53 protein-coding genes and 2 pseudogenes (1 of these 55 running past the window's edge) are annotated in these 55,820 nt (G+C 67.4%); 23 read left to right on the forward strand and 32 right to left on the reverse strand.

The genetic code is table 11. The features are described from left to right. From G3N96_RS15460 to G3N96_RS15485, 6 genes are all read left to right on the forward strand, one after another. Window positions 1–566: LysR substrate-binding domain-containing protein (locus G3N96_RS15460; RefSeq protein ID WP_241022655.1), on the forward strand; the 566-nt coding region annotated here is incomplete at its 5' end. 79 nt (window positions 567–645) lie between these two features. Then, window positions 646–1,206: a GNAT family N-acetyltransferase gene (locus G3N96_RS15465; protein ID WP_206137710.1), complete on the forward strand. Its 561-nt coding sequence runs from the start codon at window positions 646–648 to the stop codon at window positions 1,204–1,206. A 9-nt stretch (window positions 1,207–1,215) separates the two neighbouring features. Then, window positions 1,216–2,055, forward strand: a complete 840-nt coding sequence (locus G3N96_RS15470) for a MerR family transcriptional regulator (RefSeq protein WP_089442177.1) — start codon at window positions 1,216–1,218, stop codon at window positions 2,053–2,055. Window positions 2,056–2,178: 123 nt separating this feature from the next. Continuing rightward, on the forward strand, window positions 2,179–3,162 hold the full coding sequence (locus G3N96_RS15475; RefSeq protein WP_206137711.1) for a sulfonate ABC transporter substrate-binding protein: 984 nt from the start codon (window positions 2,179–2,181) through the stop codon (window positions 3,160–3,162). A gap of 389 nt (window positions 3,163–3,551) precedes the next feature. Beyond that, the gene (locus G3N96_RS15480; RefSeq protein ID WP_006485974.1) at window positions 3,552–3,755 is read left to right on the forward strand and encodes a cold-shock protein; all 204 of its coding nucleotides are present in this window, start codon (window positions 3,552–3,554) and stop codon (window positions 3,753–3,755) included. A gap of 276 nt (window positions 3,756–4,031) precedes the next feature. Continuing rightward, window positions 4,032–4,256: a hypothetical protein gene (locus tag G3N96_RS15485; protein ID WP_089475116.1), complete on the forward strand. Its 225-nt coding sequence runs from the start codon at window positions 4,032–4,034 to the stop codon at window positions 4,254–4,256. Between the two features lie 313 nt (window positions 4,257–4,569). Here the strand turns inward: G3N96_RS15485 and G3N96_RS15490 are convergent, their stop codons facing one another. Continuing rightward, window positions 4,570–6,003, reverse strand: a complete 1,434-nt coding sequence (locus G3N96_RS15490; RefSeq protein WP_206137712.1) for a CoA transferase — start codon at window positions 6,001–6,003, stop codon at window positions 4,570–4,572. A gap of 103 nt (window positions 6,004–6,106) precedes the next feature. Between G3N96_RS15490 and G3N96_RS15495 the strand changes: the two genes are divergently transcribed. Next, entirely contained in the window at window positions 6,107–7,402 is a 1,296-nt protein-coding gene (locus G3N96_RS15495) for a citrate synthase family protein (RefSeq protein WP_206137744.1), read from the forward strand. Window positions 7,403–7,627: 225 nt separating this feature from the next. Here G3N96_RS15495 and speB read toward each other — a convergent pair whose 3' ends face one another. Next, window positions 7,628–8,596 carry an agmatinase gene (speB, locus tag G3N96_RS15500; RefSeq protein WP_206137713.1) on the reverse strand — a complete coding sequence of 323 codons (969 nt, stop codon included), beginning with the start codon at window positions 8,594–8,596 and terminating at the stop codon, window positions 7,628–7,630. A 435-nt stretch (window positions 8,597–9,031) separates the two neighbouring features. On the opposite strand from speB, the gene G3N96_RS15505 reads away from it, so the two are divergent. The 5 genes from G3N96_RS15505 to G3N96_RS15525 all read left to right on the forward strand — a co-directional run bounded on the left by G3N96_RS15505 (window position 9,032) and on the right by G3N96_RS15525 (window position 14,323). Further along, window positions 9,032–9,703 carry a lysoplasmalogenase gene (locus G3N96_RS15505; protein WP_206137714.1) on the forward strand — a complete coding sequence of 224 codons (672 nt, stop codon included), beginning with the start codon at window positions 9,032–9,034 and terminating at the stop codon, window positions 9,701–9,703. Between the two features lie 246 nt (window positions 9,704–9,949). Then, window positions 9,950–11,539 carry an NAD(P)/FAD-dependent oxidoreductase gene (locus G3N96_RS15510; protein WP_206137715.1) on the forward strand — a complete coding sequence of 530 codons (1,590 nt, stop codon included), beginning with the start codon at window positions 9,950–9,952 and terminating at the stop codon, window positions 11,537–11,539. A 21-nt stretch (window positions 11,540–11,560) separates the two neighbouring features. Beyond that, window positions 11,561–12,493: an SDR family oxidoreductase gene (locus G3N96_RS15515; protein ID WP_206137716.1), complete on the forward strand. Its 933-nt coding sequence runs from the start codon at window positions 11,561–11,563 to the stop codon at window positions 12,491–12,493. After that, window positions 12,490–13,395 (forward strand): metal-dependent hydrolase, encoded by a 906-nt coding sequence (locus G3N96_RS15520; protein WP_206137717.1) that lies wholly within the window; start codon window positions 12,490–12,492, stop codon window positions 13,393–13,395. Before G3N96_RS15515 ends, G3N96_RS15520 begins: the two co-directional genes overlap by 4 nt. 4 nt (window positions 13,396–13,399) lie before the next feature. Then, entirely contained in the window at window positions 13,400–14,323 is a 924-nt protein-coding gene (locus G3N96_RS15525) for an alpha/beta fold hydrolase (RefSeq protein ID WP_124584040.1), read from the forward strand. Here G3N96_RS15525 and G3N96_RS15530 read toward each other — a convergent pair. Beyond that, complete coding sequence (locus G3N96_RS15530; RefSeq protein ID WP_206137718.1) at window positions 14,272–14,838, reverse strand: putative glycolipid-binding domain-containing protein; 567 nt, start codon at window positions 14,836–14,838, stop codon at window positions 14,272–14,274. The genes G3N96_RS15525 and G3N96_RS15530 overlap by 52 nt on opposite strands. A 256-nt stretch (window positions 14,839–15,094) precedes the next feature. On the opposite strand from G3N96_RS15530, the gene G3N96_RS15535 reads away from it, so the two are divergent. The 4 genes from G3N96_RS15535 to G3N96_RS15550 all read left to right on the forward strand — a co-directional run bounded on the left by G3N96_RS15535 (window position 15,095) and on the right by G3N96_RS15550 (window position 22,004). Beyond that, on the forward strand, window positions 15,095–15,988 hold the full coding sequence (locus G3N96_RS15535; protein ID WP_124584036.1) for an urea transporter: 894 nt from the start codon (window positions 15,095–15,097) through the stop codon (window positions 15,986–15,988). Continuing rightward, the gene (locus G3N96_RS15540; protein ID WP_206137719.1) at window positions 15,963–16,739 is read left to right on the forward strand and encodes a class II aldolase/adducin family protein; all 777 of its coding nucleotides are present in this window, start codon (window positions 15,963–15,965) and stop codon (window positions 16,737–16,739) included. The genes G3N96_RS15535 and G3N96_RS15540 overlap by 26 nt, the downstream gene beginning before the upstream one ends. 51 nt (window positions 16,740–16,790) lie before the next feature. Next, a complete protein-coding gene (locus G3N96_RS15545) occupies window positions 16,791–16,979 on the forward strand; it encodes a 4-oxalocrotonate tautomerase (protein WP_039344138.1) in 189 nt (62 codons plus the stop codon). A gap of 183 nt (window positions 16,980–17,162) precedes the next feature. After that, entirely contained in the window at window positions 17,163–22,004 is a 4,842-nt protein-coding gene (locus tag G3N96_RS15550) for an NAD-glutamate dehydrogenase (protein ID WP_206137720.1), read from the forward strand. 40 nt (window positions 22,005–22,044) lie between these two features. Here the strand turns inward: G3N96_RS15550 and G3N96_RS15555 are convergent, their stop codons facing one another. The 6 genes from G3N96_RS15555 to G3N96_RS15580 all read right to left on the reverse strand — a co-directional run bounded on the left by G3N96_RS15555 (window position 22,045) and on the right by G3N96_RS15580 (window position 26,936). Further along, window positions 22,045–22,905 carry a class I SAM-dependent methyltransferase gene (locus G3N96_RS15555; RefSeq protein ID WP_206137721.1) on the reverse strand — a complete coding sequence of 287 codons (861 nt, stop codon included), beginning with the start codon at window positions 22,903–22,905 and terminating at the stop codon, window positions 22,045–22,047. A 7-nt stretch (window positions 22,906–22,912) separates the two neighbouring features. Further along, entirely contained in the window at window positions 22,913–23,263 is a 351-nt protein-coding gene (locus tag G3N96_RS15560; RefSeq protein ID WP_124584026.1) for a VOC family protein, read from the reverse strand. A gap of 1 nt (window position 23,264) precedes the next feature. Continuing rightward, the gene (locus G3N96_RS15565) at window positions 23,265–23,441 is read right to left on the reverse strand and encodes a ribbon-helix-helix domain-containing protein (RefSeq protein WP_124584024.1); all 177 of its coding nucleotides are present in this window, start codon (window positions 23,439–23,441) and stop codon (window positions 23,265–23,267) included. A 91-nt stretch (window positions 23,442–23,532) separates the two neighbouring features. After that, window positions 23,533–24,363, reverse strand: coding sequence for an arylamine N-acetyltransferase (locus tag G3N96_RS15570; protein ID WP_206137722.1), 831 nt, complete (start codon window positions 24,361–24,363; stop codon window positions 23,533–23,535). A gap of 121 nt (window positions 24,364–24,484) precedes the next feature. Next, window positions 24,485–25,171 carry a hypothetical protein gene (locus G3N96_RS15575; protein ID WP_206137723.1) on the reverse strand — a complete coding sequence of 229 codons (687 nt, stop codon included), beginning with the start codon at window positions 25,169–25,171 and terminating at the stop codon, window positions 24,485–24,487. Window positions 25,172–25,451: 280 nt separating this feature from the next. Then, window positions 25,452–26,936 carry an amidase gene (locus tag G3N96_RS15580; RefSeq protein ID WP_206137724.1) on the reverse strand — a complete coding sequence of 495 codons (1,485 nt, stop codon included), beginning with the start codon at window positions 26,934–26,936 and terminating at the stop codon, window positions 25,452–25,454. A 367-nt stretch (window positions 26,937–27,303) separates the two neighbouring features. Here G3N96_RS15580 and G3N96_RS15585 point away from each other — a divergent pair, with 367 nt between their 5' ends. The 3 genes from G3N96_RS15585 to G3N96_RS15595 all read left to right on the forward strand — a co-directional run bounded on the left by G3N96_RS15585 (window position 27,304) and on the right by G3N96_RS15595 (window position 29,378). Next, window positions 27,304–27,738 (forward strand): universal stress protein, encoded by a 435-nt coding sequence (locus tag G3N96_RS15585; protein ID WP_089442158.1) that lies wholly within the window; start codon window positions 27,304–27,306, stop codon window positions 27,736–27,738. A gap of 628 nt (window positions 27,739–28,366) precedes the next feature. Beyond that, entirely contained in the window at window positions 28,367–28,615 is a 249-nt protein-coding gene (locus G3N96_RS15590; protein WP_021161497.1) for a hypothetical protein, read from the forward strand. 289 nt (window positions 28,616–28,904) lie between these two features. Next, on the forward strand, window positions 28,905–29,378 hold the full coding sequence (locus G3N96_RS15595) for a nuclear transport factor 2 family protein (RefSeq protein ID WP_124584016.1): 474 nt from the start codon (window positions 28,905–28,907) through the stop codon (window positions 29,376–29,378). Window positions 29,379–29,387: 9 nt separating this feature from the next. Here the strand turns inward: G3N96_RS15595 and G3N96_RS15600 are convergent, their stop codons facing one another. After that, window positions 29,388–30,143, reverse strand: a complete 756-nt coding sequence (locus G3N96_RS15600; RefSeq protein WP_206137725.1) for a BPL-N domain-containing protein — start codon at window positions 30,141–30,143, stop codon at window positions 29,388–29,390. A 595-nt stretch (window positions 30,144–30,738) separates the two neighbouring features. Between G3N96_RS15600 and acnB the strand changes: the two genes are divergently transcribed. Next, the gene (acnB, locus tag G3N96_RS15605) at window positions 30,739–33,324 is read left to right on the forward strand and encodes a bifunctional aconitate hydratase 2/2-methylisocitrate dehydratase (protein ID WP_206137726.1); all 2,586 of its coding nucleotides are present in this window, start codon (window positions 30,739–30,741) and stop codon (window positions 33,322–33,324) included. 168 nt (window positions 33,325–33,492) lie between these two features. Here the strand turns inward: acnB and G3N96_RS15610 are convergent, their stop codons facing one another. The 16 genes from G3N96_RS15610 to G3N96_RS15685 all read right to left on the reverse strand — a co-directional run bounded on the left by G3N96_RS15610 (window position 33,493) and on the right by G3N96_RS15685 (window position 48,135). Beyond that, window positions 33,493–33,906, reverse strand: coding sequence for a PPC domain-containing DNA-binding protein (locus tag G3N96_RS15610; protein ID WP_206137727.1), 414 nt, complete (start codon window positions 33,904–33,906; stop codon window positions 33,493–33,495). A 66-nt stretch (window positions 33,907–33,972) separates the two neighbouring features. Then, window positions 33,973–34,524, reverse strand: coding sequence for a GNAT family N-acetyltransferase (locus tag G3N96_RS15615; RefSeq protein WP_206137728.1), 552 nt, complete (start codon window positions 34,522–34,524; stop codon window positions 33,973–33,975). Between the two features lie 179 nt (window positions 34,525–34,703). Further along, window positions 34,704–36,104 carry an MFS transporter gene (locus G3N96_RS15620; RefSeq protein WP_206137729.1) on the reverse strand — a complete coding sequence of 467 codons (1,401 nt, stop codon included), beginning with the start codon at window positions 36,102–36,104 and terminating at the stop codon, window positions 34,704–34,706. A gap of 30 nt (window positions 36,105–36,134) precedes the next feature. Beyond that, window positions 36,135–37,379, reverse strand: a complete 1,245-nt coding sequence (locus G3N96_RS15625) for an FAD-dependent oxidoreductase (protein ID WP_206137730.1) — start codon at window positions 37,377–37,379, stop codon at window positions 36,135–36,137. Further along, window positions 37,376–38,338 carry a VOC family protein gene (locus G3N96_RS15630; protein WP_206137731.1) on the reverse strand — a complete coding sequence of 321 codons (963 nt, stop codon included), beginning with the start codon at window positions 38,336–38,338 and terminating at the stop codon, window positions 37,376–37,378. The genes G3N96_RS15625 and G3N96_RS15630 overlap by 4 nt, the downstream gene beginning before the upstream one ends. 18 nt (window positions 38,339–38,356) lie before the next feature. Then, on the reverse strand, window positions 38,357–39,847 hold the full coding sequence (locus G3N96_RS15635; protein ID WP_206137732.1) for an aldehyde dehydrogenase: 1,491 nt from the start codon (window positions 39,845–39,847) through the stop codon (window positions 38,357–38,359). A 71-nt stretch (window positions 39,848–39,918) separates the two neighbouring features. Then, window positions 39,919–40,746: an aspartate dehydrogenase gene (locus tag G3N96_RS15640; RefSeq protein WP_206137733.1), complete on the reverse strand. Its 828-nt coding sequence runs from the start codon at window positions 40,744–40,746 to the stop codon at window positions 39,919–39,921. Beyond that, window positions 40,739–42,406, reverse strand: a complete 1,668-nt coding sequence (locus G3N96_RS15645; protein ID WP_206137734.1) for a thiamine pyrophosphate-binding protein — start codon at window positions 42,404–42,406, stop codon at window positions 40,739–40,741. The genes G3N96_RS15640 and G3N96_RS15645 overlap by 8 nt, the downstream gene beginning before the upstream one ends. Next, window positions 42,399–43,196: an SDR family oxidoreductase gene (locus G3N96_RS15650; RefSeq protein WP_206137735.1), complete on the reverse strand. Its 798-nt coding sequence runs from the start codon at window positions 43,194–43,196 to the stop codon at window positions 42,399–42,401. The genes G3N96_RS15645 and G3N96_RS15650 overlap by 8 nt, the downstream gene beginning before the upstream one ends. Then, window positions 43,193–44,050: an IclR family transcriptional regulator gene (locus tag G3N96_RS15655; RefSeq protein WP_206137736.1), complete on the reverse strand. Its 858-nt coding sequence runs from the start codon at window positions 44,048–44,050 to the stop codon at window positions 43,193–43,195. The genes G3N96_RS15650 and G3N96_RS15655 overlap by 4 nt, the downstream gene beginning before the upstream one ends. Window positions 44,051–44,132: 82 nt before the next feature. Continuing rightward, on the reverse strand, window positions 44,133–45,029 hold the full coding sequence (locus G3N96_RS15660) for an alpha/beta fold hydrolase (protein WP_206137737.1): 897 nt from the start codon (window positions 45,027–45,029) through the stop codon (window positions 44,133–44,135). An 18-nt stretch (window positions 45,030–45,047) separates the two neighbouring features. Then, on the reverse strand, window positions 45,048–45,575 hold the full coding sequence (locus tag G3N96_RS15665; protein WP_124583994.1) for a cupin domain-containing protein: 528 nt from the start codon (window positions 45,573–45,575) through the stop codon (window positions 45,048–45,050). Between the two features lie 37 nt (window positions 45,576–45,612). After that, on the reverse strand, window positions 45,613–46,383 hold the full coding sequence (locus G3N96_RS15670) for an SDR family oxidoreductase (RefSeq protein WP_206137738.1): 771 nt from the start codon (window positions 46,381–46,383) through the stop codon (window positions 45,613–45,615). Next, window positions 46,376–47,452: an aromatic ring-hydroxylating dioxygenase subunit alpha gene (locus G3N96_RS15675; RefSeq protein WP_124583990.1), complete on the reverse strand. Its 1,077-nt coding sequence runs from the start codon at window positions 47,450–47,452 to the stop codon at window positions 46,376–46,378. Before G3N96_RS15675 ends, G3N96_RS15670 begins: the two co-directional genes overlap by 8 nt. Before the next feature lie 52 nt (window positions 47,453–47,504). Further along, window positions 47,505–47,816, reverse strand: coding sequence for a recombinase-like helix-turn-helix domain-containing protein (locus G3N96_RS15680; RefSeq protein WP_039344088.1), 312 nt, complete (start codon window positions 47,814–47,816; stop codon window positions 47,505–47,507). A gap of 1 nt (window position 47,817) precedes the next feature. Further along, entirely contained in the window at window positions 47,818–48,135 is a 318-nt protein-coding gene (locus G3N96_RS15685; protein WP_206137739.1) for a non-heme iron oxygenase ferredoxin subunit, read from the reverse strand. Window positions 48,136–48,579: 444 nt separating this feature from the next. Here G3N96_RS15685 and G3N96_RS15690 point away from each other — a divergent pair, with 444 nt between their 5' ends. Continuing rightward, window positions 48,580–49,659 carry a porin gene (locus tag G3N96_RS15690; protein WP_206137740.1) on the forward strand — a complete coding sequence of 360 codons (1,080 nt, stop codon included), beginning with the start codon at window positions 48,580–48,582 and terminating at the stop codon, window positions 49,657–49,659. A 105-nt stretch (window positions 49,660–49,764) separates the two neighbouring features. Here the strand turns inward: G3N96_RS15690 and G3N96_RS15695 are convergent, their stop codons facing one another. The 5 genes and pseudogenes from G3N96_RS15695 to G3N96_RS15720 all read right to left on the reverse strand — a co-directional run bounded on the left by G3N96_RS15695 (window position 49,765) and on the right by G3N96_RS15720 (window position 53,248). Continuing rightward, on the reverse strand, window positions 49,765–50,658 hold the full coding sequence (locus G3N96_RS15695; protein ID WP_206137741.1) for an IclR family transcriptional regulator: 894 nt from the start codon (window positions 50,656–50,658) through the stop codon (window positions 49,765–49,767). 277 nt (window positions 50,659–50,935) lie between these two features. Further along, window positions 50,936–51,472 carry a type 6 secretion system effector deamidase TecA gene (gene tecA / locus G3N96_RS15700; protein ID WP_241022656.1) on the reverse strand — a complete coding sequence of 179 codons (537 nt, stop codon included), beginning with the start codon at window positions 51,470–51,472 and terminating at the stop codon, window positions 50,936–50,938. A 176-nt stretch (window positions 51,473–51,648) separates the two neighbouring features. Continuing rightward, window positions 51,649–51,795 (reverse strand): annotated as a pseudogene (locus tag G3N96_RS15710) (type II secretion system protein); the annotation flags it as partial. Window positions 51,796–52,102: 307 nt separating this feature from the next. Next, window positions 52,103–52,309, reverse strand: coding sequence for a hypothetical protein (locus G3N96_RS15715; protein WP_089429068.1), 207 nt, complete (start codon window positions 52,307–52,309; stop codon window positions 52,103–52,105). Between the two features lie 333 nt (window positions 52,310–52,642). Next, on the reverse strand, window positions 52,643–53,248 hold the full coding sequence (locus G3N96_RS15720; RefSeq protein WP_241022657.1) for an alpha-ketoglutarate-dependent dioxygenase AlkB: 606 nt from the start codon (window positions 53,246–53,248) through the stop codon (window positions 52,643–52,645). Between the two features lie 97 nt (window positions 53,249–53,345). Here G3N96_RS15720 and G3N96_RS15725 point away from each other — a divergent pair. Continuing rightward, window positions 53,346–53,525, forward strand: a pseudogene (locus G3N96_RS15725) (nitroreductase family protein); the annotation flags it as partial. Between the two features lie 83 nt (window positions 53,526–53,608). Here G3N96_RS15725 and G3N96_RS15730 read toward each other — a convergent pair. Continuing rightward, window positions 53,609–54,757: a metallophosphoesterase gene (locus G3N96_RS15730; protein ID WP_206137743.1), complete on the reverse strand. Its 1,149-nt coding sequence runs from the start codon at window positions 54,755–54,757 to the stop codon at window positions 53,609–53,611. 840 nt (window positions 54,758–55,597) lie between these two features. Between G3N96_RS15730 and G3N96_RS15735 the strand changes: the two genes are divergently transcribed. Continuing rightward, window positions 55,598–55,820, forward strand: the 5' portion of a protein-coding gene (locus G3N96_RS15735) for a hypothetical protein (RefSeq protein ID WP_011354664.1). The gene runs 71 nt beyond the window's last position; 223 of the gene's 294 nt are visible here — the first part of the coding sequence; the start codon lies at window positions 55,598–55,600; the stop codon falls past the right edge of the window.

A 55,820-nucleotide genomic window follows, 5' to 3' on the forward strand; every position in this document is an offset into this window, starting at 1 on the left:
ACTTCCTCGCGCCGCGGCTCGCCCGCGCTCAGCGCGCATGGCCGGCGCTGCGCATCGACCTGCTGGGCGAGATGCACGCGGCGAACCTGTACGCACGCGAAGCCGATCTCGCGGTGCGGCTGTCGCGGCCGACCGAGCCGGGGCTCGCCGCACGCAGGCTCGGCACGATGCGTTTCGCGCTGTGCGCAGCACCGGAATGGGCAGATGCACCGCCCGACACCTGGCCGTTCGTCGGCTACGACGACGCGCTCGCCCAGACGCCGCAGCATCAGTGGCTCGCCCGCTTCGCGGCCGGTCGCCGTTTCGCGTTCGTCACCAACGACCTGGCCGCGCAGCATCGCGCGTGCGCGGCCGGCGCCGGCGTCGCGCTGCTGCCGCGGTTTCTCGTCGACGATCCGGCCGCGCATGCGGGCGCGCCGCTCGTCGAGCTGACGGCTGCACCGCGCTGCGACATCGAGCGCGAGATCTGGCTCGTGGTCCACCCGGACGTGCGCCGGTCGCCGCGCGTGCAGCGCGTCGCCGACGCAATCGCCGAAGCCGTTCACGCGGCGGACGGACGGCTGTAGGCGGCGGTCGCCGAACAACGCTTTGCGATCCGCTCCAGCGACCGGCATAGTGACGCTTTGAATTCACCGGACCGCCGCCATGCCCACCGCCCCCGCCTGTGTCGTTCGCGACGCAACCGACGCCGACCTCGACGCGATCCGCACGATCTATGCGCACCACGTGCACCGCAGCGTCGCATCGTTCGAGGAAACGCCGCCCGATGTCGCCGAACTGCGCGCGCGCCGCGACGCGGTGCTACGCGACGGGCTGCCGTATCTCGTCGCCGAATGCGACGGCCGCGTGGCCGGCTACGCGTACGCGACGCCGTACCGCACCCGCCGTGCGTACCGCTTCACGATCGAGGACTCGATCTACATCGACGATGCGCAGCGCGGGCGCGGAATCGGCCGCGCCCTGCTCGCCGCGCTGATCGAACGCTGCGAGGCCGGCCCGTGGCGGCAGATGATCGCGGTGATCGCCGACGGCGGTACCGGCGGCTCGACGTCGCTGCATCGCGCGTTCGGCTTCGAGCCGGCCGGCGTGCTGAAGGCGGTCGGTTTCAAGCACGGCCGCTGGATCGATACGGCGCTGCTGCAGCGCCCGCTCGGCGACGGTGCGGACGCGCTCCCCGTCTCGCCTGAGCCTGTCGCGTCGCGCTAGAATGGCCGCATGTCAAAACAGACTCATTCCACACCCGACGAGGCGGCGCCGGACGCCCGCAACGAGTACACGGTCGACGAACTTGCGCGCGTGTCCGACACGACCGTACGCAACGTCCGTGCGTACCAGGATCGCGGTTTGCTCGCGCCGCCGGAAAAGCGCGGCCGCGTCGGCATCTACGACGACACGCACGTCGCGCGGCTGAAGCTGATCAACCACCTGCTCGCGCGCGGCTACACGCTGTCGAACATCCAGGACCTGATCAAGGCGATCGACGAAGGCCACGACCTGCGCTCGATCCTCGGTCTCGAAAACGCGATCGGCGGCCGCTGGTCGCACGAACTGCCGAAGACCTATTCGCTTGCCGCGCTCGCGCAGATGTTCGGCCCGCAGGCCACCACGCAGCTGTCGCGCGTGACCGAACTCGGCCTGCTCGAACGGCGCGGCCTGTCGTTCGTCGCCAAGAGTCCCGCGCTGCTCGAAGCGGCCGCCGCGATGACAAAGGAAGGCATACCGCCGCGCGAGCTGCTCGACGTGATCAGCCTCGCACGGCCGCACTTCGACGCGATCGCGCGGCTGCTCGTCGATCTCGTCGTGAAGCGGCTCGACCGCTACGACGCGGGCACGCTGCCGCCCGCCACCGACGTGCCCGAACTGGTCGACGCGATCTGGCGCCTGCGCCCGCTCGCTGCCGTGTTCGTCGAAGGCGAGACGAACCGCGCACTGGAAACCGCGGCAAGCGCGTATCTCGGCGGCCGCGTCGCGACGATCCTCGACAAGAAGCTCAGCGACGAGGCCGCGCGGCAGTCCGGCACACCTTCACCGGAACACGGCAGCGACGAAGCATAGGCGCGCCGCCGTCATATTGATATCGGCAATGCTTGGTTTGCGGGCGTGATTGCCCATGCGACGATTCTTCCAACCGAGCGGCACCGCCGCTCGCCCGAAGACGTTTTGCATGGAGTCCGTTCGATGATTCGTTTCACCCGCTGGATCGCCCGCACCGCCGCCGTCACCACGCTCATCGCGCTGTCCGCCGCGTCGGCCTTCGCGCAAGGCGGCGCCGACAAGGTCGTGCGCATCGGTTACCAGAAGGCCGGCCTGCTGTCGGTCATCAAGGCGCAAGGTTCGCTCGAAGCGCGGCTCAAGCCGCTCGGCTATGGCGTGCAGTGGTTCGAATTTCCGGCCGGCCCGCAACTGCTCGAAGCGCTGAACGCGAACAGCGTCGACTTCGGCTATACGGGCGCGCCGCCGCCCGTGTTCGCCCAGGCGGCCGGCGTGCACTTCGTCTATGTCGGCGCGGAACCGCCGGCGCCGCACAACGAGGCCGTGATCGTGAAGGCCGATTCGCCGATCGGTTCGGTCGCCGGCCTGCGCGGCAAGAAGATCGCGCTGCAGAAGGGCTCGAGCGCGAACTACCTGCTGCTCGAAGCACTGAAGCAGGCCGGCGTGCGCTACGACGAAATCCGCCCCGTGTATCTTCCGCCAGCCGATGCGCGCGCCGCATTCGAGAGCGGCAACGTCGATGCGTGGGTCGTCTGGGATCCTTACTACGCGGCTGCGCAGAATGCGCTCAAGGTGCGGACGCTGTCCGACTACACGGGCCTCGCGGCGACCAACAACTTCTACGAAGCCACGCGGGACTTCGCGCAGCAGCATCCCGACGTGGTCGGCGCGATCCTGAAGCAGGCGCGCGAGACGGGCCAGTGGGTCAACACGCATCCGGCCGACACGGCGGCGCTGATCGCACCGAAGGTCGGCCTGCCGCAACCGCTCGTCGAGACGTGGCTCAAGCGTGTCCCGTTCGGCGCGGTGCCGCTCGACGAAAAGATCGTCGCGGCCCAGCAAGGCGTCGCCGATGCGTTTTATGCGGCGAAGCTGATTCCGCAGAAGCTGAACGTGGCCGACAACGCATGGGTCGATAAAAGTGCTCCGCGTGCGCTCGCGGCGAAGTAGCGAGAACGTCGCGCGCAATGTGTCAAAACGGCCGCCGGGCACACGACTCGTCGGCCTTTCTTGTTCTTGTCGAATTGTCGGGAAACGCGGGACGCACTGTCGGCGTTCGCGTCTATTGTGGCCGCCCCCGCACGCCCTGCCGCATGGCGCGCTCCGCCAAGCAGGGCCACATCGCTTCACCCGCAAAACGGGTGGCGTGGCGAAACAGTTACAAGTTAATGATTGACGCCAGCGCTGCCCAGCGGATAAAGTCTCGGTCGAAGTTCAAGAAGTCCGATTGCTGTTCATCAATTGATCGCTCCTCAGCGGTATTCGTTGCCCTCTCCCTCCTTGACGCTTCCAGCGCTCTTTTCAGAGCAAATCTTCATATTTTTTCCCAAGGAATCTTCATGGATACCGGTATCGTCAAGTGGTTCAACGACAGCAAAGGCTTTGGCTTCATCACCCCCGACAACGGCGGCGACGACCTCTTCGCTCACTTCTCCGAAATTCGCGCCGACGGCTTCAAGACGCTGGCTGAAAACCAGAAAGTGAGCTTCGAAACGAAGCAAGGCCCGAAGGGTCTGCAAGCGGCCAACATCAAGCCGCTGTAAAGTTTGAAGGACCCGGCGCCCCGTCACGGGCGCCGGGTTGCAGCGACATCCTCGCGGAGCCTGGTCTCCCAAAGTTGGCGCGATTGCTCTTGGCTGCATCGGTTCATTCCGCAGCTCGCCGCGCGCCACACGCCTCGTTGCACTTCATTCCCCCTCTGGCTGCCAAGCCCTTTTTCGCTTTACGACTGCGTCGGATTCAGCTCGCAATGGCTTTGAATCGGCATACCCGTGCACATCCGCACGGCACGCACGCACTCGAACATCATTAAAATTAAAATGCATAACAAACAAATTCATCAATACAACGGCTATGCCGTCCAACCCTCGGCGCATCGTTTGCCCGACGGTAGTTTTTCGTCCAACCTGCTGCTTGAACGCGCCGGTAGCCCACGCACCGAAGGCCGCTACCAGTTCTATTCGCTCGATTACTTCACGAGCGAGGAACAGGCGTTGCAGCATTCGGCCCGCTGGGCACGCAACTGGGTCGACACGCGCGGTTAAACACAACGCCAGGCCCTCGATCCGGCGACGCGCAACGCGCCGGCGGTCTTCGCCGGCCGACTGGTTTCACTAGTCTGCCCCCTCTCCGCCGAACGCGTTCCGTCCGATCAGGCACATCCTGATCGGCGGCCAGGGCGCGGCGGGGGACATCCGGAAACACGCCGCCGATCACGTCGGCCACGTGTTCCAGCCCGTTCGCGCGCCGTCCGATGATGACGACCCGCGCATTGCGCTGAGCAAAATGCATCGCCGTGGCCAGGTCGATTTCCGCCCCGTCGCCACTCACCGACACCAACCGACTCATCGCATCGCGTCACAGATCGTCGTTCGACGACAACCATTCGGGCTCGTACGCACCCAGCGCGCGCGCCGGATAAAACCATCGTAGCGGCGCACCGTCGATCCGCACGGGCGGCAGGAGCCGGGATGCCGGCCCCCACGACGTCGGTTCGACGTGCGCCGCACGATCACGTTGATCGTCGGCAAGCAGTTCGATCACCTCGCTCATCGACTCCGGCCGCAACTGCAACTCAGCCGCCGTCCGCGCCAGCGAAGCGCGCACCTCGGTACCGACGCCCTCTTTCATTCGCGTCGTCAGCCCGCGGATGGCAGCCGTCGCCATCAGGTAGCCCGTCGCATGGTCGATCGCCTGAACGGGCAAGTTCACCGGCTCGTCCCCACCCATCACGCGCATGCCCGCCTCGGCGATTCCCGTGCTCATTTGAATGAGGCTGTCGAAGCCGCGCCGGTAACGCCATTCACCACGCCAGCCATAAGCGTCGAGCGACACGTCGATGAGCGCAGGATTCAGCTCGCGCCGATGCGCAGCATCGAGTCCAAGGCGCGTGAGTGAATCGGCCCGATAACCGTGCACGACGATATCCGCGCTGCCGAGCATCTGCTTGAGCGTATCGAGATCCGCGGCATCCTTCAGGTTCAGCCGCGCGCACCGCTTGCCGAGGACGACTTCGGGCACCGTCCCCGGCTCTTCCCAGCCGTACGGATCGATGCGCAGCACGTCGGCGCCCAGGCCTGCAAGAAACCGTGTCGCGACGGGACCGGCGAGAATGCGCGTCAGGTCGAGCACGCGAATGCCGCGCAACGGCCGGTTTTTCGAAGGCCGCCAGTCGTGCGCGACGGCATCGGTCGCGGCACGGACATGCAGCAACGGCTCGGTTGCGACTGCGTTGCCCTGCGGATGCCCGGCCCACTCCCGCGCCGAGTACATTGCCGCGGCACAACCGCCGCGCTCGACGATCGCCTCTTCGAGCGCGGCGGCATCCCAGCGATTCACCGCTTGCGCGACCGACTGCGCATCGGCGGCGCAGCCGAGCACCGACAACGCGGCCAGCCGATGATGCGGCGCGTTCGTGTGCAACCGGATCCAGCGATCGCGTGCCCGATAGTTGCCGGCCACCGGATCCCATTGCGGCGGCATGGACCAGCCATGCGGACGCAGCGACGTGCCGAACCATAGCGACGCCATGCGACGGTCGACCCGAACCGCCGGCAACGTCCCGGTCGATGCATGCAGCAATTCGGCAACGGACGCCGCTGCCGCGCCGATCGCCGCCGTGGCCAGGTCGGTGACGCGAAATGCCGAAACCAGTTCTCCCGACCCGCTGAAGCGGCACGACTCGAGGAACGCCTGAGACCCACCCGCCGCGCGCCAGAACGCCCGTAGATGACGCGACACCCGCTCGTCATCGGCTGCGGCCCGTTCCCTCGACATTTGATCGACACCCATGTTCGCCTCGCATGAATTCGGTGAGGCAAAGATCGTCTCGCTCGCATTTGCTGTCAACGTTGATTATCCTGATCAATCTGTCGAACGATTCCCCCTGCGCACGATGTCGAACTACCTGAATTCGACCGCAGCCGCGGCAAGGCTCGGTGTCTCGCGGCAAACCCTCTACGCGTACGTCAGCCGCGGCCTGCTTCGCGCGGAACCGGGCAACAGCCACCGTGAAAGCCGCTACCTCGCGGCCGAGGTCGAGCGCCTCGCGGATCAACGCGCACGCGGCCGCAAGCCGAAGGAAGTGGCGAAGGCCGCGCTGAACTGGGGGTCGCCCGTGCTCGAATCGAGCATCACGTTGATCGATGGCGGCCGGCTTTTCTATCGCGGCGTGGATGCACTCGATCTCGCTGCCCGCGCGAGTCTCGAGGAAGTCGCGGCGCTGCTGTGGCGATGCGACGAGCAGACCGCTTTCGGCCGTCACGTCCCCACGACGCCATCAGTACTGCGAACGCTCTTCAGGCACTACGCCGGTCAACGCACCGAGCAAGCACTGCTGCCGCTCTTCACCGTCGCGAGCGAGGACGCGCCCACGGCGACCTGGCATCAGTCGGCCGATCGTCAGGCGCAGGGCTGCGGCGATCTCGTGCGGATTCTGGCGGCATGCCTGCTGCGCACCCGGATCGATACCGCACCCATCCACGCGCAATGCGCGCGGGCATGGGGCGTCGGGCCGGCGGGCGCCGAGCTGATCAGGATGGCGCTCGTGCTGTGCGCGGATCACGAACTGAACGCGTCGAGCTTCACGGGGCGGTGCATCGCGTCGACGAACGCGAGCTTGCGCGCCGTCGTGGTCGGCGGCCTGGCCGGCTTGTCGGGCGAGCGGCACGGCGCCACCACCGCGCGTGGCGAAGCACTGTGGGATGAACTGGGCAATCAGCATGTCGAGCAAAAAATGGCCGCGCGTCTCGCCCGGGGAGACGGCTTGCCGGGCTTCGGACATGCGCTCTACCCCGATGGCGACGTGCGCGCGACGTATCTGTTGTCGCGGATCCTGCCGCGTCATCCGCAGTGGAAAAGGATGATCGATACCGGGAGCGCGCTCGTCGGTCAGAAGCCCTCGCTCGATCTCGCGCTGGTGGCGTTACGCAGACATTTGCGGCTTCCCGTCGGCGCCGCATTCGGCCTGTTCGCGCTCGGCCGCTCGATCGGCTGGGTCGCGCACGGGCTGGAGCAGCGCGAGCAATCCGATCTCATCCGGCCGCGTGCGGTTTATACGGGGGCCTGGCCGGATAGCGCCGGCGCCGGGATGGATCACTCTCGATCTCGCGGACAGTCGGGAAAACAGCAAACAACGCAACCCGCAGCGCCGAAAGACGACATGCTTGCGGCTTTCTTCAGGAGTCGATAGGTTTTGCTGGATGAAGTCGCGGCACGTCATCGGTGACATGCAAGCGCGTCGTTGACGTACGGAAGCGGCCAACCACTGACATTTCGCGGATTTCGCCAACGAGTCGGCAGGGCCCTTCCACGGAAATCCGCGAAGACTTTTCTCCCGATTCACCGGATACGAACAGCACACGGCACCTCGATCCGGCAATGCGCGCACCGCGCCAGCGGCACGCGCATGCCCGGCTTACGTCAGCGATCCCGCCACCTTCTTCTGCCGCCACAGACACAGCAGGTCACACGCGACATGCGCGGCCGCAATCGCCGTGATGTCCGCGTGGTCGTACGCGGGCGCGACCTCAACCACATCCGCACCGATCAGGTTCACCGCGCCGAGCGCACGCACGATCGCGAGCGCCTGCGCCGACGACAGCCCGCCCGCGACCGGCGTGCCGGTGCCGGGCGCGAACGCCGGATCGAGACAATCGATATCGAACGTCAGGTACGCCGGCCGCGCGCCGACGATATCGACGATCCGCTCGACCGCCGCCCGCGCGCCATGGTCATGCACCCATGCCGCATCGAGCCGCTCGATCCCGAGAAAGTCGTCGTTCCACGTGCGAATCCCGACCTGCACCGACGTCGCCGGATCGATCAGCCCTTCCTTCACGGCCTTGTAGAACATCGTCCCGTGATTGAGGCTGTCCGGATCGTCGTCGGCCCACGTATCGCAGTGCGCGTCGAAATGGATCAGCGACAGCGGCTTCCCGTAGCGCTCCGCATGCGCGACCAGCAGCGGATAGGTGATGTAGTGGTCGCCGCCGAGCGTCAGCATCTTCGCGCCGGAACCGAGAATCGTGCGCGCATGCTCGACGATCGCGGGCTTGATCGACAGCGGGTTGTGCGCGTCGAACCAGCAGTCGCCATAGTCGACCGCCGCGAGATCGTCGAACGGGTTGAAACCCCACGGATACGGATGAAGCTCCGCGAGCTGCACGCTCGCCGCGCGGATCGCGGCCGGCCCGAGCCGCGCGCCGGAGCGGTAGGTCGTCGCGAGATCGAGCGGCACGCCGGAGATCGCGACGTCGACGCCGTCGAGTTCGCGCGAATAGTTGCGGCGCATGAACGACAGCACGCCCGCGTAGGTGTTTTCGATCGACGAGCCGTACGGCGTCGTGCGACGGATCGCGCCGTCGCCGTGGAGAAGTTCGGTCATGGTCGGACCTGTTTTCGAGGAGAGGCCTGCCCGCCCCGCTTCGCATCAGCGCTCGGGCCAGGCACGGCCGGGATTCATCGGGCCCACTCCGGCTCGCGCATCCAGTCGCGAGGCCGGGCGGAAACAACGACAACGACAGCAACAACCACATCGACAACGGCAATACCGCGGCGATCATAGCAAGCCGAATTGAAGTCGTTGCCCCGGTTCGACCGGGGCAACGCGCGGAGAAATCCGGCGGCCGCGCCCAGGCATCGGCGCCCGGCATCGCCGGATTGCTGCGCCGGCGGGCAATCCTCGTGCATCGCGATCCCGGTCGTTTCCTAGAAGGATTCGCCGGTTTTGGCACGCCCTTTCTTCCGGATAATGGCCGACAGCCGCGCGCTCGACCGCGCGCCGTCCACCGCAGACGACAACAAACCGGAGACACCCGCCTTGATCGCCACGCTTCCCGCCCCCTACCGCCGGCTCTGGCCGCTCGCCGTCGTCGCCGCGCTGCTATATGGACTGTCGCTCGCCGCGGCGCCCTATCCCGGCCAGGCCATCGCGAAAGCCGCGATGGGCATCCTGCTGCTCGCGGCGGGCAGCACCTGCGCCGCACCGCGCGAACGCGCGTGGCTGTGCGCGGCGCTCGTGACGGCCGTGCTCGGCGACGTGCTGCTCGCGCTGCCCGACTGGCCGCTGTCGTTCGTCCTCGGCCTCGGCGCGTTCCTGCTCACGCACCTGTGCTACTGCGCGATCTTCATGCGCTGGCGCGCGCGGCCGCACGGCTGGCGCATCGTCGCGCTCGTCGGGCTGTGGATCGCCGCGCCCGCGTTCTACGTGGCGTTCTTCCCGCATCTCGGCGAGCTGATGGCGCCGGTCGCCGTCTACATGCTCGTGCTGTGCGCGATGGCGAGCTTCGCGCTCGCCGCCCGTACACGCGGCCCGCTGGTGGCCATCGGCAGCCTGATCTTCGTCGGCTCCGATACGCTGATCGGTGTCGGCCGCTTCCTCGGCGGTTTTCCGGGCATCGATTACCTGATCTGGGGCCTCTATGCGCTCGCGCAGGTCACGATCGTGGCCGGGGTTTTCCATGAGACAGCCAGTCAATCGATCCGTCCCTGACACCGTTTCAAACAGGCCGCCGCGCGCCGGCGGTCTCTCCCGCACCCTCTCACGCCCTGCCGGCGGCCCTTTCCGCGTATCCCGCCATGCGGAAGCCGGCCCGTTCCAAACCCCGCTCAGCCTTTTCCCGCCTGGCTTCCGGCCCTTAGAGCGCCGCTTCTAGCCTCTTGCGGTTTCCGGGCTCACCCACTATCGTTACATCAAACAATGTAACATTCGAAAATGAGCCAAATCGGAGACACCCGGATGAATGCTCGCACGTTGCCTTTCGGTCCGCCCGGCCACGATGGCCTGGACGAAACCATCGACATCGCCATCATCGGCACCGGCTTCGCCGGCCTCGGGATGGCGATCCGCCTGCGTCAAACAGGCGTGACCGACTTCGTCGTCCTCGAGAAGGCCGCGTCGGTCGGCGGCACGTGGCGCGACAATCATTACCCCGGGTGTGCATGCGACGTGCAATCGCACGTCTATTCGTTCTCGTTCGCGCCGAACCCGCGCTGGACGCGCATGTTCGCGCCGCAGCCGGAAATCCGCGCCTATCTGGAAGACTGCGTGCAGCGCTTCGGCGTCGGCCCGCACCTGCGCCTGAACCACGAACTGCAGCGCGCCGAGTACGACGAGGCCGCGCAACGCTGGCGCCTCACGTTCGCGAACGGCAAGCGGCTGTCCGCGCGCGTGCTGGTGTCGGGGATGGGCGGGCTGTCGCGCGCCGCGCTGCCGTCGATTCCCGGCGTCGAGCACTTCAAGGGCCGTGCGTTCCACTCGCAGCAGTGGGATCACGATTACGCGCTCGAAGGCAAGCGCGTCGCGGTGATCGGCACCGGCGCAAGCGCGATCCAGTTCGTGCCGCAGATCGCGCCGCGCGTGAAGGAACTCGCGCTGTTCCAGCGCACGCCGCCGTGGATCATGCCGAAGCCCGACCGCAACCTGACCGGGTTCGAGAAATGGCTGTTCCGCACGCTGCCGTTCACGCAGAAGGCCGTGCGCAGCAGCATCTACTGGATGCTCGAATCGCGCGTGCTCGGCTTCGCGATCCATCCGTCGTTGATGAAGAACGTGCAGAAGCTCGCGCTGCGCCATATCCGCAAGCAGATTCCCGATCCGGAGCTGCGCAAGATCGTCACGCCGAACTACACGCTCGGCTGCAAGCGCGTGCTGATCTCGAACGACTACTACCCGGCGCTGTCGCGCAAGAACGTCGACGTGATCACGACCGGCATCGACCACATCGAAGCCGACGCGGTCGTGACGACCGACGGCCGCCGTCATGAAGTCGACTGCCTGATCTACGGCACCGGCTTCCAGGTGGCCGATCCGTATCCGCGCGGCGCGATCATCGGCCGCGGCGGGCTCGACATCGTCGACGCATGGCGCGACGGCGCGCACGCGTATCTCGGCTCGACGCTGCCCGGCTACCCGAACTTCTTCATGATCGTCGGCCCGAACACGGGCCTCGGCCACAACTCGATGGTGTTCATGATCGAGTCGCAGATCGAGTACATCCTCGGCGCACTGCAGGCGATGCGTCGCGAACGGGCGGACGCGATCGAAGTGCGCCCGCTCGTCGAGGCGCAGTTCAACAGCGACCTGCAAGGCAAGCTCAAGAAGGCGATCTGGTCGACGGGCGGCTGCAAGAGCTGGTACCTCGATCCGCGCACCGGCAAGAACACGACGCTGTGGCCCGGCTTCACGTGGCGCTTCCGCCAGGCGACCGCGCACTTCTCGATCGCCGACTACCACGCGTATCGCGCACCGCAACACGACACGACCGCGCGGCCCGCCGCCGCGCCCGCCGCTTCCGCTTCGACTTCCCCGTCCGCCGAAGCGGCCTGAGCCAGACAAGGAGCCACCGACATGAGAGATTTCGCCAACAAGGTCGCCGCGATCACGGGTGCCGGCTCGGGCATGGGCCGCGCGCTCGCGATCCAGCTCGCGCAGGCCGGCTGCCACGTATCGCTCGCCGACAAGAACGGCGTGGGCCTCGCCGAAACCGAACGGATCGTCCGTGCGATCGCGCCGAACGTGCGCGTGTCGACGCGCGTGCTGGACGTCGGCGACCGCGACGCGATGTTCGCGTGGGCCGACGACACCGCGAAGGAACACGGCAAGGTCAACCTGATCTTCAACAACGCGGGCGTCGCGCTGTCGAGCACGATCGAAGGGATGGAATACAGCGATCTCGAGTGGATCGTGAACATCAACTTCTGGGGCGTCGTGCACGGCACGAAGGCGTTCCTGCCGCACCTGAAAGCGTCGGGCGACGGCCACGTGATCAACACGTCGAGCATCTTCGGGATCTTCGCGCAGCCGGGCATGAGCGGCTACAACGCGACCAAGTTCGCGGTGCGCGGCTTCACCGAATCGCTGCGCCAGGAACTCGACATGATGAAGTGCGGCGTGTCGGCGACCTGCGTGCATCCGGGCGGCATCCGCACGAACATCGCGCAATCGAGCCGTGTCGCGAAGAACATGGTCGGCTTCATCGTCGAGAGCGAACAGCAAGGCAAGGACAGCTTCGAGAAGTTCTTCATCACGACCGCCGACGATGCCGCGCGCACGATCCTCGCCGGCGTGCGCAAGAACAAGCGCCGCGTGCTGATCGGCCGCGACGCGAAGGGCGCGGACTGGATGGCGCGCATCCTGCCCGCCGCGTACCAGGCGCTCGTCGTGCTCGCCACGCGCCGCGAGGCCGCGAAGGCCCGCCGCGCCGCGCGCGGCACGCCGACGGCCGCGCCGCTGCACGCCACCTACAACAATGCAGGCAACCAGGGAGGAGAACAATCATGACGACCCCGAACATGATGCCCGTGCGGCGCGACATCCGTTTCGCGCTGCCCCCCGAGCGCGCGCGCGACTGGCACGTGCAGGGCGTACCGGTCACGCACTTCATGAACGCGCTGTCGCTGCTGTTCCCGGCCGGCGAACGCTTCTTCATGGATTCGGTGCGCAACTATCGCGACCAGATCGAGGATCCGGAACTGAAGAAGCAGGTGCTCGGCTTCATCGGCCAGGAAGCGATGCACACGCGCGAGCACATCGAATACAACGACCTGCTGCAGGCGGCCGGCCTGCCCGCGCACAAGCTCGACAAGCGCCTGTGGACGATCCTCGGCTGGTTCAAGAAAGTGCTGCCGCATTCGATGCAGCTGGCGATCACGATCGCGCTCGAACACTACACGGCGATCCTCGCGAACCAGCTGCTGTCGGGCCACGAGCACCGCATCGACGGCTCGGTCGAAGGCTACCAGCAGATGTGGATGTGGCACGCGATGGAGGAAACCGAGCACAAGGCCGTGTCCTACGACGTGTGGCGCACCGTGACGAAGCCGGGCCTCGGCAGCTACCTGCTGCGCACCGGCACGATGCTGACGACCACCGTGTTCTTCTGGACCATCGTGTTCGACTTCCACGTGCGCCTGATGCGCGCGCACCGTCGCGAGCACGGCAAGTTCGGCGGCATGTGGCGCCTCGTGAAGTACCTGTACGGCCCGAAGCACGGCGTGTTCCCGAGCATCGCGCGCGAATGGCTCGACTACTTCCGTCCGGGCTTCCACCCGTGGGACCACGACAACCACCAGTACCTGCAAGGGCTCGACACGCTGCTCGAGAACATCGACGCGACCAACGCGCGCTACGCCGCGCAAGCCGCCCCGCGCCGCGTGCCGCTGCACCCGGTTCCGCAGGCATGACGCCATGGCGCGCGCCCACGAGATGCTGACCGTCCAGTCCGGCGACGTGAAACTCGCCGTCTACGTAAGCGGGTCGCGTCGCGCCCCGCCGCTGATCCTCGTGCACGGCTACCCCGATTCGGCAGCCGTATGGGCGCCGATCCGGGCGCGGCTCGCGAAGCGCTACCGCGTGATCGCGTACGACGTGCGCGGCGCCGGTGCGTCCGACGCGCCGCGCCGCCGCGCCGACTACACGCTCGAGCGGCTCGCTGCCGACCTGAAGGCGGTGGCCGACGCAACCTGCGGCGGCCGGCCGTTCCATCTCGTCGGCCACGACTGGGGGTCGATCCAGTGCTGGGAGGCTGTGACCGACCCCGCGTTCCGCGGCCGGATCGCGTCGTACACGTCGATCTCGGGCCCGTGCCTCGATCACGTGTTCCGCGCGAAGATGCGGCTCAAGCAAAGCCTGAAGTCGTGGTACATCGCGTTCTTCCACCTGCCGCTCGTGCCGTCGCTGGTGTGGCGGCTCGGCGGCGCGGCACTGTGGCCGCGCTGGCTGCAGCTCACCGAGCGCGTGCGTGCGGAGCGCGATCCCGTGCAACTGAAGAACGCGCTGAACGGGCTGCAGCTGTACCGCGCGAACTTCATCGCACGGGCACGCAAGCCGCGCGAGCGGTACGCGCAGGCGCCCGTGCAGATCCTGGTGCCGGTGCGCGACCGCTACGTGACGCCCGAAATGTCGGTCGACCTCGACCGCTGGCTCGGCGACCACGTGCGCGAGGAAATCGACGGCACGCACTGGATCGTGCTGCGCCACCCCGACATGATCGCGTCGCGGATCGACCGCTTCGCGTCCGCGCAGGAGCGGCCGGCACTCACCCCGGTCGCGGCCCGGGTTCAGCGCACCGCGGGCATCGGCGCCGGCAGACGTCTGAACAGCGTCTCGTAATCGACGACGAGCCCGTCGTCGTCGATCTCCATCTCGGCCGTGAAGTCGCGGAAGATTCCTTCGTAGCGATAGCGCCGGCCCGGCTCGAGGCACGCATAGGCCTGCTTGACCGGCGTGACCTTCAGGTCCGGCGTCGAGATGTACGCGACGTCGATCGGCCGCCGCTCGCCGCGCGCGAGCCCGAGGCGGCCGATCGGCAGCGAATTCGTGAACGGCGTCGCCGCGATGTCGATGTCGATGCAACCGTCGAGCTCCGGCAGTGCGCGGCCCGAGCCGTCGCGCCAGTGGCCCGCGCCGTCGCCGCGCAATTCGAGCGTGCCGCCGCCCATCACCTTGAGCACCGCATGGGTCACGCGCCAGTGCGCATCGCACTCGACGCGATACGCGAGCCCGTACGCACGGCCGTACCGCTGGCCGACCACCGCGCTTTCGACGACGATCCCGCCGCCGCTCCGGTCGAACGTCAGATGTTCGACCCCGTCGCCTTCGAGCGACGCCCAACGCACTTCGCGCATCTTTCCGCCCCCCGGTATTCCCGATGCGAGGCATCGTCGCACGAATCGCCCGGCGAAAGTACCGGCCACTGCCAGGAATCGAGTCCCGAACGGGACAGCCCGCCGAAAGCGCCAACGGCGCGGCGTTCGGGCACGAATCGACGTCCGGATTCACCGTTTCGGGGCATCAACCACAAATCCTGACTATCCAGAATTCCCTATTCCGGTGCATGGAATTGTGTCCTATGCTCGCGGCTCGCCCTGTTCCGCCGCCATCATGCCTACCGCCCGCCCCGTCCCGCCGTCGATCGACCTGCGTATCTTGCTGCGCGGTATCGGGCAGATCGTGCTGCAGGCGAATGCGCTCACCGGCGCGCTGCTGCTCGCCGCGCTGGCGCTGACCGACCTGCGGCTCGCGAGCGCTGCGCTGGTCGGCTCGGCCGCCGCCAGCATGACGGCGGTGCTGACGGGCGCCGAGCGCCGCGACATCGAACAGGGGCTGCACGGCTTCAACGGTGCGCTCGCCGCGCTGATCGCCGTGCTGTTCGCGCCCCATCAACTTGCCGCCATCGTGCTGGTGCCGCTGGCCTCGATCGGCGCGGCGCTCGTGCAGCGCGCGATGCGCGTGCCGCTCGCACGCTGGCGCCAGTGCCCGTATTCGAGCCCGTGCCTCGCCGTCACCGCGCTGTGGTTTCCGTTTGTCGCATTGCAGCAGGCAGGCGGCGCGACGGTCGGCCCGGTGCTGACGTTTTCATCCGCGGCCGACGCGCTGCTCTCGGGCATCGCGCAGACCACGTTCGCGCAAGGCGCATGGGCCGGTCTGCTGATCGTCGCCGGCCTTGCCGTCGCGTCCCGCCGCGCGGCCGCATTCGCGCTCGGCGGCGCGCTGGTATCGTCCGTGTTGCTGGTCGGGTTCGGCGCGAGCGGCGCATCGTTCGCCGACGGCCTGCTCGGCTTCAACGGCGCGCTCGCCGCACTCGCGCTGATGCCGCGCGGCCCCCGCGCGGCGCTCGCCGCCGCCGCACTCGCCGCGCTGATCCAGTGGCTCGCGACTCGCGCCGGCATTCCCGCGTTCACGGCCCCGTTCGCGCTCGCGTCGTGGATCACGGTGATCGTCGCGCGCCGCTTCACCTACGGAGAACCCGATGTCGTCATTCGCACACCGTCCTGATGCCGTGAAACCCGGCGGCCCGATCTCGGACGCCGGACGCCGGATGCGCGTCGACCTCGCTGCCGCGTACCGGCTCGTCGCGCTGAACGGCTGGGACGACCTGATCTACACGCACCTTTCCGCGACCGTGCCCGGCGAGTCCGGCCACTTCCTGATCAACCCGTTCGGCCTCACGTTCGACGAAGTCCGCGCGTCGAATCTCGTGAAGATCGACCTGGCCGGCAACCGGATCGGCGACAGCGAGCATGCGGTCAACGTCACGGGCTTCGCGCTGCACGCGGCCGTGCATGCCGCCCGCGCCGACGCCGTGTGCGTGATGCATCTGCACAATACGGCCGGCATCGCCGTGTCGATCCAGCGCGACGGGCTGCTGCCCGCGTCGCAGCACGCGCTGCGGTTTCATGGCGACCTCGCGTACCACGACTACGAGGCACTCGCGTTCTCGCCGGCCGAAGGCGCGCGGCTGACCGCGAGCCTCGGCGCGAAATCCGCGATGCTGCTGCGCAACCACGGCACGCTGACGGTCGGCCGCACGGTGGCCGAAGCTTATGTGCTGATGGATACGCTGATCAAGGCGTGCGACATTCAGGTGCGCGCGCAGGCCGGCGGCGGGCCGCTCGTGCTGCCCGACCCGGCCGTCGCCGACCGAACCGCCGAACAGCTGCGCGACGGCGGCGCGATCGAAGGCGAACTGGAATGGCCGGCGCTGCTGCGCCGGCTCGACCGGATCGATCCGACGTATCGCGACTGACGCCACCGGCGCCCCACGCATCATTCACCCCAACCATCGGAGCACTCCGTCATGCCGACTTTCAATATCCAGCTCTTCGAAGGCCGCACCGTCGACCAGAAGCGCGCATTCGTCGAAGCCATCACGCGCGTCACGTGCGAGACGCTCGGCTGCGAGCCGGGCTCGGTCGACATCATTCTCACCGACGTGAAGAAAGAGAACTGGGCGACCGCCGGGAAGCTGTGGAGCGACGAGCGCTGAGCATCACCGGCGGCGTCGCTGCGGCGCTGCGCTGACTCACACGCTGCAGCGCCCGCCAAAGGCGCTGCACACGGCCTCCTCCAGCCGCCTCCCGTTGTGCGCCCGCACATCGCTTTGTCACGCATTCGGCGCATAATGCCGGACAGACGCAGCAGCCGATGGCCACCCGACGAGGAGACCGCCATGGAAGCGAAGAACGAAGAAGTCGTCGCACACCTGCTCTCGGACGTCGTCGAATTCGCGCGCGGGCGCCTGCCCGAAGCCACGTTCGGGATCGTCGAACCCTTCCTGCGTCATTACTACGATTTCGTCGATGCCGACGATCTGCAAAGCCGCAGCATCGCCGATCTCTACGGCGCCGCGATGGCGCACTGGCAGACCGCCCAGAAATTCGTGCCCGGCAGCGAACGGCTGCGCGTGTACAACCCGATCCTCGAACAGCACGGCTGGCACTCGGACCACACGGTCATCGAGATCGTCAACGACGACATGCCGTTCCTCGTCGATTCGGTGACGATGGCCGTCAACCGCCTCGGGCTCGCGCTGCATTCGGCGCTGCACCCGGTATTCCGCATCTGGCGCGGCCGCGATGGCGGCATCGAGCGCGTCGACGCGGGCGGCGCGACGCCCGGCGACGGCCAGTCGCAGCTCGCGTCGTTCATCCATTTCGAAGTCGACCGCTGCGGCGATGCCGCGCTGCTCAACACGTTGCGCAACGACATCGCGCACGTGCTCGGCGACGTGCGCGCGTCGGTGGAAGACTGGCCGAAGATCGTCGACATCGCGCGCGCGACGATCAAGGAAATGAAGGCGCGCGAATCGACCGCGGAAGACATCGAGGCGCGCGCCTTCCTCGAATGGATGGCCGCCGATCATTTCACGTTCCTCGGCCAGCGCGACTACGCGCTGGTATCGGACGGCACGAGCTTCGGGCTGCGCGGTATCGAAGGCACCGGCTTCGGCATCCTGCGCGAATCGCTGCGCACGTCGGACGCGCCCGACGTCACGCCGCTGCCGCCCGCCGCGGCCGACATCATCACCGGCGCCTGGCCGATCTTCCTGACCAAGGCGAATTCGCGCGCAACCGTGCACCGGCCCGGCTATCTCGACTACGTCGGGGTGAAACTCGTCGGGCCCGACGGGAAGGTCGCGGGCGAGCGCCGCTTCATCGGGCTCTATACGTCGACGGCCTATTTCGGCTCGTATGCGGATATCCCGATCGTGCGCCGCAAGTGCGCGAACATCGTGCGGCGTGCGGGCTTCCTGCCGAAGGGGCATCTCGGCAAGTCGCTCGTGACGGTGCTCGAAACCTATCCGCGCGACGAGCTGTTCCAGGCCGACGAAGACCAGCTCTACGACATCGCGCTCGGCATCCTGCGGCTGCAGGAACACCAGCGCACGCGCCTGTTCGTACGGCGCGACCGCTTCGACCGCTTCGTGTCGTGCCTCGTGTTCGTGCCGCGCGACAAGTACAACACCGACCTGCGCCGGCGCATCGCGAAGCTGCTCATCGATGCGTACAACGGCGTGAACGTCGAGTTCACGCCGCTGCTGTCGGAATCGGCGATCGCGCGCATTCATTTCGTCGTCCATGCGGAACCGGGCACGATGCCCGACGTCGACACGCGCGAGCTCGAAACGCGGCTCGTGCAGGTCACGCGCCGCTGGCAGGACGACCTCGCCGACGCGCTGCTCGACGCCTTCGGCGAAGAGCAAGGCAACCGCCTGCTGCAGCGCTATGCCGATTCGTTCCCGGCCGGCTATCGCGACGACTATCCGGCGCGCACCGCCGTGCGCGACATCGAGCTGATCGAGCGCGTGAAGGATTCGGGGCAACTCGCGATGAACCTGTACCGGCCGATCGAGGCCGAAGCGCGTGCGTTCCGCTTCAAGGTCTATCGCGCGGGCGACCCGATCGCGCTGTCGCGCAGCCTGCCGATGCTCGAGCATCTCGGCGTGCGCGTCGACGAGGAGCGGCCGTACCGGATCCAGACCCAGGACGCCGCGCATGCGTGGGTACACGACTTCGGCCTCGAACTCGCCGACGATACCGAGTTCGACATCGAGCGCGTGAAGGGCCTGTTCGAGGATGCGTTCGACCAGATCTGGAGCGGCCGGATCGAGAACGACGACTTCAACCGCCTCGTGCTGCGCGCCCATCTGAGCGCACGCGAAGTGACGATCCTGCGCGCGTATGCGAAGTACCTGCGGCAAGTCGGCTCGACCTTCAGCGACGCGTATATCGAACGCGCGCTGACCGGCAACCCGGCGATCGCGCGGCAACTCGTCGAGCTGTTCCTGCTGCGTTTCGACCCGGCCATCGGCGACACGCGCGACGTGCAGGCCGAGCGGCTGCTGTTGGCGATCGAGGGCGCGCTCGACCAGGTGCCGAACCTCGACGAGGACCGCATCCTGCGCCAGTTTCTCGGCGTGATCAACGCGACCGAACGCACGAACTATTTCCTCGCCGACGCGAACGGCGAACCGAAACCGTACCTGTCGTTCAAGTTCAATCCGGCGAAAGTGCCCGGCCTGCCCGAACCGAAGCCGATGTTCGAGATCTGGGTGTATTCGCCGCGTGTCGAGGGCGTGCACCTGCGCGGCGGGCGCGTCGCACGCGGCGGCCTGCGCTGGTCGGATCGCCGCGAGGATTTCCGCACCGAAGTGCTCGGGCTGATGAAGGCGCAGATGGTGAAGAACGTCGTGATCGTGCCGGTCGGCTCGAAAGGCGGCTTCGTCGTGAAGCACCCGCCGCCGCCGAGCGATCGCGAAGCGTGGATGCGCGAAGGCATCGCGTGCTACCAGACCTTCCTGCGCGGCCTGCTCGACCTGACCGACAATCTCGTGAGCAACGCGATCGTGCCGCCGCCCGACGTCGTGCGTCACGATCCGGATGACCCGTACCTGGTCGTCGCCGCCGACAAGGGCACGGCCACCTTCTCCGACTACGCGAACGCGATTTCGCACGAATACGGCTTCTGGCTCGACGACGCGTTCGCATCGGGCGGCTCGGTCGGCTACGACCACAAGAAGATGGCGATCACCGCACGCGGCGCGTGGGAGTCGGTGAAGCGGCACTTCCGCGAGATGGGCATCGACACGCAGACGACCGACTTCACGGTGGTCGGCGTCGGCGACATGTCGGGCGACGTGTTCGGTAACGGGATGCTGCTGTCGCCGCATATCCGGCTGGTCGCCGCGTTCGATCACCGGCACGTGTTCCTCGACCCGAACCCCGATCCCGCGACGAGCTTCACCGAGCGCGCGCGCATGTTCGCACTCGAACGCTCGAGCTGGGCCGACTACGATCCGGCCGCGATTTCGGCAGGCGGCGGCGTCTACCCGCGCACCGCGAAAACGATCCCGCTGTCGCCGGCCGTGCAAGCCGCACTCGGCATCGACGCGCATGCGCTGCCGCCGGCCGAGCTGATCCGCGCGATCCTGCAGGCGCCGGTCGACCTGTTGTACAACGGCGGCATCGGCACCTACGTGAAGGCCGCGCGCGAAACCCACCTGCAGGTTGGCGACCGCGCGAACGACGCGGTGCGCGTGAACGGCGCGGACCTGCGCTGCAAGGTGGTCGGCGAAGGCGGCAACCTCGGCTGCACGCAGTTCGGCCGGATCGAGTTCGCGCAACGCGGCGGCCGCATCAACACCGATGCGATCGACAACTCGGCCGGCGTCGATTGTTCGGATCACGAAGTCAATATCAAGATCCTGCTCGGGCTCGTCGTGTCCGACGGCGAGATGACCGAGAAGCAGCGCAATGCGCTGCTCGCGGAGATGACCGACGAAGTCGGGCTGCTCGTGCTGCGCGACAACTACTACCAGACGCAGGCGCTGTCGATCGCCGGCCGCTACGCGGTCGAGCTGCTCGATGCCGAGGCGCGCCTGATGCGCTGGCTCGAACGCGCGGGCCGCCTGAACCGCGTGATCGAATTCCTGCCGACCGACGACGAAGTCGCCGAGCGGCAGGCCGCGAAGCTCGGCCTCACGTCGCCGGAACGCGCGGTGCTGCTCGCGTACAGCAAGATGTGGCTGTACGACGCGCTGCTCGAATCCGACGTGCCCGAGGATCCGCTGGTGGCCGCGATGCTCGTCGACTACTTCCCGAAGCCGCTGCAGCAGCGCTTCAGCGAGCCGATGCGCCGCCATCCGCTGCGCCGCGAGATCCTCGCGACGCACCTGACCAACGCGCTCGTGAACCGCGTCGGCTGCGCGTTCGTGCACCGGTTGATGGAGGAGACCGACGCGAAGCCCGGCGACATCGTGCGCGCCTGCATCATGGCGCGCGACGTGTTCGACCTCGATGCGGTGTGGCGGGACATCGACGCGCTCGACAACCGCGTCGCCGACGACGTGCAGGCGCGCATGTTCGTCGACGTCGCAAGGTTGCTGGAGCGCGCGGCGCTGTGGTTCCTGCGTCACCTGCAATCCGGCGCGGTGGCCGATGGTGGCGTCACCGAGCTCATCGCCCGCTGCCGCGACGCAGCGGAGCGGCTCGCGCCGCAACTGCCGTCGCTGCTGCCGGCCGACGATCTCGAAGCATTGTCCGAGCGGCAGCGCGTGCTGGTCGAAGCCGGTGTCGACAGCGCGCTTGCGGTACGCGTCGCGAGCGGCGACATCTCGGCCGCGCTGCTCGACATCGCCGAAGTGGCCGCGACCAGCAACCGCAGCCTTGAACTCGTCGCGGGCGTCTATTTCTCGCTCGGCACGCTGCTCAATTACAGCTGGATCGGCGAGCGCGCGGCGACACTGCCGACGCCGACGCACTGGGACATGCTGGCGCGTGCGGCCGCGCTCGCGGAAGTCGCGCGTCTCAAGCGCACCCTGGCGACGAGCGCACTCGCGGAATCGCCGGATTCGACCACGCCGGAGACGATCGTCGACGCATGGCGCGCGCGCCGCGAAGCCGCGCTCGTGCGTTACGAGCACCTGCTCGCGGACCTGCGCGCGTCGGGCGGCGCGAGCCTCGCGGTGCTGCTCGTGGTCGTGCGGGAGATGGCCGTGCTCGAACGGGCGTGATGGTCGCTGTGGTCCCGGTGGTCGCTATGGTCGCGACAGCTCACACCGTCGCGACCAGCAGCTCTTCCGCGTTGTTCGGCGGCCGCAGGCCGTCGCTGCGATCGGCGAAGTAACGGCGCGTCAGTTCGGCGGCCGATACGTGTGCGGCCTCCGCGAAACCGGCCTCACGCGCGAGCGCCTGAATCTGCGCCGGCATGAAGAAGCTGACGAACGGCGTGCCGCTGGCGCGCGCGCCCTTCGCGGCCAGTTCCAGCCCGGGGCGCACGTCCGGATCCGCATGCTCCAGCGGCAGCAGGAATGTCATCGCGAGCGTCGAGCCCGGCGCGAGCGACGCCACTTCGCGCAACGCGGCCGCATTCGCTTCGTGCGTCAGGTACATGCTGACGCCGGTCGACACCACGACCGCCGGCTTGCCGGCATCGAAGCCCGCGCCGACCAGCGCGGCACGCCACGACTGCTTCGCCTCGAAATCGACCGGCACGAAACGCAGCCAGTCGGGCACGCCGAAACCACGCTCGACCAGGCGGTGCTGCTTCCAGGCCTGCGGTGCGGGCGGATCGACTTCGAAGACGGTCACGCGCGACGCCATGTCGGGCCGGCGCTGCACGAAGCTGTCGAGACCCGCGCCGAGGATCACGTACTGGCTCACGCCGCGCGCGGCCTGTTCGACGACGAGATCCTCGATGAAGCGCGCCCGCGCGACGATCGACGCACGGAAGGGCCGCGTGAACTGCGGATCCATGTCGCCGCGCTGCTGCCAGCCGGGTTCCGGTGCAAGCAATTGCAGCCCGACTTCATCGGCGAGCACGTGCGGCGTCGCATCGAGTTCGACGTGCAATGCGCGCCACAGCGCGACGCGCGCGGCCGTGCTGTCGGGGGCGCTTTCGCGGGGTTCGGTCATGGTTGCCTCACGCGCCCTGCTTGCCCGGCGCCTGCAGGCGCCACACGCGGCCGTCCGGATCGCGCACGGTCATGTCGCGCGTGCCCCAGTGGGTGTCCTCGAACGGTGTGACGACGTCGACGATCGGCTGCGGCTGCACCGCCTGCTCATCCGCCACCTTGAGCACGACTTGCATGGCCGGCGTCTCGCCCGGCGGCACTTCGGCGATGAACAGAAACGGACCGTCGCCGCTGCGCAGTTGGCCCGAGTGGTGATCGGTTTCGAACTCCAGCTGGAAACCCAGCGCCTGGAAGAACTTCGCCGACTTGCCCCAGTTGTGCGTCGTCAGGTACACGGCTTCGATTCGCTCGGATGACATGTCACTGCTCCTTGGTGGACGGCCCCGCGCCCGGCGGCGGCGCAGCCAGGTACGCGCGCAATGCGTCGGCCACCAGCGCGGACAGCGATTGCTCCGTTTCGATGGCGCGATGCTTGACCTGCCGGATCAGGCTGAGCGGCAGGTACACGTTGAACTGCTTCACTTCTTCATCGGTCATGATGGCTAGTATGCTAGTAATCTAGCAAAAGTCAACCGCAGGCGCGGCCCGTGGATGCGGGCCGCCGTTGGCTATTGATCGTGAAGCCGGGTTACGCGGCGGCGCGCGCCGCCAGTCGCGCAAACAGCGCGTCGAGATCGAATCCCGTCGTGTCGATGCCGATCGTGTCGCGCAGGCACGCGCCCCAAGCGGCCGCATCGTCGAACGTGACGGTGCGCCCGACGCCGGCCGCGTCCCGGATCGTCAGCGTGGTGTTGCGCAGCGCGGCACGGCCTTCCGGCAGTACGCGGCAGGCAATCAGGTTATGCAGAAAGATCGATTCGGGGTACGTCGACGTGAACCAGTTCGCGGCGTCGTAATCGATCCACTCGACCCGCTTCGACTGGAAGCGATAGGTGGTCTGCCAGCCGTCGGGCGTCTCGATCTGCATGTCGAATTCACCGTCGACCGGCGCGGCGACGACACGAAACACGCCGTGCGGCGTCAGTTGCCGCTCGTCCGGCACGAAACGCAGCGGCGCGGTGAGCGTCGCGCTGCCGAAGCCGATGTCCGCGAGCCAGGCCGCGCCGTCGAGATCGATGCGCAGCAGCATGTGCGTATGCGCGGTGGCGACTTCCGGCGGCAGCATCCAGCGCACGCGCGCGATCATCGGCGTCACGCGAAAGCCGATCGCCGTGAGCGCGGTGTAGAACAGCTTGTTGAGTTCGAAACAGTAGCCGCCGCGGCGATGCGCGAGCACCTTGTCGACGATCGACGGCAGATCGAGCGCAACGCGCGCGCCGGTCAGCGGATTGAGGTTTTCGAACGGAATCGCCTGCGGGTGCAGCAGATGCAGCCGGCGCAGCACGTCGAGCGTCGGCGCGACCGGGCCGTCGTAGCCGATGCGGGAGAAATAGCGCGAGAGGTCAAACGAGTCTGTCATGAACCTGCACCGAAAAAAGGGACACGCCACGATAGCATCGTGCGCCATCCCCATGTTGGGCGGGGCCATCTTCGTGTCGCGCGCGATGCCGGCACCGCATCGCGCACGGCCCCGCGCAACGTTACGGCAGCAGCTTCAGCGCGGACGATGCGACCGACGGCACCGAAATGCCCTGGCTCGTCGCGAACTGGACGGCCTGGCTGAGCGTCGTCGCGAGCGACTGCAACTGGCCCGGTGCGCTTTGCGCGATATACGACGCAGCCTGCATGTTCTGCGGATTCAGGCCCGACTGCAACAGCGACGCCGCGCTCGTCGAACCGAGATTGCCGAGCCCCGACTGCAGTTGCGAATACTGCGTGAGCCCCTGCCCGAGCGACGCGAGGCCGTTGCTGAATGCCTGCTTGTCGATCGGGCCGTGCGTCGCGCCGCCGCTCGCGAAGGCCTGGCCAAGCGCCTGCGATACCGATTGCTGCGCGCCGCCCATCTGCGACAGTGCGGCCGGCGTCAGCGTATCGCCGCCGGCGAGCTGACTCGCGGCCTGCTGCGCCTGCCCGGCCGCGCCGGTCAGCCCCATTGCCGACGCGAGCGACGACTGGCCGGTCAGCACCTGCCGGTTCGCCCCGACATAGGCCTGCAGCAATTGCGCGACGCCGCCCTGCGCGGGCGCCGCCTGCTGCTGCCCGCCGCCGAGCAGCGATGCGCCGAGCGACTGCAGGTCGAGCTGCGCGTGCGCGGCGCCGCTTGCCAGGATGCCGAACGCAATGCCTGCCGAGGCCAGGTGACGGCCCGTCGCGCGAATCTGCTTCATGTGTTGTCCTCGTGCCCGAATGGTTGAGCCCGATATTGTCGAAGCGCGCCGCGCGCGGCCGCAACGACTGAAACACATCGAAACGAAATCACGCCGCTCGGCCGCTTGCAATTGCGCGCGTCACGTACGTGCTCGACGGGATTCGTCCGAGATTGCGTGCGATTTCGGGCGGGGGCCGGAATTCGTTCGCGAGCCGCATGAATGGTGGTGGCGGCAGAGGTTGGCAAAGTGAGGCGGCCGGTGGTCGGCCGCCCGCTTTCGGCTACCGGCCGGCGCCGCGCTACGCAGCCATCCACGCCGGCAACCGCCCGCCGACCCGGTCAGCCGCCTGCTCGTAGCCGCGCGCAAGCTGCAACACGGCGAGATCGGCACGCGGACGCCCGATCAGTTGCATCCCCATCGGCAGCCCCGCGTCGTTGAAGCCGACCGGCACGCTGATCACCGGGCAGCCGGCCAGCGTCCACGGCACGACCGTTTCCATCCAGCGGTGGTAGGTATCCATCGCACGGCCCGCGATCTCCTTCGGCCAGCGCTGGTCGACGTCGAACGGGAACACCTGCGCCGTCGGCGCCGCGATGAAGTCGTAGCGGTCGAAGAAGCTCAGCACGGCCTGATGCCACGCGGTGCGCTCGACGCTCGCGTCGAACACGGCCGCGCCCTGCATCGCGAGCAGCCCCTCGACCTCGTAGATCGCCTCGGGCTTCAGCAGCGCGCGCCGTGCCGGGTCGCGATAGTGCGCAAGCAGCCCGCCGCCGGACAGCAGGTGCCGGTGCGCGAGCCACAGGCGCCAGATCCGGTCGGGCGCGAACGCCGGCAGCGCGGCATCGACGTCGCAGCCGATCTCGCGCAGCGTCGCCAGCCCTTGTTCGCACAGCGCGAGCACGCCCGCCTCGGTCGCGAGATAGCCGTTCCAGTCGCCAACCCACGCGATGCGCTTGCCGCGCAGGTCGGCGTCGAGCGGCTGCGCGAACACGGCCGGATCGTCCGCGAGCGACAGCGGATCGTTGCGGTCGTAGCCGGCCTGGATCGCGAGCAGTTGCGCAACGTCGCCGACGGTACGGCCCATCGGCCCTTCGATGCCGAGCTGCTGCACGAACACGTCGACGCCCGGCCAGCGCGGCACGCGGCCCTGCGATGGGCGGAAACCGTAGATGTTGCAGAACGCGGCCGGATTGCGCAGCGAACCGCCGAAGTCGCTGCCGTCCGCCACCGGCAGCATCCGCGACGCAAGCGCCGCCGCCGTGCCGCCGCTACTGCCGCCCGCGCTCTTGGTCAGGTCGTACGGGTTGCGCGTCGCGCCGTAGACCTCGTTGAACGTGTGCGAGCCGAGCCCGAATTCGGGCGTGTTGGTCTTGCCGATGAAGATCGCGCCGGCCGCACGCATCCGCGCCACGCCCACGGAATCGGCCTGCGGCACGTTCTCGCGGAAGACCGGCGAGCCGTAGGTCGTCCGCAGCCCCTTCGTCATCGCCAGATCCTTCGGTGCCTGCGGCATCCCGTGCATCCAGCCGTGGTACTCGCCGCGCGCCAGCGCGGCATCCTTTTCCGCGGCTTCGGCGAGCAGTGCGTCGCGATCGCGCAGCGCGACGATCGCGTTGACCGCGCCGTTCACGCGCTCGACGTGATCGAGATACGCACGCATCGTCTCGACGCACGACACGGCCTTGCCGCGAATCGCCGACGCGAGCTCGCCCGCCGACAGGCGCACGATCGGATCGACGGGGATGGAAGCGGGAGCGAGAAGCTGCGGGGCGCCGTGCGGCATGCGGAGTCTCCTGGAATCGGAATGGAATGACGGGCCGCATGGCGGCGGCCGCGCCCGAACCGGCCGGGAGCGGCCGCGCCGCGGCCGATGCACTACTCTACGCGACGCCCGATCGGCGACCTCCGATATTTTCCGCCGCGATTCATTGCGGTTCCGACTGAATCGGGGTGGCGGGCCACGCTTCGCGCGCATCGCCCAGGCCGATGAAATCGTTTATGCGCATAAACTTAAATTTCTTATATTTCTATTAGGCGCAGCACGAGGCGGCGCGCGTTAACGACATTTTTACGCGATCGTCCGCTCTCTTTAGATTGTTCGGCCCGGCGGCGCGCTACGCTGGAATCATCTCGTTTCCTGGACAACATTCATGCTCAAGCTGCTGGTTCCGGTCGGCCACTCTCCCCGCTCGCTTCAGGCGGTTCGCCATGCGACCTTCCTGTACCGCGAACGGTGCGCGTCGGAAATCGTGCTGATCAACGTCCAGGCGCCGCTCGAATCGACGCGGCTCGAGGCCTACCATCCGCTGTCGCGGCTGCGTTCGATCGAGGAGAAGTTCGCGTCCGACGATCTGGCCATGGCCGAGCGGATCCTGCAGGAAGCCGGCGTCAAGTACAGCGTCGTGATGAAGGTGGGCCCGGTGGCCGATACGATCGCGTCCGTGGCGGCAGAGACGGGCTGCGACGAGATCGTGGTCGTCGCGCCGCGGCACGACCCGTTGCATGCGCTGCTGTCGGTGTTCCGTCGCAGCGTGATGAGCCGGCTGGTGCGGATTTCGAATGTGCCGGTCACGGCCGTGCAATGACGGCGATGAAGCGCGACGATGCGGCAACGGCCCGTTCGTCGACGGGCCTCGGGTTTGCGACGCGCGGTGCGACACGTGTGCGCGTTACCGCTCACCCGTGTTGCATCGACGTTCCCGCAGCACTTAGTCGATGACCTTGCGCACGAACACGAAATAGGCGGCGGCCGAAGACGCAACGAGCAGGATGGCCCACATCGGGGCGAGGCTGATCAGGACGGAAGAGACGTTAAGCATTTGGATTCCTCACTAATTCGATAGCGATGTTCGACACGCACCTGCTTGCCGGAACCGATGCATGCCTCCGCGATCGCGTTCCGTCAAATCATGGATTCATGCTATCGCTTTGAACGGCCGCGCGACCGCCCCCTCCCGCCCGTAACCTGACATTCGTCAAACTCCCGTGAATCGTGTGTCTGTCGCGCAAAAAACCGCCGCACGCATGTGTCGCCGTCCGTCCGGTTGCGCCTGCCACGCGCATGGAAGCCGCGCCGTCCGTCCTCTCGCAAACCACGAAAAATGGGACAGGATCATCCGGCGCGCCCGCATTTCAGCAGACGTTTACCGGGGGAACCCCCAAGTGCTTCGTCGAACGGGTCCGCGTTACGCTTGAGCCACGAGGAGACGAACCATGAGACGAGCCGTACATATCGCTGTTTTTGCGCTGCTGGCGTATCTCATTGGCGATCGCGCGATCCTGCATGCGCAGGGCCGCGACACCAGCCCGCTTGCGTGCGAACAAGGCGCCGCGCAGGTGAAGGTCGATGCGCTCGGCCGCGGTTTCGGCGAAGCCGCTGCCAGCAGCCAGGGCGAAGCCTTCATGTCGGGCTGCCTGGTGACGGGGCGCGGCAATCAGGACGTCGCGCTGGCGAACCGCTGACGGGCGTCCGGTGACGCGCAGGCCGCGTTCGGGTCACGACAGCCCAGGCAGAGCCACACACGCCCGCATCCATTCCCGCTTTTCGATCGATGTCGCGACGCATGTCACGGCTGGGACGGTGGTCACACCGAACGTCCGCGCGTAACCTGCATCACGGCAGGGAAGATGCGTCGACATCGAGTCGATCGGAGCGTCCTTGCCGTATGGCACTCGCCAGACGTTCAACCGGCCGCATTCCCGGCCGCCGCGTCGAGACCCCGCTTCATCTCCAACGACAACCCACCCAACGATGAGCCACGCACACACCGAATTGATCCAGCGCTTCTACACCGCGTTCCAGCAGCGCGACATCGACGCGATGCTCGCCTGCTATGCCGATGACGTCGTCTTCAGCGATCCCGCATTCGGCGAACTGCGCGGCGACCTCGCACGCGACATGTGGCGCATGCTGGTGGCGCGTGCACAGGATTTTTCATTGACGTTCGGCGAAGTCGCCGCGGATCAGCAGGCCGGGCGCGCCGAGTGGATCGCCCAATACCGCTTCACGGCGACCGGCCGGATGGTGGTCAACCGGATCGACGCGCGGTTCCGGTTTCGCGACGGACGCATCGTCGAGCATCGCGACAGCTTCGACCTGTGGCGCTGGGCGCGTCAGGCGCTCGGGCTGAAAGGCGCGCTGCTCGGCTGGACGCCTTTCGTCCAACGCGCGATCCGCGCGCAGGCGCGCAAGAACCTCGACGCGTATCGCGCCAAGCGGAAATAGCGCACACCGTCATGGCTTCATCGTCGCGTTGATCAGGTCGTCGGCCATGTCCGGCCGAACGCCGTCCGGATTCTTGAGACCGTTCTCGCGATACCAGCTTTCGTCGGCTTCGGGATGCGGGCCGACGAGCCCGACGCGCCCCTTGCCGTAGCGATAGGTCGCCGCCGCGATATCGCGGTTCGGATAGGTCGCCAGCACGACCGCGCCGGGAGCGGCCGGGAGCATCGCGCCGTCCTGGAAGTAGATCCAGCGCTTTCTCCCGCGCCAGACCACCGGTGTCACGGTGTCCGCGATTCCGTGCAGCGTCGAGCCCGGCCGGCCGACCTCGGAGTCGAACTCGCCGGCGACCAGCCCGAAACCCGGGTCGCCCGCGAGGTAAGCGCCCATGCAGATGCCCAGATAGCGCCCGCCGTTCGATACGTAATGCCGCACGGCCTTGAGCGAATTTTTCCCGATGCTGGCCGCCGCACCGGGGATGTCCTGTCCGCCGCCCGGCTGCACATAGAGCGCGGCGCCGGCCAGGACGGCGGGCGTGATCTTGAGTTTTTCCGCCGGCCCGACGTAGATCACCCTGAACCTGTGGCTGGATTCACGCAGGCGCTGCGCGACCGTCTCGGGGCAGCCATCGCATGCGGCCGGGCCGCGATAGACCAGTGCGACGGGACGGCTGGCGGAGTCGCGCGCTTCACCATCGGCCACGGCCGCGTGAGCGACCGACGACGCAATGAGCGACACCACCACGAAAATCGATTCTCTGGATCGCATGTACTTGATCGACGGGCTTTGAGGGCTCGCGGCCGTTCAGGACGGTGCAACCGGCACGTGCCGATGTGGTCTCCGTCTTTTGAAACCTGATTGAAAGCCGCGTGAAATAGAGCGTAGGCGCGCGAAAGCGGCCCGTGTGTAACGTTTCTTGCGTGCTTGTGCAGATATCTGTGCCGCCGGTAGCCGGACTCCCGACGCGTCGTTACCGGTAGCGCCCCTCGCCGGCCGCGGCCTCGAACGGTTCGCGTCGGTTCGCATGACGTCAGCCAAAGCCGACGACGGCGGCGCCCGACGCAAACGAACGCGCCCGGATCGCAGCCAGGCACCCCGCAGCGCCTCCCCTCCACTGTCAGGACCACCCGGAACACCCTGCCGACATCCGCACCCGGGCGAACCTCCAAAAACACGCCCCGCCCCACCGACGCCCCCGTGCCACCGCGCTTTCCCGTGCTCCGGCCATCAACTCTTATATAAGACATAAGACATTTGACGTTAAAGAGCATTGAGATTAGAATCCCGCTCAAAGCAGTGCCTGGAACAGCCCCGGAGTGCCGGCAAGGCCTTCCCCTCAAACGCAATATCAGCAGGTCTCCCCATGCTTGAAAACTTTCGTGCTCACGTGGCCGCCCGCGCCGCGCTCGGTATTCCTCCCCTGCCGCTGACGGCTCAGCAGACCGCCGAACTGGTGGAACTGCTGACGAACCCGCCCGCCGGCGAAGAGCAGACGCTGCTCGACCTGATCACCCATCGCGTGCCCGCCGGCGTCGACGAAGCCGCCCGCGTGAAGGCCGGCTTCCTGGCCGCCGTGGCCAAGGGCGAGACCGTCTGCCCGCTGATCTCGCGCGAACGCGCGACCGAACTGCTCGGCACGATGCTGGGCGGCTACAACATCCAGCCGCTGATCGAGCTGCTGTCCGATGAAGCCGTCGCTGCCGTGGCTGCCGACGCACTGAAGAAAACCCTGCTGATGTTCGACCAGTTCCATGACGTCAAGGAACTCGCCGACAAGGGCAACGCGCACGCGAAGGCCGTGCTGCAGAGCTGGGCCGACGCCGAATGGTTCACGAGCCGTCCGGAAGTGCCGCAAAGCCTGACCATCACCGTGTTCAAGGTGACGGGCGAAACCAACACCGACGACCTGTCGCCGGCCCCGGACGCCACCACCCGCCCGGACATCCCGATGCACGCACTGGCGATGCTGAAGAACGCGCGCCCGGGTATCACGCCGGAAGAAGACGGCAAGCGCGGCCCGGTCAAGTTCATCGAATCGCTGAAGGAAAAGGGTCACCTGGTCGCCTACGTGGGCGACGTGGTCGGCACCGGCTCCTCGCGCAAGTCGGCCACCAACTCGGTGCTGTGGTTCACCGGCGAAGATATCCCGTTCGTCCCGAACAAGCGCTTCGGCGGCGTGTGCCTCGGCGGCAAGATCGCCCCGATCTTCTACAACACGATGGAAGATGCCGGCGCGCTGCCGATCGAGCTCGACGTGTCGCAGATGGAAATGGGCGACGTGGTCGAACTGCGCCCGTACGAAGGCAAGGCGCTGAAGGACGGCAAGGTCATCGCCGAATTCCAGGTCAAGTCCGACGTGCTGTTCGACGAAGTGCGCGCCGGCGGCCGCATTCCGCTGATCATCGGCCGCGGCCTGACCGCGAAGGCACGTGAAGCGCTCGGCCTCGCGCCGTCGACGCTGTTCCGCCTGCCGCACCAGCCGGCCGACAGCGGCAAGGGCTTCTCGCTCGCGCAGAAGATGGTCGGCCGCGCCTGCGGTCTGCCGGAAGGCCAGGGCGTGCGCCCGGGCACGTACTGCGAACCGAAGATGACCTCGGTCGGCTCGCAGGACACCACGGGCCCGATGACCCGCGACGAACTGAAGGATCTCGCGTGCCTCGGCTTCTCGGCCGACCTCGTGATGCAGTCGTTCTGCCACACCGCCGCTTATCCGAAGCCGGTCGACGTGAAGACGCACCAGACGCTGCCGAACTTCATCAGCACGCGCGGCGGTATCGCGCTGCGCCCGGGCGACGGCGTGATCCACTCGTGGCTGAACCGCATGCTGCTGCCCGACACCGTCGGCACCGGCGGCGATTCGCACACGCGCTTCCCGATCGGCATCAGCTTCCCGGCAGGTTCGGGCCTGGTCGCGTTCGCGGCCGCCACCGGCACGATGCCGCTGGACATGCCGGAATCGGTGCTGGTCCGCTTCAAGGGCAAGATGCAGCCGGGCGTCACGCTGCGTGACCTCGTCAACGCGATTCCGCTGTACGCGATCAAGCAAGGCATGCTGACGGTCGCCAAGCAAGGCAAGAAGAACATCTTCTCGGGCCGCATCCTCGAAATCGAAGGCCTGCCCGACCTGAAGGTCGAGCAAGCGTTCGAGCTGTCGGATGCGTCGGCCGAGCGTTCGGCTGCCGGTTGCTCGGTGCACCTGAACAAGGAACCGATCATCGAGTACCTGAACAGCAACATCACGCTGCTGAAGTGGATGATCGCGCAGGGCTATCAGGATCCGCGCAGCCTGCAGCGCCGTATCCAGGCGATGGAGCAGTGGCTGGCCGACCCGCAACTGCTGTCGCCGGATGCCGACGCCGAGTACGCGGCCGTCATCGAGATCGACCTCGCCGACATCCACGAGCCGATCGTCGCGTGCCCGAACGACCCGGACGACGTGAAGACGCTGTCGGACGTCGCAGGCGCGAAGATCGACGAAGTGTTCATCGGCTCGTGCATGACCAACATCGGTCACTTCCGTGCCGCGTCGAAGCTGCTCGAAGGCAAGCGCGACATCCCGGTCAAGCTGTGGGTCGCGCCGCCGACCAAGATGGACCAGAAGCAACTGACCGAAGAAGGCCACTACGGCGTGTTCGGCACGGCCGGTGCGCGTACCGAAATGCCGGGCTGCTCGCTGTGCATGGGTAACCAGGCTCAGGTGCGCGAAGGCGCGACGGTCATGTCGACGTCGACCCGCAACTTCCCGAACCGCCTCGGCAAGAACACGAACGTGTATCTCGGCTCGGCGGAACTGGCGGCGATCTGCTCGCGGCTGGGCAAGATCCCGACCAAGGAAGAGTACATGGCCGACATGGGCGTGCTCAGCGCGAACGGCGACCAGATCTACAAGTACATGAACTTCGACCAGATCGAAGACTTCAAGGAAGTGGCCGACACCGTGCAGATGTAAGCACGCGGAGCGGGCTGCGGCGGGCGGTTGACGGCGCAGCACACTACGCAATGGCGTCGCAGGCTGAATGCCCGCGGCGCCATTTTTTTATGCGGTTTCGAAACAAGCCTCTCCGGAGATAGCGGGAAAGCCGCCATGACCGGCGTTTTTACCGCTGCGTTGCAATCGTCACGCGCCCTCGCCACCCGGCTCGCGGCGGATCACCAGTTCGTTGAAGCCGGTGTGCGGGTCGGGTTCGCGCGCAAAGCGATGCGCGGGCAGCACGGCCAGCAGGATCTCGGCGGTCGTGCGCACCACGCAGCCGCTCGCGACATGGCCGCCCGTCACGCGGCCGGCCGCATCCGAGATCGACATATGCAGATGCGCGCCGTCCGGCGATACCGAGCCGGCCAGCGTCAGGATTTCGAGGTCACCGCGCAGTTCGGTCGGCTGGTCCGCGCCGGCGAAACGCAACTGCGCGACGCTCAGGCTGCCGATGCCCTGGATCACGAAGGCCGCGTGCGCGTCGTGCTGACGCAATGCATGCTCGATCGACGCGCGCAGGTCGTCGCCGGGGGAAAGACGCAGAGGATGAGCTTGCATGGTCGAGCACGTGCCGATGGAGGATAGTGTTGGCCAAGGGTACGTTCGCGCCGTGAATCCGGCAAGTCACCCGCGCCGGTCGCTCGCCAGCAACCCATACAGCGCGCTGTCCGACACTTCGTCGCCGACGATCCAGCGTTCGCGCAGCAGCCCTTCCCGTGCGAAACCCAGCCGTTCGAGCAGCCCCGCGGACGCGACGTTGCGCGGATCGATATCGGCTTCGAGCCGGTTCAGCCGCAGCGTGCCGAATGCGTGATCGATCATGGCCGATGCCGCCTCGCGCATGTATCCGCCGCGCCAGTACTTCCGCCGCAGGCTGAAGCCGATCTCGGCGCGCCGGCATTGCTCGTTCGCATGGAACAGCGCGCATTCGCCGAGCGCTTCGCCGGTTTCCCGCAATTCGAGCACGCAGGTCAGGCTCTCTCCGCTCGCGGACGTCTGCACGTTGCGCGCGACGCGCGCCTCGGCCTGCTCGATCTGCGTCATCGGCGAGAACGAGAAATAGCGCATCGCTTCCGCATCCGACCAGATTTCGAAGAACGCATGCGCGTCGGCTTCGCGCAGCGGGCGCAGGACGAGGCGGGAAGTATCCAGCGTGACGGGTTCGAACAGGGGCATGGCGACGGTCGGTCGAAAAACGGGATCGTGAATTAGAACATGCAAGCCGAAAGTCGGCTATGTCACGCATTCGAACGATCCGTCGCCCCCCTCCGCAACAACCGGATCGCCGCCGAACAACAAGGCCCGGACATCGCCCGGGCCTCTCCACCTCATCCGATACCGCTGGCCGGCCGCGCTTACGCTTCGAGCGCTTCCAGCACCTTGCCCTTCGTCTCGATCCCGACGAAGTGCACGGTCACCGCCGCGATCAGCGGCACGATGCCGATCAGGTAGAACGCCGGCGCGAGGTTGCCGCCGATGATCGCGTGCGGCACCACCATCGGCGCGACGAACGACGCGATCTTCAGCCATGCGCTGCCGAGCCCGCAGCCCGACGCGCGGATGCTCGTCGGATACTGCTCCGGCGTATAGACGTACGCGGTAATGAACCCCGACGCCATCAACCCGAGCGACAGCGAGCAGAAGATCGACACGACATACACCGACGAAGCGTGATAGAAGCCCGCGAACGCCAGCGACAGCGCGCACAGCACGAACGACCACACGATCACCGGCTTGCGGCCGAGCTTGTCGACGAGCAGCGCCGACGCCAGCGACCCGAGCACGCCCATCACCGAGCCGATCACCGCGAGGTTCAGCGCGAGCTGCAACGGCGCGTGATAGAAGTTCTTGTAGATCGTCGGCAGCCACGTCGACAACCCGTACTGGATGAACCCGCAGGTCGCCCACAACGTCGCCACCGCGAGCGTGCGCTTGCGATACGCGGCGCTGAACAGATCGCTCATCTTGCGCTTCGGATGCTGACGCACCATCTCGTCGAACGCGGCCGCCTGCGTGACCGGCGGCAGTTCGCCGCGCACCGACGCTTCGAACGCACCGACCGCCCGCCCTGCTTCGGCCAGCCGCCCGCGCGACGCGAGCCAGCGCGGCGATTCCGGTACGAGACGCGTGAGCACCAGCGACAGGATCAGCGGCAGCCCACCGACGAAGTACATGATTTCCCAACCGAAGCGCGGCACGAGCCACGCACCGAGCGCCATCGACACGAGCAGGCCGATCGGGAACACGATCTCGTACAGCAGCACGAAGCGGCCGCGGCCATGGGCGCGCGTGATCTCGTTGATGTACGTCGCGGCAACCGGCAGCTCGCCGCCCAGGCCCAGGCCCTGCATAATCCGCAGCAGTACGAAGATCTCGAAGGTCGGCGCGAAACCGCACGCGATGCTCGTGATGCCGATCACGGCCGAGCTCCATGCGATCGCCTTCACGCGGCCGTGCTTCTCCGCCAGCGCGGGAAACAGGAAGGCGCCGATCAGTTGGCCGATCGCGCCGGACGCGATCAGCATGCCGATCTGCGTCGGCGACAGCCCCCATTTGTGAATCAGCAACGGCAGCGTCGCCGCGATCGTGATCACGTCGAAGCCGTCGAAGAACGTCGCGGTGCCGATCAGCACGCGCGCGCGGATCTGCATCGCGTTGGCGGGAAGCCGCTCGAGCCGCGCGATGATCGCGCCGGGCGTGGAGGCGGCAGCTTCCATCGTGGCGCGACCGGCCACGACGTTGTCGAAAGTGCTCATGCGGGGAGTCTCCTGTGTCTCGTCGCCCGGTCAGGCCAGTGTCTTGCTCGTGTCTGCCAGCGCTTCCGTATCCACTGCCCGGCCCTGGTTCATCCACTTGCGCGCGAGCTTCAGCTCACGCGCGTTGTTGACGGCGATGACACCTCTCACATGTCCTTCGCCCACGAAAAACAGCGTCGCGCGTCGCGCGGCAAGCTCGCCGCGCACGACGAGCTGCGCATCGGCCGGCAGATCACCGAGGATCTGCAGGTTCACGTCGTACTGATCGGACCAGAACCACGGAATCTCCGCGTACGGGGCGCGCACGCCGAGCACGGCTTTTGCCGCCGCGATCGCCTGGTTCTGCGCGTTGGCCCATGATTCGAGCCGCACGCGCCGCTTCAGCCAGCCGTTGTGATGGTTCGCGACGTCGCCACACGCGAAGATCGCCGGGTCGCTCGTCGCGCCGAATTCGTCGACGACGATGCCGTCGTCGATCGCCAGCCCCGCGTCGCTCGCGAGCGACGCGTTCAGCGCGAGGCCGATGCCGGCCACCGCGAAATCGGCGTCGATCGTCGTGCCGTCGGCGAGCGTCGCGCGCACCTTCGACGCGTCGTCCGGCTGCGCGTCGAGCGACGCGAGCGCCGCGCCGAGGCGGACGTCCACACCGTTCGCGCGGTGCAGGTCGAGCAGGAAATCCGACACGATCTGCGGCACCGAGCGGCCGCACAGCCGCGGCGCGCCTTCGACGACCACCGCGTCGACGCCGAGCTTGCGCGCGGTCGCCGCGACCTCGAGGCCGATCCAGCCGCCGCCGATCACGAGTACGCGCCGGCTCGCGCGCAGCTTCTCGCCGAGCGCGGCCGCTTCGTCGAGCGTGCGCAGGTAATGCAGGTTCGGGATCCTCACGAGTGCGTCCGGCAAGCGGCGCGACGTGCCGCCGGTCGCGATCACGAGACGGTCGTATTCGATCTCGCGGCCGCTTTCGGTTGTCACGACGCGGCGTGCACGGTCGATCGATGCGGCGCGTTCCGGCTGCCATGCTTCCACGTTCAGCGCGTCGAATTCGTCCGGACGCACGACGCGCACGGTTTCGATGTCGGCGTCCCCGGCCAGCACGGCCTTCGACAACGGCGGCCGCTCGTACGGCAGATGCGGTTCATCGGCGATCATCACGAGGCGGCCCGCAAAGCCTTCCGCGCGCAGCGTCTTCAACACCCAGCCGGCGGCCTGGCCGCCGCCGATCACGACGACCGTGCCGGGCGCGGCATGCTCCTGTGCGTTCCCTTCGCTCATGATTTTCGCTCCGTCATGAACTTGCCTTCCGGCGCCTTCGCGTTCTTCTGCCGGCGCGTGTTGCCGTCGAGGCCGCCGTCGACGGCCCATTCGGCGAACACGGTCGGGCCCGGTTCGAACTCGCGCGGCTGCCATTCGGGCGTCAGCACGTCTTCATCCGCGTAGTACTCGATCAGCGCGCCGGCCGGGTTCTGGAAGTACCAGAAGTACGCGGACGACACCGGATGACGCCCCGGGCCGAGTTGCGTTTCCCAACCGCAGCGGTCGATGTGCATGCCGCCGCCGAACACCTCGTGGATGTCGCGCACGGTGAACGCGACGTGGTTCAGGCCGCGTTTGCCGTTCGGCAGCGCGAGCAGGAACAGGTCGTGGTGGCCGCCGTGCGGTGCGCAACGCATGAACGCGCCGCGGCCCGGGTAACGGTCGGACGTCTCGAAGCCCAGCAACTCGTGATAGAACTTTTCCTGCGCGTCGAGGCAGTTCGTGAAGAACACCACGTGCCCGACCTCGACCGGCTCCGCGCGCGCATAGATCGGGCTCGGCTGGTCGACGCGCAGCGTCTGGCCCCACACGTTCGACGGCGAGCCCGTGATGTCGAGTGCGCGCTTGCGCGTGACTTCGATGCGGATCGCCATCCCGTTCGGGTCGATGCAGCCGACCGCATCGTCCTGCGCGTAATAACCGGGCTGGCCGGCGAGCTTCGTGCGCAGCGCGTCGAGTGCCTGCCGCGTCGCGACGCCCCACGTGACTTCCCGCAGCGTCGGCCCCGCCTCGAACGCGGGCGGCAGCGACGGATCGTCGGCCTTGACGGCCAGCACGGTGCACCCGTTCAGCGTCTCGAAGCGTGCGCGTGTGTCGTCGTGCGAGACTTCCTTCATCCCCCAGTCGGCGAAAAAGCGCCGGCAGGTCGCGAGGTCGTCGACGCCGTACGTGATCTGCTCGATTCCCAAAATGCTCATTGCGTCATTCCCCTTCGCTCAGTTCGCCCACGGCAGCGGCGCGTCGTTCAAGCCCCAGTAGAGGCTCTTCTGCTGCATGTACTCGCGGATGCCGAGACGCCCTTTCTCGCGCCCCATTCCGCTCTCCTTCCAGCCCGAGAACGGCGTGGAGATCGAGAACAGCTTGTACGTATTGATCCAGACGGTGCCCGTCTCCAGCGCGCGCGCGATGCGCCACGCGCGCTTGTAGTCGCGCGTCCAGATGCCGGCCGCCAGGCCGAACACGCTATCGTTCGCCTGCGCGATCAGCGACGCTTCGTCATCGAACGGCATCGCGACGAGCACCGGGCCGAAGATTTCTTCCTGGCAGATGCGCGCGCTGTTCGGCAAACCTTCGAGAATCGTCGGCTGATAGAAGAAGCCGTTCTCGCGCCCGTCGCCCGACGGCCGCTCGCCGCCGCACAGCAGGCGGCCGCCTTCCTCGAGGCCGAGCGCCACGTAGCGTTCCACCGATTCGCGATGCTTCGCGGTGATCAGCGGCCCCATCTGCGTGTCGGGCCGCGTCGGATCGCCCACGCGCAGCTTGCGTGCGCCCGCGACCAGGCGCTTCATGAATTCGTCGTACACCGAACGTTGCACGAACAGCCGCGAGCCCGCGATGCACGCCTCGCCCGATGAGCTGAAGATGCCGTACAGCACGCCGTTGACCGCGTGGTCAAGATCGGCGTCGTCGCAGACGATCGTCGGCGACTTGCCGCCGAGTTCGAGCGACACGGGCATCAGCTTCTCGGCCGCGATGCGCGCGATGCCGCGGCCCACTTCGGTGCCGCCGGTGAACGACACCTTCTTCACCAGCGGATGACGCACGAGCACGTCGCCGATCACCGAGCCCTTGCCCGGCAGCACGCTCAGCACACCCTTCGGCACGCCCGCTTCCTCGCAGATGCGCGCCAGCGCGAGCGACACGAGCGGCGTGACTTCGGCCGGCTTCAGCACCACCGCGTTGCCGCCGGCCAGCGCCGGCGCGAGCTTCTGCGCATCGGACGCGATCGGCGAATTCCACGGCGTGATCGCCGCGATCACGCCGATCGGTTCGTACACGCTCATCGTCAGGTAGTCGCCGCGCGACGGCGTCAGTTCCTCGTCGAGCGTTTCGAGGCACGCCGCGAAATAGCGGAACGTGTTCGCGGCGCTCGCCACCAGCACGCGCGTCTCGCCGATCGGCTTGCCGTTGTCGCGGCGCTGCAGGTTCGCGAGCGCCTCGTGGCGCTGCATGATCAGATCGGCGATGCGGTACAGCACCTGCGCGCGCAGGTGCGGCTTCAGCCCGGCCCAGTCGGCGCGGCGCCATGCGGCGTCGGCGGCCACGACGGCTTCGGCCGCGTCTTCCGCATTCGCGGTCGACACTTCCATGTTCACGGACTGGTCGGCCGGATAGATGCTCGCGTAAGGCGCGCCACGGCCGCGGCGCCATTCGCCGCCGATCAGGATGTTGCCGTCGGGTACGAGGCTCGTATCGAAAGGAGTCATGTCACAAGTCCACAAATCTGTCTCTGCACGTCCGCCCTCGCCGTGGCGCGGGCAGGCATTCAATGGCCCGGTCAGATCACGCAGCGGGCCGCGCGGTTGCGCAGCGCGCGGATCGCGCTGTACGCCGTCAGCGCGGACGTCTTCGGGTTGTCGGGCAGCGGCTTGCCGCTCATTTCCAGCGACATCTCGCCGAATGCGCCGCGCGCGGTGATGCGGTGCACGTTGCGCTCGACCGCCGGATCGGCGATCAGGCGCACGTGCGTCGCATCGAGGCCGAGACCCGCGAGCGCGACGGTGGCCGCGACGTTCGCGTTCTTCGGATACAGGCGCGCGGCATCGCGCGCGCTGCCTTCGAAGATCACCTTTTCCGCGGTCATCGCGCGCAGGTCGCACAGCGCCTCGGCGGGCGTGCCGAGCCAGCCGAGCGGCGGCTTGCGGCCCACGTACAGCACTTCGTCGAGGCCGCCCTGCTTCGCGGACGCCAGCGCATCGATCCCGCCGATCGCGCCGGACAGCAGCGTGACCGTCGCGTCGCCCTCGTCGGCCGCCTGTGCGAGCACGTCCAGCAGCGCGAGATCGGACAGCGCGCCGATCGACGCGACCGCGCAATCGGTGCCGGCCTTCAGCAGCGGCACGACGTGATCGACGAGCGCGCTGTGGCCCGCGCATTCGAGCGCGAACTCGGGGCGGCGGGCCAGTGCGTCGACCGACGACACGACCTCCACCGCGCCGCCCAGCACGCCCTGCACCGCCGCGCGCTGGTGTTCCGGCACGATCACGTGCGCGACGCGCAGCGACGCATCGTGCTCGACCGCGTGGTACACGGCCGCGCCGATCGCACCGAAGCCGATCATCGCGATGTCGACGGGTGCGTGGGCCCGCTTTTGCCCGTTAAGCATATTGGCGCTCCGACGGCTCTTCCTTCTTGACCGGCGGGCCCGCGAAGTTCGATGCGAACGCGCCGACCGACAGCATGTCGACCTCGACCATCACCGGGCCGGCCTTCGCCATCCCTTCGCGCACGATCGCTTCCGCCTGGTCGAGCGACGTGATCCGGTAGTGCGTGAGGCCGAAGCTCGCGCAGAACTGCGCGAAATCGGGCTGGTGCAGTTGCACGAAGCAGCGGCGGCCACCGTAGTGCGCGTCCTGGATGTTGCGGATCACGCCGTAGCACTGGTCGTTCATCAGCACGATCATGACGTTCGCGTTTTCCTGCACGGCCGTGACGAGTTCGCCGACGTTGACCATCAGGCCACCGTCGCCGACGAGGCAGACCGTCTTCGCCGCCGCATCCGCCAGCGCCGCGCCGATGCCCATCTGGATGCCCTGGCCGATGCCGCCGCCGAGCGCATGCACGCCCGAGCGCGGCTCGAAGATCTTCAGCAGGCGGTTGCCCCACGTGCTGTTCGAGATCGTCACGTCGCGCACCCAGTTGTAGTCGCGGCCCACGGCACCCTGCAGCGTGTCGACGAGCTGCTTGTACGGCCCGAGGCCCTTCGACACGTCGGCCACCGCCTGCTCGCGGGCGGCCGCGAGATCGGCCGCGAACTGCGGATCGACCGCCAGGCGGCCTTCGAGCTGGTCGGCCAGCTCAGCCAGCACGCGCTTCGAATCGCCATGCACGAACAGCTCGTTGCGATAGCCGCGGTTGTCGGCAAGCGCGTCGGCGTCGACGCGGAACAGCGGCTGCGGCAGCGCGAGCTTGTACTTCAGCGTTTCGTTGCCGCGCAGGCGCGAGCCGACGACGACGAGCGCATCGCAGGTCTTGTAGAACGCTTCGACGGACGCGTGCACGTTGAACGCGCCGAGCGTCGCCGGGTGATCTTCGGGCAGCACGCCGCGGCCCTGCACGCTCGTCACGACGCCGAAGCCGAGCTTCACGAGGCGCTCGACTTCCTCGCGCGCATGGCGGGCGCCGCCACCGAGCCACAGCAGCGGGCGGCGCTTGGCCGCGAGGGCATCGGCGAGCTTCGCGACGCGAGCGGTGTCGTGCTCGCGCACCGCGACGTGGGCCGGCGCGAGGTCTGTCGGCCATTCGATTTCAGCGGCCTGGATGTCGATCGGAATCTCGACCGACACGGGGCCCGTCGGCGCGGTCTGCGCGATGCGCACGGCTTCGCGGATCGTCGGCAACACGGTTTCGACGGTGCGCACGCGGAACGCGGCCTTCGAGATCGAATGCAGCATCGACAGCTGGTCCGGCGCTTCGTGGATGTACGCGAGATCCTGGTCGAGGTACGGCGTCTCGATCTGGCCCGTGACGTGCAGCAGCGCGGTGCCGGCCGTCAGCGCCTCTACCATCGCGCCGGCCGCGTTGCCCGCCGCCGTGCCCGTGCTCGTGAACGCGACGCCGAGGCCGCCCGACACGCGGGCCAGGCCGTCGGCCATGTTCAACGCACCGGCTTCGCCGCGTGCACCGACATACCGGATGTTGCCGCGCGAGTGGATCGCGTCGAGGATCGGCATGTTGTGGATCGAGATGACACCGAATGCGGTCTTCACGCCGCACTGCTCGAGAAAGGCGGCAATCAGCTCGCCAACCGTGGTTTTTTTAGACATGGCGTGCAAAGCCTCCAGAAACGTCGATATGGCTGCCCGTCGTGTACGACGACAGATGCGTTGCGAGATAAAAGAGTGCCCAGGCGGCCTCGTCAGGCTTGCCGAAGCGGTTCAGCGGAATGTTCTTCGTGCGGGCGAGCGCGCCCGTCCAGTCCTCCCAGCTCTCGCCGGACTGCGCCTGCGTTTCGTAACGGCGGCGCCACTGGCCCGACTCGACGATGCCGATCAGGATCGAGTTCACGCGGATGCGCTGCGGCGCGAGTTCGGTCGCGAGCGACTTCACGAGGCTCAGCACGCCCGCGCGCGCCGACGACGTCGCGACCATATGCGGCTCCGGCTGCAGTGCGAGCAGCGAGTTCACGCAGGTGATCGTCGGCGCCTGCGCATCGCGCAGCAGCGGCAGGAACGCGCGCGTCGGGCGGATGATGCTGAAATACTTCAGTTCGAGTTCTTCGCGCCATGCGTCGTCGGTCGTGTCGGCGAAGGTCGACACGCGGCCCTGGCCGGCGTTGTTGACCAGCATGTCGGCACGGCCGAAGCGCGCCGATACGGCTTGCGCGAACGCGGCCACATCCTGCTCGTCGAGCACGTTGCAGCGCGCGGCGAGCAGTTGCGCGCCCGGATACTTTTCAACGAGCATCGCTTCGGCGCGTGCGAGACGGTCGCCGTCCCGGCCGCAAATCGCGACCGACGCGCCCGCCTGCAGGAACCGTTCGGCGGTCGCGAGGCCGATGCCGGACGAACCGCCCGTCACCACCGCCACCTGCCCGGTCAGATCGATCTGGATCATCGGAGTCCTAAAGCCTTGAGAAACGTGTGCTCGTCATCCGAGCGGTAATTGAGCCGCCGCGACAGTTCCGCCGCTGCGCGCTGCACCTTGTCGATCAGACCGTCCGCGATCAGCGCCGCGTCGATTTCCGGCCTCGGCACCGTCACCGTGATGCACGCGACGATCTTCTGCGTCTCGTTGCGCACCGGCGCCGTCACGACCGAGATGCCGCGCTCGAACGACGAGTTGCTGACGCCGTAACCGCGCAGCGCATCCTCGCGGATCACTTCATACAGCGCGTCGACCGTCTCCGGCGTCGCGTTCGTCATCCGGTTCAATGCGCCTTCCGGATACAGCGCCTGCAGCTCCTTCAGCGACAGGTCGCCCATCAGCACGTGCCCGTGCGTCGTCGCATGCGCGGGCAAGCGCGTGCCGACATTCACGCGGATCGAGCTGAACACCGGCGCCTGGCTCTGCGCCTTCGCGACGAACACCACGTCGCGGCCGTCGCGGATCACGATGTGCGTCGTGAAGCCGGTCGCATCGCGCAGACTTTCGATCACGGGCAGGCCGAGATCGGTCAGCTCGAGCGAGCTCAGGTATTCGAAGCCGAGCCGCAGCACGGCGATGCCGAGCTTGTAGTTGCGATCCTTGTCCGCGCGCTCGAGGAAGCCGAGCGATTCGAGCGTCTGCAGCAGACGGAACACCGTCGTGCGCGGAATGCCGAGCCGCTTCGACAATTCGGGCGCCCCGAGCACGGGCTCGCGCGGCGAGAATTCGGCGAGAATCCGCAGCCCGCGTTCGAGGCCGGGGACCACGTAGCTGGCTTCGGCCTTGCCGTTTTCGAGTTCGGGTTGTTGCAGCGGTTCGTTCATGATGCCTCCCGCCGGGCCGCCCCAAGGGAGGCATCCGCCCCCTCGGGGGGCAGCGAACGAACGTGAGCGTGGGGGTCGTAATTCATGCCAGTCCCCGCTGTTGGTCGCACTGACGGCAGAACGTGTCGATCAGTGCGGAATAGACGGCCGGTGCTTCCACGTAGCCGGCATGGCCTGCTTGCGGAATCACCTGCAGCCCGACGTGCGCGGCCGCGGCGATCCGCTCGCATGCGGCGGGCGGCGTGATCGCGTCGTTCGCGCCGACGGCCACGGCCGTGCGGCCGCGAAAGCCGGCGAGATCGGTGGCGAGATCGGCGTTCGCGAGCAGATGCGTGGCCTGCGCGTAGCCGGCCGGCACGATGCGCGCCATGTTCCACCGCACCCACGCACGCGCATCCTCGTTCGCGAAACCGGACAGCATGTTGCCGCTGCGCTGCTCGGCGAGCCCGGCCGGGCCGAGTTCGGCGAGCATCGCGAGCCGCGCGTCGCGGCGCGATTCGCGCGTTTCAGCCGATGCGCTGCCGTAGCCGCCCGCGGGCGACACCAGCAGCAGGCCGGCGATCCGCGCGGGCGTCACGCGGACGAGACCGCCCGCGATGATCGCGCCGAGCGAATGACCGACCAGCACGCAGCGTTCGATGCCGAGTGCCTCGAGCCACGCGTTCAGCGATGCCGCGTAATCGGCGGCTGCGGGCGACGCGCCGTGCACCGGCGTCGACACGCCGTAACCGGGCGCATCCCACGCGAGCACGCGCCGCGATGCGCCGAGCGTGTCGAGCTGGCGGACCCACGATGCGGCGCCCGAGCCGATGCCGTGCAGCAGCACGACGGGCAACGCACGGCCCGCATGCTGCGCGCCGGCCTCGCGATAACCGATCATGCCCGCCGCGCCGGCCGCGCAACGCTGTTCGGGAAACTGCCCGAGCAGCGCGGCGAACGCCGCGGTGCGGTCGCGTTCACGTTTGTCGATGACACTCATTGCTTCACCCGCTCCGTCTCAGCGCTTGATCTTCGCGAGCGGCGAATCGGGCGGATAGGTCGGCGTGACCGGCTTCGGCGAACCGAGCATCACGCACATCAGCGCATCTTCCTCGCCGATGTTGATTTCCGTGCGATACACGCCCGGCGGCACCGAGATCAGGTCGCGCTCGCCGAGGGTCGCTTCCCACGTCTCGCCGTCACGCTCGCAGATCACCTTCATCTTGCCGCGCAGCACGAAGAAGATTTCCTCGACGTCCATGTGGATGTGGCTCGGGCCGATGTTGCCGGCCGGGATGACCATCGTCGAGAACGTGAAGCCGCCGGCCGGCACCGTGTTGACGTCCTTCGCGACGCCCGTGCCGCCCGTGCCGACGTAGCGCATCTGTGCACGGCGGTACTTCGGGTCGTAGTCGGCCTGGAACTTCAGTGCATCCCAGTCGTAGCGACGGGTTGCGTAGCGCGCCACGCGCCCTTCCATCCAGTCGTTGAAGCTTGCGCCTTCCGGCTGGTCCCACGACTTGCGTTCGAGATCGGCGTCCGCCATCGTCCTCTCCTTCATCAGAGTGAAAACTTCAATTCAATCAATTCATCACGAAGCCGCCGTTCACCGGCAGCAGTTGACCTGTCACGAAGCGCGCGCCGTCCGACAGCAGGAACAGCACGGGGCCCGTCACGTCGTCGGGCACCTGCGCACGCGTCAGCGCGCGGCCCTGCATGTAGAACGCGTGGCGCTCGGCCGGCACGTAGGCGGTCGCCTCGACCTCAGTCAGCCCCGGCGCGATCGCATTGACCGTCACGCCGTGCGCGCCGAACTCGCGTGCCTGCGCATGCGTCATCGCGATCACCGCGCCCTTGCTCGCGACGTACGCGAGCAGCTTCGGCGCGCCCCACAGCGCGGTGTCCGACGCGAGGTTCACGATCGCGCCGCGGCCCGACTGCGCGAGATACGGCAGCGCCGCATTGCTGACGAGCCACACGCCGCGCACGTTCACGTTCATCACGGCGTCCCAGGTCGACACGTCGAGCTCGGTCGACAGCTTGCCGCCCGAGTTCGTGATCGCCGCGTTGTTGATCAGTGCATCGATGCCGCCGAGCGCCGCCGCGCTCTGCGCGACGAACGCGGTGACGCTCGCCGGATCGGCGAGATCGAGCGCGAAGCAATGCGCGACGTGGCCGGCTGCGGCGAGTTGCGCGGCCAGCGCGCGGCCTTCGTCGAGCAGCACGTCGCCGAACGCGACCTGCGCGCCCGCTTCGACGAGCGCCGTCACGAACGCCGCGCCGAGCCCGCGCGCACCGCCCGTGACGAGCACGCGGCGCCCCGCGAGCGACACGACCGGAGCGCGCTCAGCCATTTGCCGGCTCCGATGCGGCCTGCGCCCGCGCCGCGCGATGCGCGTCGAGCGCCGCAAGATGCTCCTGCGCACGGGTGCGCAGCATCCGGCGCACGCGCGTCATGCCGACGTCGTGCTGATACAGGTATTCGTGATCGCGCGCATTCGGCGCGAGGCTTTCGAGGACGTAGCGGTCCTGCTCGAGCACGTCCCAGTGCAAGCCCTCGAGGCGGTTGCGATACATGAAGCGCCACACGTCGCGCTGCCAGCCGCTGACCTTGCGGGTGCGCCAGAAGTAGACCTGGCAGTTGTCGCCGTCGACCGGCGTCGCGAAGCCGATGATCCCGAAGTTGCCGCCCGGGCCGAACTTCTGCTTGTAAGGAATCGCGAGGCGCATCCACAGGCAGCCCGTTTCGCCGAGCTCGACCCAGTCGAAGTTCACGTCGCGCTGGCCGATCTTCTCGAACATCAGGCCCGTTTCCGTCTTGCGCACGCGCATGTCGGCCTGCTTGTCGCCTTCGGCCATCGAGTGCGACGTGGCATGCAGGTACGCGCCATGCATCGGGTCCATCACGTTGTCGATCGCGTACTGGTAATTGCACTTCCAGTTCGACACGCACAGAAAGTGGCCGTACGCATCGTCGACCAGTTCCTCGGGCAGGTTCAGCGGCGCCGGCTCGCCGTGCGCTTCGTCACCGAACCACAGGAAGATCGCGCCGGCCTTCTCTTCGACCGGATACGACTTCACGCACTTCGTGCCTTCGAGCGGACAGTTCGATACGGCCGGCACGCGGTTGACCGTGCCGCCGCCGTCGACTTCGATGCCGTGATACCAGCACGCGATGTTGCCGCCGAGGTTCCAGCCGAGCGACAGGCGTGCGCCGCGGTGCGGGCAGCGATCCTCGAGCGCGTGGACCTTGCCGTCGTGATCGCGCCACAGCACGATCTGCTCGGACAGGCGCGTGAGGCCGACCGGCGCATTCGACACCTGCCAGCTCGGCGCGACGGGGTACCAGTAGTTCTTGATGCCGCGGTCGAGATAGGCACGGACCGGGTCGTGTTGTGCTGCGTGTTGTTCGGGGGACGTCATCAGTGTGCTCCGGATACGGTTGTCGTCGGATCGGCGGTCGGCGCTTGCGCGGTCATTCCGCGAGCGAGGCCATTTCGGCGCGGAAGCGCTCAGGTGTCCAGACCGTGCCGTCCGGCGCGCGGAAGCCGATGCGGTTCAGGCCCGCGACGACCTCGTCCAGCTCGACCGCGCCGGCTTCGAACACGCGTTCGAGCGCATCGCCGAGGTCGTTTTCATACTGGGTCGGGGCGGCCTTGCGGTTCTGCCAGACCTGGTTCTCGACCTGGCCGGGGATCTCGATCTGCCCCTTGCCCGCGACGTTGTTCGGCTGCGGCGCCACCCACGGCTTCAGGAAGGGATTGAAATTCACGGTCGCTTCTTTCATGTCACTCCACCTTGATCTGGATTTCCTCGCCGGCGAGCCGCACCGCGTACTGCTTCAGTGCGCGTCCGCCCGGACCCTTCAGGCATTCGCCCGTCTTGATGTCGAACACGGCCTCGTGCAGCGGGCATTCGACCGTGCCTCCGTCGACGAACCCCTGCGTCAGCAGCGCGTACGCATGCGGGCACACGTTCTCGAGCGCATACACGTCGTCGCCGACGCGGTAGATCCCGATTTCGACGCCGTCGGTCCGCTTGAACTCGATCGGCGTGTCTTCCGACAGCGCGCCGGCGTGCCCGGCGCAAACCCATTGTTCAGACATCTCACACCCTTCCTTCTGATCGACTCTCGGTTTGTTCCGATTTGTTCCATACCCGGAACAGCAGTTTATGGATGGTGATTATAGGAGCGACTTTCCACGAGTAAAACAAAAAGCTGCACGCCCTAGGGAAAACACTGACCGTCGGGTCGGCAATCGCGTGCACCCACCTCATCAGATGAATTTTTTTGTTATACGACGGGGCTTTACCGGGTTTACGCGGGTTTCGTGCACCGACACCGGGCGTCGGCCGGAAACCCATCCGTCCCGAAAAAATTATTTTTGATACGGTGCGAGACACCCCTATACTCCATTCCATCAGAGGTACATTGTTCCTTATATGGAACATACGAATGCCCGCTCGATGGCGAAAACGCGCGACGGCCGGCCGTTCCCGCGCATGCCGCCACGGCACGTATTCATCAGGTTGGAGATTCAGGAGATCAAATGGTCAAGCATGCGGTAGCAGCAGCAGTGATCGGAGTGGGCGCCGTGTCGGGCGCGTGGGCGCAGAGCAGCGTGACGCTGTACGGCAGCATGGATGCGGGCGTCGCATACGTGAACAACGTCGGCGGCCACGCGAAGTGGGCGATGATCCAGGGCAATACGCAGCCCGACCGGTGGGGCCTGAAGGGCAAGGAAGACCTCGGCGACGGCCTGTCGGCGATCTTCCAGCTCGAAAACGGCTTCTATACGAACAACGGCCAGTTCGCGACCGCGAACACGATCTGGAACCGCGCGGCCTTCGTCGGCCTCGGCTCGGAACGCTACGGCACGCTGACGCTCGGCCGCCAGACGCCGCTGTCGTTCGATTATCTCGATCCGCTCAGCACGGCCTACCTCGCGATGAGCTGGTACGCGTTCCACCCCGGCAACATCGACGGGCTCGCCGCGACCGGCAACGTGCCGTACAACAACTCGGTCAAGTACCGCTCGCCGACCTTCGCGGGCTTCTCGGCCGCGGCGACGATGGCGCTCGGCAACACGACGAACTTCTCGACCGGCAAGTCGGTCGGCGTCGCGCTGAACTATGCGAACGGGCCGTTCAAGGCGTCGGCCGTGTACTCGAACGAGCACGACCGCTCGATCCTGATCGGCACGACCGGCATCACGTCGTTCCAGGGGCAGAACACCGCGAACGGCTACACCGCGAGCAAGGTCGAGAACATCGGTGCGGGGGCGTCCTACCAGTTCGGCGACTTCCTCGTGCACGGCCTGTACACGCGCACGAAGATGCAGTCGAACGGCTTTTCGGACACGTTCCAGAGCTACGACGCGGGGGTGAACTACCGCAGCAGCGCGTTCAACACGATCGCGGGCGGCGCGGCGACCACGACGCTGGCCGGCCGCCGCTGGACGCAGGTCGAGCTCGGCGACATCTATGCGCTGTCGAAGCGCACGCAGCTTTACGCGAACGTGTTGTACGAGCACGGTTCGGGCGGTGCAAAGGCCGCTTTCTTCACGGCAGGTGTGTCGAGCACGGCGAACCAGGTGATCGTGCTCACCGGGATCCACCACTCGTTCTGAACGACGTCGGGCGTGCGGCGCCTGAAACGACAAGAGCGGCCCGCGGGCCGCTCTTTTTCTTTCGCAGATGGCATTTGCACGGCCGCCGGCCGCGCATCGGCGCACTCAGAACATCGCGACCTTGTGGCGCGCGTGCGCGAAGGTCGGATCGCTTTCGAGCGGACGATAGTTCAGCCGCTGTGACAGGTCGACCGCCGCGCCGCACACGGCTTCGACGAGCCGTTCCTTCTCGCGGGCCTCGCCGATTTCCGAGCGCGGCACGGTCGCGGTGATCGCCGCGACGATCGAGCCCGAATGATCGCGTACGGGTGCGGTCACGGCCGAAATGCCGCTCTCGAACGCCGCCTCGCTCACCGCGTAGCCGAGCCGCGCGTAATGGCGCACGCGTTCGTAAAGTTCGTCGACGGTGCCCGGCGTGCGCTCGGTGAACTGCTCGAGCCGCTTTTCCGGATAGAGCTGGCGCAGTGCGTCGCGCGTCAGGTCGCCCATCAGCACGTGGCCGTGCACGGTCGCATGCGCGGGCAGGCGCGTGCCGACGTGCACCTTCACCGAACCGAACATCGACGTGTTGCTCTGCGCCTTCGCGACGAACACGACGTCACGCTGGTCGCGGATCAGCAGATGCGTCGACAGGCCGGTCGCGTCGCGCAGCCGCTCGAGCACGGGCGTGCCGAGATCGGTCAGTTCGAGCGAATTCAGGTATTCGAAGCCGAGCCGCAGCACGCCGACGCCGAGCCGGAAATAGCGGTCGCCGTTCACACGCTCGAGGAAACCGAGCGCTTCGAGCGTCTGCAGCAGGCGGAACGTGGTCGTGCGCGGAATGCCGATGCGCTTCGACAGTTCGGGCGCGCCGAGCACCGGCTCGCGCGCGGAGAATTCGGCGAGGATCCGCAGCCCGCGTTCGAGCCCCGGCACCAGATAGGACGACGCACCGCCGGACGATTCGTCGTCGCCGGGCGCCGCGGTTTCAGGTGCGTCGCTCATCGTTGTCTTGACCATGTGGACATGGACGGTAGGAAATCAGTCACGTAACAGGTCACGGATCGTCGTGGATATTCAGTCATGCTACCTCAGCGCGCACGGGGTTCACACCGCGTGCATCGCCGCACCGCAGCATGCGGATCGCGACGCCGTGGAGAGTCAATCACGGTCGAGAGGATAGCAGCGATGGACAGCGCCACGCCATGCCGGCGTGGCCGGCAGCGCGGGAAGGCAGCCGCGTGCGCGGCGCCCGGCCCACGCGTGGCGGCCGGCGTGGCAGGCAAGGCCGGGCGGCCTACAGGCGCGACAGGTGAACCCGGATGTTTGCTCGATCGTATGTGAAGCCGCCGGCCGCATCCGGCTCGAGCACGCGCGCCAGGTCGACCGCATACATCCATCCGCTGCCCAGGCGGCCGCCGTTGATCGCCCGGATCCGGCTGCCGCCGACGGCGATCGCCGCATGAAAGACTGTGCCGCCGCGCGAGAAGCCGACCGCAGTTCCCGCTGGAATGCTCGCGCGCCCGTCCCACTCACCGCCGGTCTCGAAGTTGAAACGGGCTCGCCAGTGCTGGCCGATCGTGTCGAGCAGCGCGCCGGGCGCGATCATCGCATCGCTGCGCAGCAGGTACCGGACATAAGCCGCGGCGTCGTAGCAGACGCCGCCGGAAACATACTCGTTGATGTCGGCCATGCCGAACATCAGCGCCTGGGCGTGCTTCTGCCGTTCGGCGAAACCGGACTGGGCGACATGCCCGCCTAGCTGGGAGAGTTGCATGGGTGGCTCCGTGTGAAGAAGCAGGACGTCATCGTCCCGCCAACGCAATAACGTCATATGTTATTACGATATCGCGCCACGTCCGCGCACGCGCTCGGACGTCACGGCATGCGCGCCGCCGACGCCGGCACGGCGGCGGCCGCATCGGGATTCGGCGCGAGCCGCAGGCGCACGCGCAACGGCTGCAGCATGTCGGGCGGCGGCGCTCGCCAACGATCGCACCCGAGATCCGACAGCGCGCGCATCACGGCGCCCAGCGCCACGGCGACGATCGCCAGCGCGATCAGCACCTCGATCAGCGTGAATCCCCGTTCCGGCGCCCGCGCCGTGCGCGATCCGCCGCGCGCATGGCGGTGGTAGTCGGTTCTGTCGTCGCACATGACCTGCATTCTTGTCGATGGGTCGGCGTCCGGCATCCGGCATTCCAATCGCGGCGCGAAGCCGCATCGCCGGCGCGACGGACGCCGTGCAGGGACGTTAAGCGCGGCGTATGGCACACACGTGTCGAATGGTACGGACCATTTGGCGCGGCGAGCTCGGGCGGACGGGCGCGCACGCGCGCCGCACGCGTTGTCGCGCAAAGCGCGACAGGCAACGGAAAAACTGAAAGCGATCGGGAAAAACCACCCGGCGGCGGGCGGCAAGCGATGAAGACGATCCTCGGGCGGCGGGATCGACGCGACGGCGTCAGGCCGTCACGGCGGCGTCATACGCGGCGCGGGCAAGCTGGCCGGCGGCGTAGGCCTCGGCTTCGCCGCGAAAGCCGTCCCGGCTGAACGCAACGACTTTCACGCCAACGCCGGTCGCCCGCTTCACCGTCAGCGCCCATTGCCATCCGCCGTCTTGCTCGAAGACGTGCAGCGAGGGTTCGAAGGAAGGGTCGAATACGGTCACGCGTTTTGCTCCTGCCCCCTTGCGCACCGCATCGGCAACGCTTGGGGCATGTCGAAAGGATCGCGCCGGGATGCGACGCGCTTTTGCCATTCGACAGTCTAGTCAAGGATTGTTGCGACGCACCATCAGAGGTTTCACTCATCTATCGGAACCGGGCGGTCGATCAAATTTCCTGAAACCCCATATGGCACGGGCCTCAGCGGCGTTTCAGCGCGCATGGTTCAGCGCCCGTGCGGCAACGTGCCGCACAAGCGACCGCTTGCCTGTATCGATCGCCCGTGACTCGCAAAAACGAATCGTCCGGCGATCCAGTCACGTCGGTGATGGGCGGGGTTACCTGCCCGTACCCGTCGGCATCACGCGCCGAAACGTCAGGTTCACGCGCTCGCCCTGCACGCCCGGCGCCTTCGGCACGCGATGCTGCCATTCGGCCTGTGTGCGGCCTCGCATCACGAGCAGGCTGCCGTGCCCGAGACGATACGCATGCGTGACACCGGTCTTGCGATGCCGAAGGTCGAACACGCGCATCGCCCCGAGGCTCACCGATGCGATCACCGGCGCATCGCCCAGCTCGGGCTCGTTGTCCGCGTGCCAGCCGAGGCTGTCCTGCCCGTTACGGTAGCGATTGAGCAGCACGCTGTTGAAACTCGCGCCGCACGTCGCCTCGACCGCGCGCTTCAGGTCGAGCACGGCCGGCGTCCACGGCGCCGGCACGTTGCGGATCCCCGAATACACGTAGACGGCGTCCGGCTCGCCCTGCCATGCGGTCAGCCGCGGCAACGGAATGCGCCCGCGCGGCGTGCGGATCGTGTCCTGCTGCCACGCGACTTCCCCGATCAACGCGGCTAGCGCACGATCGGCATCGGACGGCGCCAGCCAGTCCGGGTACCAGTCCACATCGGGTGCGGGCGTGTCAGCGAAGAAATCGGGTGTCGACATGTCGGGAGAAACGGGCGATGAACGGAGCGGACGGGGCATGCCTGCATACTAGCCAACGCCGCCGCACACTGCCATGCGCTGTCATTCGCGGAGCAAGGTAGCCGCGCGCGCACTCGGCGTCGACGCAGGCCCGATGTCCGGCTTCGACGGCGCGAAAGTCGATGCCGCGTTCTTCGCGGGCACCGCGATCAAACGCAACTTCCTCGTGAATCTCGGCTATGGCGATCCGGCCGGCTTGTTCCCGCACAGCCCGCGCTTCGATTTCGACGACATCGCCGCATCGAGTGACGGCCGATGGCCGGCGCCGGCGCCCGTCGATGTCGGGCTCGCGCCGGCCTTGTCCAAACGAGGGAGCGTGCCCTACCCGCCGCGCGTCAGCCGGATCAGCGTGATCTCGGACGGCACGCCGAAACGGTTCGGCGGCCCCCAGTATCCGGTGCCGCGGCTCGTATAGAGCCACAGATTGCCGATGCGGCTCAGCCCGCCGATCACTGGCTGTTGTAGCCGCACGAACGGTGGCCATGGCAGAAACTGGCCGCCGTGCGTATGCCCCGACAACTGCACGGTAAAGCCGGCGCGGTTCGCCGCTTCCGCGCTGCGCGGCTGGTGCGCGAGCAGGATCTTCGTGCCGACGTCGCCGGGCGCACCCGCCAGCGCCTGCACGGGGTCGCTGCGATGGGCGGGATCAAACCCGCCCGCCGTGAAATCGGTGACGCCCGCGAGCACCGCGTGCGCACCGTCATGTTCAATCAGCACGTGCTCGTTGAGCAGCACCGTGATCCCGATGCGCCGGAACTCGTCGATCCACGCATGCGCGCCCGCGTAATACTCGTGGTTGCCCGTCACCAGGAAGCTGCCGTGCCGCGACTGCATGCGGCCGAGCGGCGCCGTGTGGTCGCGCAGGCGCTTGACCGAGCCGTCGACCACGTCGCCCGTCACGACGACGAGGTCGGCATCGAGCGCGTTGACCGCGCGCACGATCCGTTCGACGTAGGGCCGCTTGATCGTCGGCCCGACGTGAATATCGGACAGCTGCACGATCGTCAGCCCGTCGAGCCCGGCCGGCAGCCCCGCGACCGGGATCGACACGCGCTTGACCGCCGCCGTGCGGCGCGCACCGACGAACCCGATCACGGTAACGAACACCGCACCGGCCAGCACGCCGATCGCCGTGTCGGTCGCCGCGCCGGGCCACGCGCCGTCGTGCCCGAGATGGCGCCATCCGGACACGCCGAGCAGCACGAATTCGCGAAGGAACGTCAGCAGGAGCAGCGACGAGAAGAAGCCCATCACGAGCGAGCCGGCCCAGCCGGCCAGCGTCGCGGCCCAACCTTCGTCGAAGCGGCGCGAAAACATGCCGACCGGGATCAGCACGACGAAGCTCGCCAGCACGAGCGCCGCGATCGTGCGCGCGACCGGCGACGTGAACGCATCGGGAATGATCCGAATCCCGACGTACAGATGGAACAGCATGCCGATTGCAATGAACCGGACAAAGAAACTTCGCATGGAACACTCACCTTCGTTGCGATACCGATACCGCTTCCGCGTTGTATGTTGCACGAGGCCGTGAGGCTCCGTGCCGCGCGTCGCGCCATACGTACGATGGTACACAGATCGCGGCTGTGACGACCGGTCGTCGGCCGGACGTCGACGCCGCCCGACGCACCGCTCGACCGCGACTTCATCGGCCCGCCAGACGCGAGCGACGTTGACGCTTTCCCGAGGCCCGTCGTTACCGACATGCCGCGCACGCCGCGCTTGCCCATCCCGGTCAGCCACTTCGCGAACGGCGGCCGGATAATCGATGCGAACGTCCTCGTCTTGCCCGAAGGCACTGGGCGTCACCGCTCTCGCGGGCGAGCCATCGAGTAGACAGCTCAGGCCGAACGCGCGCCGCAGATCTGCGGCGCCGATCATGACACGCTACCGCGCTTCACACGCCATCCGGTCGACCCGCTCGTCAACACTGCCCTCCATCCGCCGGATCGCCCCTATTCCCCTGCGTTCGAACGGCAATCGGCCTTTTCCGCCCCGATTCCGCGCTGTCGACACGACAAATCGGCCGCCCTTCGTTCGTCTGACGATTCTTTACAGTCCGTTAGCAACCCTACGCGAGCGTGCGCTGGCAGAATCGCGACGGTCCGACCATCATTGCAGAAACGCGGTGCCGAACGGGCGGACACGCCCCCCCGACCGGTAATACCCCCCACGGTGCACGGGGCGGGTGGCTGGCGGTCCGCATCGCGCTGATTTATTATCGGCTCCGTATCCCGGAATCGTCGTCGCGGCGGCGATTCGCATTGCGCCGCGCCCGGCATCCCCCCCCAACGTCGAGCTCGTCACACCATGAGAAAAACAACGCCGCGTGCGCCCTTGCGCGTCGCCGCCGTCCTGGCGCCAGCCCTGCCGCTCGCGGGCTGCGCATCGCGCGGCGCACCGTCGTACGTCCTGTTCGGCGCGTATTTCCCGCTTTGGCTCGTCAGCGCGATCGTCGGCGTCATCGGCGCGATCGTCGCGCACCGCGTCTTCGTCGCGACCGGCTGGGCCGCGACGGTGCCCTACCAGCTGG

The sequence above is a fragment of the Burkholderia sp. Se-20373 genome, assembly GCF_017104705.1.
In the GTDB taxonomy this organism is placed as follows: Bacteria; Pseudomonadota; Gammaproteobacteria; order Burkholderiales; family Burkholderiaceae; genus Burkholderia.

What these genes read in the sequence shown, in the direction of transcription:
- G3N96_RS15610 (WP_206137727.1), bottom strand. Translation starts at nt 33,906, where the DNA reads ATGCAAGCTCATCCTCTGCGTCTTTCCCCCGGCGACGACCTGCGCGCG.
- G3N96_RS15625 (WP_206137730.1), bottom strand. Translation starts at nt 37,379, where the DNA reads ATGAGCGAAGGGAACGCACAGGAGCATGCCGCGCCCGGCACGGTCGTC.
- G3N96_RS15465 (WP_206137710.1), top strand. Translation starts at nt 646, where the DNA reads ATGCCCACCGCCCCCGCCTGTGTCGTTCGCGACGCAACCGACGCCGAC.
- G3N96_RS15525 (WP_124584040.1), top strand. Translation starts at nt 13,400, where the DNA reads ATGGCGCGCGCCCACGAGATGCTGACCGTCCAGTCCGGCGACGTGAAA.
- speB (WP_206137713.1), bottom strand. Translation starts at nt 8,596, where the DNA reads ATGACCGAACTTCTCCACGGCGACGGCGCGATCCGTCGCACGACGCCG.
- G3N96_RS15620 (WP_206137729.1), bottom strand. Translation starts at nt 36,104, where the DNA reads ATGAGCACTTTCGACAACGTCGTGGCCGGTCGCGCCACGATGGAAGCT.
- G3N96_RS15685 (WP_206137739.1), bottom strand. Translation starts at nt 48,135, where the DNA reads ATGTCTGAACAATGGGTTTGCGCCGGGCACGCCGGCGCGCTGTCGGAA.
- G3N96_RS15645 (WP_206137734.1), bottom strand. Translation starts at nt 42,406, where the DNA reads ATGTCTAAAAAAACCACGGTTGGCGAGCTGATTGCCGCCTTTCTCGAG.
- G3N96_RS15665 (WP_124583994.1), bottom strand. Translation starts at nt 45,575, where the DNA reads ATGGCGGACGCCGATCTCGAACGCAAGTCGTGGGACCAGCCGGAAGGC.
- G3N96_RS15495 (WP_206137744.1), top strand. Translation starts at nt 6,107, where the DNA reads ATGTCGAACTACCTGAATTCGACCGCAGCCGCGGCAAGGCTCGGTGTC.
- G3N96_RS15695 (WP_206137741.1), bottom strand. Translation starts at nt 50,658, where the DNA reads ATGGTCAAGACAACGATGAGCGACGCACCTGAAACCGCGGCGCCCGGC.
- G3N96_RS15585 (WP_089442158.1), top strand. Translation starts at nt 27,304, where the DNA reads ATGCTCAAGCTGCTGGTTCCGGTCGGCCACTCTCCCCGCTCGCTTCAG.
- G3N96_RS15475 (WP_206137711.1), top strand. Translation starts at nt 2,179, where the DNA reads ATGATTCGTTTCACCCGCTGGATCGCCCGCACCGCCGCCGTCACCACG.
- tecA (WP_241022656.1), bottom strand. Translation starts at nt 51,472, where the DNA reads ATGACGTTATTGCGTTGGCGGGACGATGACGTCCTGCTTCTTCACACG.
- G3N96_RS15590 (WP_021161497.1), top strand. Translation starts at nt 28,367, where the DNA reads ATGAGACGAGCCGTACATATCGCTGTTTTTGCGCTGCTGGCGTATCTC.
- G3N96_RS15480 (WP_006485974.1), top strand. Translation starts at nt 3,552, where the DNA reads ATGGATACCGGTATCGTCAAGTGGTTCAACGACAGCAAAGGCTTTGGC.
- G3N96_RS15730 (WP_206137743.1), bottom strand. Translation starts at nt 54,757, where the DNA reads ATGCGAAGTTTCTTTGTCCGGTTCATTGCAATCGGCATGCTGTTCCAT.
- G3N96_RS15530 (WP_206137718.1), bottom strand. Translation starts at nt 14,838, where the DNA reads ATGCGCGAAGTGCGTTGGGCGTCGCTCGAAGGCGACGGGGTCGAACAT.
- G3N96_RS15510 (WP_206137715.1), top strand. Translation starts at nt 9,950, where the DNA reads ATGAATGCTCGCACGTTGCCTTTCGGTCCGCCCGGCCACGATGGCCTG.
- G3N96_RS15535 (WP_124584036.1), top strand. Translation starts at nt 15,095, where the DNA reads ATGCCTACCGCCCGCCCCGTCCCGCCGTCGATCGACCTGCGTATCTTG.
- G3N96_RS15615 (WP_206137728.1), bottom strand. Translation starts at nt 34,524, where the DNA reads ATGCCCCTGTTCGAACCCGTCACGCTGGATACTTCCCGCCTCGTCCTG.
- G3N96_RS15680 (WP_039344088.1), bottom strand. Translation starts at nt 47,816, where the DNA reads ATGAAAGAAGCGACCGTGAATTTCAATCCCTTCCTGAAGCCGTGGGTG.
- G3N96_RS15720 (WP_241022657.1), bottom strand. Translation starts at nt 53,248, where the DNA reads ATGTCGACACCCGATTTCTTCGCTGACACGCCCGCACCCGATGTGGAC.
- acnB (WP_206137726.1), top strand. Translation starts at nt 30,739, where the DNA reads ATGCTTGAAAACTTTCGTGCTCACGTGGCCGCCCGCGCCGCGCTCGGT.
- G3N96_RS15635 (WP_206137732.1), bottom strand. Translation starts at nt 39,847, where the DNA reads ATGACTCCTTTCGATACGAGCCTCGTACCCGACGGCAACATCCTGATC.
- G3N96_RS15560 (WP_124584026.1), bottom strand. Translation starts at nt 23,263, where the DNA reads ATGTCATCCGAGCGAATCGAAGCCGTGTACCTGACGACGCACAACTGG.
- G3N96_RS15600 (WP_206137725.1), bottom strand. Translation starts at nt 30,143, where the DNA reads ATGCGATCCAGAGAATCGATTTTCGTGGTGGTGTCGCTCATTGCGTCG.
- G3N96_RS15595 (WP_124584016.1), top strand. Translation starts at nt 28,905, where the DNA reads ATGAGCCACGCACACACCGAATTGATCCAGCGCTTCTACACCGCGTTC.
- G3N96_RS15540 (WP_206137719.1), top strand. Translation starts at nt 15,963, where the DNA reads ATGTCGTCATTCGCACACCGTCCTGATGCCGTGAAACCCGGCGGCCCG.
- G3N96_RS15570 (WP_206137722.1), bottom strand. Translation starts at nt 24,363, where the DNA reads ATGACAGACTCGTTTGACCTCTCGCGCTATTTCTCCCGCATCGGCTAC.
- G3N96_RS15485 (WP_089475116.1), top strand. Translation starts at nt 4,032, where the DNA reads ATGCATAACAAACAAATTCATCAATACAACGGCTATGCCGTCCAACCC.
- G3N96_RS15690 (WP_206137740.1), top strand. Translation starts at nt 48,580, where the DNA reads ATGGTCAAGCATGCGGTAGCAGCAGCAGTGATCGGAGTGGGCGCCGTG.
- G3N96_RS15675 (WP_124583990.1), bottom strand. Translation starts at nt 47,452, where the DNA reads ATGACGTCCCCCGAACAACACGCAGCACAACACGACCCGGTCCGTGCC.
- G3N96_RS15655 (WP_206137736.1), bottom strand. Translation starts at nt 44,050, where the DNA reads ATGAACGAACCGCTGCAACAACCCGAACTCGAAAACGGCAAGGCCGAA.
- G3N96_RS15565 (WP_124584024.1), bottom strand. Translation starts at nt 23,441, where the DNA reads ATGACCGATGAAGAAGTGAAGCAGTTCAACGTGTACCTGCCGCTCAGC.
- G3N96_RS15630 (WP_206137731.1), bottom strand. Translation starts at nt 38,338, where the DNA reads ATGAGCATTTTGGGAATCGAGCAGATCACGTACGGCGTCGACGACCTC.
- G3N96_RS15515 (WP_206137716.1), top strand. Translation starts at nt 11,561, where the DNA reads ATGAGAGATTTCGCCAACAAGGTCGCCGCGATCACGGGTGCCGGCTCG.
- G3N96_RS15670 (WP_206137738.1), bottom strand. Translation starts at nt 46,383, where the DNA reads ATGGCTGAGCGCGCTCCGGTCGTGTCGCTCGCGGGGCGCCGCGTGCTC.
- G3N96_RS15660 (WP_206137737.1), bottom strand. Translation starts at nt 45,029, where the DNA reads ATGAGTGTCATCGACAAACGTGAACGCGACCGCACCGCGGCGTTCGCC.
- G3N96_RS15640 (WP_206137733.1), bottom strand. Translation starts at nt 40,746, where the DNA reads ATGCTTAACGGGCAAAAGCGGGCCCACGCACCCGTCGACATCGCGATG.
- G3N96_RS15650 (WP_206137735.1), bottom strand. Translation starts at nt 43,196, where the DNA reads ATGATCCAGATCGATCTGACCGGGCAGGTGGCGGTGGTGACGGGCGGT.
- G3N96_RS15555 (WP_206137721.1), bottom strand. Translation starts at nt 22,905, where the DNA reads ATGACCGAACCCCGCGAAAGCGCCCCCGACAGCACGGCCGCGCGCGTC.
- G3N96_RS15520 (WP_206137717.1), top strand. Translation starts at nt 12,490, where the DNA reads ATGACGACCCCGAACATGATGCCCGTGCGGCGCGACATCCGTTTCGCG.
- G3N96_RS15575 (WP_206137723.1), bottom strand. Translation starts at nt 25,171, where the DNA reads ATGAAGCAGATTCGCGCGACGGGCCGTCACCTGGCCTCGGCAGGCATT.
- G3N96_RS15550 (WP_206137720.1), top strand. Translation starts at nt 17,163, where the DNA reads ATGGAAGCGAAGAACGAAGAAGTCGTCGCACACCTGCTCTCGGACGTC.
- G3N96_RS15470 (WP_089442177.1), top strand. Translation starts at nt 1,216, where the DNA reads ATGTCAAAACAGACTCATTCCACACCCGACGAGGCGGCGCCGGACGCC.
- G3N96_RS15490 (WP_206137712.1), bottom strand. Translation starts at nt 6,003, where the DNA reads ATGGGTGTCGATCAAATGTCGAGGGAACGGGCCGCAGCCGATGACGAG.
- G3N96_RS15580 (WP_206137724.1), bottom strand. Translation starts at nt 26,936, where the DNA reads ATGCCGCACGGCGCCCCGCAGCTTCTCGCTCCCGCTTCCATCCCCGTC.
- G3N96_RS15545 (WP_039344138.1), top strand. Translation starts at nt 16,791, where the DNA reads ATGCCGACTTTCAATATCCAGCTCTTCGAAGGCCGCACCGTCGACCAG.